The 57,671-nt window shown below is 66.4% G+C and carries 41 protein-coding genes and 1 pseudogene (1 of these 42 running past the window's edge); 25 read left to right on the top strand and 17 right to left on the bottom strand.

What is annotated here, in order from left to right; genetic code table 11:
• Positions 1 to 82: 82 nt before the first annotated feature.
• The gene (rplA, locus tag B215_RS0102270) at positions 83 to 775 is read right to left on the bottom strand and encodes a 50S ribosomal protein L1 (RefSeq protein WP_019368008.1); all 693 of its coding nucleotides are present in this window, start codon (positions 773 to 775) and stop codon (positions 83 to 85) included.
• Positions 776 to 779: 4 nt separating this feature from the next.
• A complete protein-coding gene (rplK, locus tag B215_RS0102275) occupies positions 780 to 1,211 on the bottom strand; it encodes a 50S ribosomal protein L11 (protein WP_019368009.1) in 432 nt (143 codons plus the stop codon).
• Between the two features lie 268 nt (positions 1,212 to 1,479).
• Here rplK and B215_RS0102280 point away from each other — a divergent pair, with 268 nt between their 5' ends.
• The 4 genes from B215_RS0102280 (at position 1,480) to B215_RS0102300 (ending at position 4,857) form a co-directional block, all read left to right on the top strand.
• Positions 1,480 to 1,785 carry a hypothetical protein gene (locus B215_RS0102280; protein WP_019368010.1) on the top strand — a complete coding sequence of 102 codons (306 nt, stop codon included), beginning with the start codon at positions 1,480 to 1,482 and terminating at the stop codon, positions 1,783 to 1,785.
• Between the two features lie 41 nt (positions 1,786 to 1,826).
• Positions 1,827 to 2,447: a general stress protein gene (locus B215_RS0102285; protein WP_019368011.1), complete on the top strand. Its 621-nt coding sequence runs from the start codon at positions 1,827 to 1,829 to the stop codon at positions 2,445 to 2,447.
• Between the two features lie 406 nt (positions 2,448 to 2,853).
• Positions 2,854 to 3,744 (top strand): LysR family transcriptional regulator, encoded by an 891-nt coding sequence (locus B215_RS0102295; RefSeq protein WP_019368013.1) that lies wholly within the window; start codon positions 2,854 to 2,856, stop codon positions 3,742 to 3,744.
• 99 nt (positions 3,745 to 3,843) lie between these two features.
• Positions 3,844 to 4,857 carry a zinc-binding alcohol dehydrogenase family protein gene (locus B215_RS0102300; protein ID WP_019368014.1) on the top strand — a complete coding sequence of 338 codons (1,014 nt, stop codon included), beginning with the start codon at positions 3,844 to 3,846 and terminating at the stop codon, positions 4,855 to 4,857.
• A 435-nt stretch (positions 4,858 to 5,292) separates the two neighbouring features.
• Here B215_RS0102300 and nusG read toward each other — a convergent pair whose 3' ends face one another.
• The 3 genes from nusG to B215_RS0102315 all read right to left on the bottom strand — a co-directional run bounded on the left by nusG (position 5,293) and on the right by B215_RS0102315 (position 6,832).
• A complete protein-coding gene (gene nusG, locus B215_RS0102305) occupies positions 5,293 to 5,832 on the bottom strand; it encodes a transcription termination/antitermination protein NusG (RefSeq protein WP_019368015.1) in 540 nt (179 codons plus the stop codon).
• Positions 5,833 to 5,849: 17 nt separating this feature from the next.
• Positions 5,850 to 6,047, bottom strand: coding sequence for a preprotein translocase subunit SecE (gene secE / locus B215_RS0102310; RefSeq protein WP_026008856.1), 198 nt, complete (start codon positions 6,045 to 6,047; stop codon positions 5,850 to 5,852).
• Between the two features lie 155 nt (positions 6,048 to 6,202).
• Positions 6,203 to 6,832 (bottom strand): DedA family protein, encoded by a 630-nt coding sequence (locus B215_RS0102315; RefSeq protein WP_026008857.1) that lies wholly within the window; start codon positions 6,830 to 6,832, stop codon positions 6,203 to 6,205.
• Between the two features lie 351 nt (positions 6,833 to 7,183).
• Here B215_RS0102315 and B215_RS19450 point away from each other — a divergent pair, with 351 nt between their 5' ends.
• The 4 genes from B215_RS19450 (at position 7,184) to B215_RS0102335 (ending at position 10,236) form a co-directional block, all read left to right on the top strand.
• Positions 7,184 to 8,011 carry a tyrosine-type recombinase/integrase gene (locus tag B215_RS19450; protein WP_019368018.1) on the top strand — a complete coding sequence of 276 codons (828 nt, stop codon included), beginning with the start codon at positions 7,184 to 7,186 and terminating at the stop codon, positions 8,009 to 8,011.
• 200 nt (positions 8,012 to 8,211) lie between these two features.
• Complete coding sequence (locus tag B215_RS0102325) at positions 8,212 to 9,363, top strand: EAL domain-containing protein (protein WP_019368019.1); 1,152 nt, start codon at positions 8,212 to 8,214, stop codon at positions 9,361 to 9,363.
• A 33-nt stretch (positions 9,364 to 9,396) separates the two neighbouring features.
• Positions 9,397 to 9,597, top strand: a complete 201-nt coding sequence (locus B215_RS0102330) for a hypothetical protein (RefSeq protein ID WP_019368020.1) — start codon at positions 9,397 to 9,399, stop codon at positions 9,595 to 9,597.
• A gap of 123 nt (positions 9,598 to 9,720) precedes the next feature.
• Positions 9,721 to 10,236 (top strand): hypothetical protein, encoded by a 516-nt coding sequence (locus B215_RS0102335; RefSeq protein WP_019368021.1) that lies wholly within the window; start codon positions 9,721 to 9,723, stop codon positions 10,234 to 10,236.
• 78 nt (positions 10,237 to 10,314) lie between these two features.
• Here the strand turns inward: B215_RS0102335 and B215_RS0102340 are convergent, their stop codons facing one another.
• The 3 genes from B215_RS0102340 to B215_RS0102350 form a co-directional block, all read right to left on the bottom strand.
• On the bottom strand, positions 10,315 to 10,836 hold the full coding sequence (locus B215_RS0102340; RefSeq protein ID WP_019368022.1) for a MucR family transcriptional regulator: 522 nt from the start codon (positions 10,834 to 10,836) through the stop codon (positions 10,315 to 10,317).
• An 807-nt stretch (positions 10,837 to 11,643) separates the two neighbouring features.
• The gene (locus B215_RS0102345; protein ID WP_019368023.1) at positions 11,644 to 13,806 is read right to left on the bottom strand and encodes a TonB-dependent receptor; all 2,163 of its coding nucleotides are present in this window, start codon (positions 13,804 to 13,806) and stop codon (positions 11,644 to 11,646) included.
• Positions 13,807 to 13,922: 116 nt separating this feature from the next.
• Positions 13,923 to 14,933 (bottom strand): alpha/beta hydrolase, encoded by a 1,011-nt coding sequence (locus tag B215_RS0102350; RefSeq protein ID WP_019368024.1) that lies wholly within the window; start codon positions 14,931 to 14,933, stop codon positions 13,923 to 13,925.
• A 122-nt stretch (positions 14,934 to 15,055) separates the two neighbouring features.
• Between B215_RS0102350 and B215_RS0102355 the strand changes: the two genes are divergently transcribed.
• Positions 15,056 to 16,147: an alpha/beta hydrolase fold domain-containing protein gene (locus tag B215_RS0102355; protein WP_026008858.1), complete on the top strand. Its 1,092-nt coding sequence runs from the start codon at positions 15,056 to 15,058 to the stop codon at positions 16,145 to 16,147.
• On the opposite strand, the gene B215_RS0102360 is transcribed toward B215_RS0102355, so the two are convergent.
• Both B215_RS0102360 and B215_RS0102365 read right to left on the bottom strand, forming a co-directional pair.
• A complete protein-coding gene (locus B215_RS0102360) occupies positions 16,148 to 17,092 on the bottom strand; it encodes an alpha/beta hydrolase (RefSeq protein ID WP_019368026.1) in 945 nt (314 codons plus the stop codon).
• 2 nt (positions 17,093 to 17,094) lie between these two features.
• Complete coding sequence (locus tag B215_RS0102365; RefSeq protein WP_236704408.1) at positions 17,095 to 18,162, bottom strand: alpha/beta hydrolase; 1,068 nt, start codon at positions 18,160 to 18,162, stop codon at positions 17,095 to 17,097.
• A 187-nt stretch (positions 18,163 to 18,349) separates the two neighbouring features.
• Between B215_RS0102365 and B215_RS0102370 the strand changes: the two genes are divergently transcribed.
• Positions 18,350 to 19,354: a LacI family DNA-binding transcriptional regulator gene (locus tag B215_RS0102370; RefSeq protein WP_019368028.1), complete on the top strand. Its 1,005-nt coding sequence runs from the start codon at positions 18,350 to 18,352 to the stop codon at positions 19,352 to 19,354.
• 6 nt (positions 19,355 to 19,360) lie between these two features.
• On the opposite strand, the gene B215_RS0102375 is transcribed toward B215_RS0102370, so the two are convergent.
• A complete protein-coding gene (locus tag B215_RS0102375) occupies positions 19,361 to 20,524 on the bottom strand; it encodes a glycoside hydrolase family 68 protein (protein WP_019368029.1) in 1,164 nt (387 codons plus the stop codon).
• A gap of 113 nt (positions 20,525 to 20,637) precedes the next feature.
• On the opposite strand from B215_RS0102375, the gene B215_RS0102380 reads away from it, so the two are divergent.
• The 7 genes and pseudogenes from B215_RS0102380 to B215_RS0102410 form a co-directional block, all read left to right on the top strand.
• Positions 20,638 to 21,555 carry an alpha/beta hydrolase gene (locus B215_RS0102380; RefSeq protein ID WP_019368030.1) on the top strand — a complete coding sequence of 306 codons (918 nt, stop codon included), beginning with the start codon at positions 20,638 to 20,640 and terminating at the stop codon, positions 21,553 to 21,555.
• 93 nt (positions 21,556 to 21,648) lie between these two features.
• Positions 21,649 to 22,797, top strand: a complete 1,149-nt coding sequence (locus tag B215_RS0102385; protein ID WP_019368031.1) for a helix-turn-helix transcriptional regulator — start codon at positions 21,649 to 21,651, stop codon at positions 22,795 to 22,797.
• Between the two features lie 114 nt (positions 22,798 to 22,911).
• Positions 22,912 to 24,180 carry a serine hydrolase domain-containing protein gene (locus B215_RS19455; protein WP_037512862.1) on the top strand — a complete coding sequence of 423 codons (1,269 nt, stop codon included), beginning with the start codon at positions 22,912 to 22,914 and terminating at the stop codon, positions 24,178 to 24,180.
• A gap of 22 nt (positions 24,181 to 24,202) precedes the next feature.
• Positions 24,203 to 26,410, top strand: coding sequence for a TonB-dependent receptor (locus B215_RS0102395; RefSeq protein WP_019368033.1), 2,208 nt, complete (start codon positions 24,203 to 24,205; stop codon positions 26,408 to 26,410).
• A gap of 139 nt (positions 26,411 to 26,549) precedes the next feature.
• Positions 26,550 to 28,928 carry a TonB-dependent receptor plug domain-containing protein gene (locus B215_RS0102400; protein ID WP_019368034.1) on the top strand — a complete coding sequence of 793 codons (2,379 nt, stop codon included), beginning with the start codon at positions 26,550 to 26,552 and terminating at the stop codon, positions 28,926 to 28,928.
• Positions 28,928 to 30,202, top strand: coding sequence for an aminotransferase class V-fold PLP-dependent enzyme (locus B215_RS19460; RefSeq protein WP_019368035.1), 1,275 nt, complete (start codon positions 28,928 to 28,930; stop codon positions 30,200 to 30,202). Before B215_RS0102400 ends, B215_RS19460 begins: the two co-directional genes overlap by 1 nt.
• A 55-nt stretch (positions 30,203 to 30,257) precedes the next feature.
• Positions 30,258 to 31,535 (top strand): annotated as a pseudogene (locus B215_RS0102410) (MFS transporter); the annotation flags it as partial.
• A 53-nt stretch (positions 31,536 to 31,588) separates the two neighbouring features.
• Here B215_RS0102410 and B215_RS21720 read toward each other — a convergent pair.
• The 3 genes from B215_RS21720 to B215_RS0102425 are packed head-to-tail and all read right to left on the bottom strand — an operon-like array spanning position 31,589 to position 36,262.
• Positions 31,589 to 32,566, bottom strand: a complete 978-nt coding sequence (locus B215_RS21720; RefSeq protein ID WP_236704407.1) for a nuclease — start codon at positions 32,564 to 32,566, stop codon at positions 31,589 to 31,591.
• Between the two features lie 19 nt (positions 32,567 to 32,585).
• Positions 32,586 to 33,761, bottom strand: coding sequence for a YdcF family protein (locus B215_RS0102420; RefSeq protein ID WP_019368038.1), 1,176 nt, complete (start codon positions 33,759 to 33,761; stop codon positions 32,586 to 32,588).
• On the bottom strand, positions 33,761 to 36,262 hold the full coding sequence (locus B215_RS0102425; protein ID WP_019368039.1) for a TonB-dependent receptor: 2,502 nt from the start codon (positions 36,260 to 36,262) through the stop codon (positions 33,761 to 33,763). The genes B215_RS0102420 and B215_RS0102425 overlap by 1 nt, the downstream gene beginning before the upstream one ends.
• A 119-nt stretch (positions 36,263 to 36,381) precedes the next feature.
• Between B215_RS0102425 and B215_RS0102430 the strand changes: the two genes are divergently transcribed.
• Positions 36,382 to 37,515 (top strand): ROK family transcriptional regulator, encoded by a 1,134-nt coding sequence (locus B215_RS0102430; protein ID WP_019368040.1) that lies wholly within the window; start codon positions 36,382 to 36,384, stop codon positions 37,513 to 37,515.
• 72 nt (positions 37,516 to 37,587) lie between these two features.
• Here B215_RS0102430 and B215_RS0102435 read toward each other — a convergent pair whose 3' ends face one another.
• Positions 37,588 to 38,256: a PEP-CTERM domain protein gene (locus tag B215_RS0102435; RefSeq protein ID WP_019368041.1), complete on the bottom strand. Its 669-nt coding sequence runs from the start codon at positions 38,254 to 38,256 to the stop codon at positions 37,588 to 37,590.
• Between the two features lie 264 nt (positions 38,257 to 38,520).
• Here B215_RS0102435 and B215_RS0102440 point away from each other — a divergent pair, with 264 nt between their 5' ends.
• The 5 genes from B215_RS0102440 to B215_RS0102460 all read left to right on the top strand — a co-directional run bounded on the left by B215_RS0102440 (position 38,521) and on the right by B215_RS0102460 (position 50,434).
• On the top strand, positions 38,521 to 41,313 hold the full coding sequence (locus tag B215_RS0102440; protein ID WP_019368042.1) for a Calx-beta domain-containing protein: 2,793 nt from the start codon (positions 38,521 to 38,523) through the stop codon (positions 41,311 to 41,313).
• Between the two features lie 61 nt (positions 41,314 to 41,374).
• The gene (locus B215_RS0102445; protein ID WP_019368043.1) at positions 41,375 to 43,129 is read left to right on the top strand and encodes a type I secretion system permease/ATPase; all 1,755 of its coding nucleotides are present in this window, start codon (positions 41,375 to 41,377) and stop codon (positions 43,127 to 43,129) included.
• Positions 43,126 to 44,484, top strand: a complete 1,359-nt coding sequence (locus B215_RS0102450) for an HlyD family type I secretion periplasmic adaptor subunit (RefSeq protein ID WP_019368044.1) — start codon at positions 43,126 to 43,128, stop codon at positions 44,482 to 44,484. The genes B215_RS0102445 and B215_RS0102450 overlap by 4 nt, the downstream gene beginning before the upstream one ends.
• A gap of 100 nt (positions 44,485 to 44,584) precedes the next feature.
• On the top strand, positions 44,585 to 46,918 hold the full coding sequence (locus B215_RS0102455) for a GH92 family glycosyl hydrolase (RefSeq protein ID WP_019368045.1): 2,334 nt from the start codon (positions 44,585 to 44,587) through the stop codon (positions 46,916 to 46,918).
• 534 nt (positions 46,919 to 47,452) lie between these two features.
• A complete protein-coding gene (locus B215_RS0102460; protein ID WP_019368046.1) occupies positions 47,453 to 50,434 on the top strand; it encodes a TonB-dependent receptor domain-containing protein in 2,982 nt (993 codons plus the stop codon).
• A gap of 116 nt (positions 50,435 to 50,550) precedes the next feature.
• Here the strand turns inward: B215_RS0102460 and B215_RS0102465 are convergent, their stop codons facing one another.
• On the bottom strand, positions 50,551 to 52,224 hold the full coding sequence (locus B215_RS0102465) for a carboxylesterase/lipase family protein (RefSeq protein ID WP_019368047.1): 1,674 nt from the start codon (positions 52,222 to 52,224) through the stop codon (positions 50,551 to 50,553).
• 194 nt (positions 52,225 to 52,418) lie between these two features.
• Between B215_RS0102465 and B215_RS0102470 the strand changes: the two genes are divergently transcribed.
• Positions 52,419 to 54,335: a CocE/NonD family hydrolase gene (locus B215_RS0102470; protein ID WP_019368048.1), complete on the top strand. Its 1,917-nt coding sequence runs from the start codon at positions 52,419 to 52,421 to the stop codon at positions 54,333 to 54,335.
• Positions 54,336 to 54,342: 7 nt separating this feature from the next.
• On the opposite strand, the gene B215_RS20530 is transcribed toward B215_RS0102470, so the two are convergent.
• The gene (locus B215_RS20530; protein WP_019368049.1) at positions 54,343 to 56,796 is read right to left on the bottom strand and encodes a glycosyltransferase family 4 protein; all 2,454 of its coding nucleotides are present in this window, start codon (positions 56,794 to 56,796) and stop codon (positions 54,343 to 54,345) included.
• Positions 56,797 to 57,143: 347 nt separating this feature from the next.
• Here B215_RS20530 and B215_RS0102485 point away from each other — a divergent pair, with 347 nt between their 5' ends.
• Positions 57,144 to 57,671, top strand: partial view of a glycosyltransferase family 2 protein gene (locus B215_RS0102485; protein ID WP_019368051.1) — the 5' portion only. 345 nt of this gene lie beyond the right edge of the window; 528 of the gene's 873 nt are visible here — the first part of the coding sequence; it begins with the start codon at positions 57,144 to 57,146; the stop codon falls past the right edge of the window.

Below are 57,671 nucleotides of genomic sequence, written 5' to 3' on the forward strand. Positions count from 1 at the left end.
GGGGGGAGCCGCAGCATGGGGGTAAACAAAAAGGGCCGGGGATCGCTCCCCGGCCCTTTTCGTGTTCGTGGTCCCGAAAGGATCAGACGGTGGCGACTTCGGCCACGTCCACCTTCACGCCCGGGCCCATCGACGAGGACAGCGCGACCTTGCGGAGGTACTTGCCCTTCGCACCGGCCGGCTTCGCCTTGACGACGGCATCGACCAGCGCATCGAAGTTGCGGCGCAGGTCTTCGTTCGAGAAGCTCACCTTGCCGATGCCCGAGTGGATGATGCCGGCCTTTTCGACGCGGTACTCCACCTGACCGCCCTTGGCGGCCTTCACGGCCTCGCCGACGTTCATGGTCACGGTGCCGAGCTTCGGGTTCGGCATCAGGCCCTTGGGGCCCAGCACCTTACCGAGACGGCCGACCAGGCCCATCATGTCCGGGGTGGCGATGCAGCGATCGAAATCGATCTTGCCGCCCTGGATGGCTTCCATCAGGTCTTCGGCGCCGACGACGTCCGCGCCAGCGGCCAGGGCTTCCTCTGCCTTGGCGCCGCGGGCGAACACGCCCACGCGCACCGTCTTGCCGGTGCCGGCGGGCAGGGTGACGACGCCGCGGACCATCTGGTCGGCGTGGCGCGGATCGACGCCGAGGTTCAGCGCGACTTCGATCGTCTCGTCGAACTTGGCGGTCGCATGCTGCTTCACGAGGGCGATCGCCTCGTCAACGGCGTGCAGCTTCTCGGCCGGAACGGTCCATGCCTTCTGCTTCTTGGTCAGCTTTGCCATGGAATCAGCCCTCCACCACTTCGAGGCCCATCGCGCGGGCCGAACCTTCGATGATCTTGGTCGCCGCTTCGATGTCGTTGGCGTTCAGATCCTTCATCTTCACCTGGGCGATTTCGGCCAGCTGCGAGCGCTTGATCTTGCCTGCGACCGTCTTGCCCGGCTCCTTCGAACCCGACTTCAGGTTGACGGCCTTCTTCAGCAGATAGGTCGCCGGCGGCGTCTTCGTGACGAACGAGAACGAACGATCGGCGTAGACGGTGATGACGGTCGGCAGGGGGGTGCCCTTTTCAACGTCGCCGGTCTGCGCGTTGAAGGTCTTGCAGAATTCCATGATGTTCACGCCGCGCTGACCCAGGGCAGGGCCGATCGGCGGCGAGGGATTTGCGGCGCCGGCGGGCACCTGCAGCTTGATATAGCCGGTAATCTTCTTTGCCATGTCACTCTCTTTCAAGTCGAGCGGTACAAGCGACGGCCACCGGCCGCCTCCCGCATGGTTCCACCACGGTTGCGTTGGAAGCGGCGGCCCTTAGCCGAAAGCGGGGCGGGAGGCAAGGGGATGGGCGACGACGCCAGCGATCGGGCCGATCGGGGAAATCCGAACGCCTGCGATATGAACTAACAAGTCTTTCAACGGTTTAGAAGATCTGCGTCTGGCCAGCAAGCATGCTGGGGCAGGCGTGCACAAGAGCATGAGAGGAACACCCATGAAACGCATCCTTCTGGTGGCCGCCGCCGCGTTCGCGATGTCTGGCGCCGCCGTCGCGCAGGATCACGCCGGTTCGCACAACCCGGCGGTGAAGGACAGCAGCGTCCAAACCGTGAAGGCGCCGGCCGAGGGCCGCAGCTCGTTCACGCAAGATCAGGCCAAGGGCCGGATCATGAAGGCCGGCTACACCAATGTCAGCGACCTGACCGGCACCGAGCAGGGCGCGTGGCGCGGCACCGCGATGAAGAACGGCAAGCGCGTTACCGTGACGCTGGACTATAAAGGCAACGTCACCGCGCGCTGATCGCCCAGCACCTCGACCAACCCCGTAGCAGGAGCAAGAGCATGAGCCGGACCATCACGCGACTTTTCGACGACTATTCGGATGCCAAGACGGCGGTGAACGCGCTGGAGCAGCGCGGCGTGCCGCACGACGACCTGAGCATCGTCGCCAACAACGCGCACGGCGAGCATGGCGACCATGACGTGACCGACGTGAACGAGCATGGCGATGTGACCCGCGGTGCCTCCACCGGCGCGGCGCTGGGCGGCGTTGGCGGCCTGCTGGCCGGGCTGGGCCTGCTGGCGATCCCGGGCCTAGGCCCGATCGTGGCGGCCGGCTGGCTGGCATCGACGGCGGCAGGCGCCGCGATCGGCGGCATCGGCGGCGCGGCCACCGGCAGCCTTGTCGGCGCGCTGAAGAATGCCGGGCATAGCGAGGACGAGGCCAACGTCTATTCCGAAGGCGTGCGCCGCGGCGGCACGCTGGTGAGCGCGCGCGTGCCCGACGACATGGTCGGCGAGGCCGAGGCGATCCTGGACGGCAATCGCGGCGTCGACGCTGCAACGCGCGGCGCGGCTTATCGCCAATCGGGCTGGAGCCGCTTCGACAGCGACGCGCCGGCCTATACCCGCGAGGACATCGAGCGGGAGCGCAGCGCCTATCGCGAGCCGACGGTAATTTGATCGACGGCGCAAAAGGCGCGCAAAACAAGAAAGCCGGGGTCGAGGCCCCGGCTTTTTTGTTGGTTTCGTGGGCTGCATGGGTGGCGGTGGCGTGGAGGGCCGGTTTGGCCAGACCGAGTGGTTCGCCGGCCGTGCGCCGGGCGGCAGCTTCTCGCAGAACGTACCGCTGGCTCAGCGCAAAACCGGTTGATAGCCCCTTGCCCCTGAGGCGATCAGTGGCCGCGATGCGTCTCACTCAGGCGGCCACGCTCCCCCGGTTCGGAGCGGCTGATGGTTCCCGCCCGCCGTCTACGGCTGCTCCGCGACAGAGCATCTTCCAACGCGCGCGTACGGACGCCGTCGCCGCCTGATCGCCCGCGCTGGATCTGTGCCTTGTGAAGATACGCGTGCGCGGCGATGAAGCTGCATGGCTGCCGAACCGACGCTCCGTCTCGACTGGGATGATCTCAAGCTGTTCGTCGAGATCGCCCATACCGGTACGCTGACCGCGGCCGCCGAGCGTCTGCGGCTCAGCCAGCCCACGGCAGGCCGTCGGCTGCGCAGCCTGGAGGAGTCGGTCGGCGCGGCGTTGTTCCAGCGCACGCCTGGCGGCTTCCGCCTGACCGACGAGGGCGAGGCGATACTTGTCCATGCCGAGCAGATGGCGGAGGAGGCGGCCGCCCTGCAGCGCAAGCTCATCGGCGGCGCACGCGGGCTGGAAGGGGTGCTGCGGCTCTCTGCCTCGGATTGGGTCTCGTCACGCGTGCTGGCGGCGCCGCTGGCCGGCTTCGCGATCGAGCATCCCGGACTGGTGGTGGAAGTACTGGCCGACTCCCGGCTCTATGATCTCCAGCGGCGCGAGGCGGATTTGGTGCTCCGCTTCGTGCCGTTCTCCGGCAGCGACATCGTCCAGCGCCGGTTCTTGCGCATTCGCTATGCGCTGTACGCCGCGCCCGCCTATCTGGAGCGCTGCGGCGACCCTCGCGCGAGCGGAGACGGCAACGGCCACCGGCTCGTGACGATGAACAGCGCGCTCGATCAACTTCCCGACGTTGCCTGGCTGCGTGGCCGCTGGCCCGCCGCCATGCCTGCCTTCCGCAGCAACAATCGCGAGGCACAGGGGGCCGCCTGCGTCGTCGGCGCCGGGCTGGCAGTGCTGCCCCGCGTGATCGGCGACCAGTTGCCGCTCGCACGGCTGGAGGGTGAGGAGCCGCCGCCGCGCGACCTGTGGCTCGGCTACCACCAGGATCTGCGGCGGTTGCGTCGGCTTCGTATGCTCATCGACGCACTGGCTGCCATATTGCCGGCCGAACTCTGAACGGCATGCGTCACCGCATGGACGCCGTGCGGAACTGGCCGTGGCAAACCGCATTCGCATGGGTGATCTGAACCGCGAACGATCATCAGGAGGTTCGACATGAAAGCCATCGGTTACCACCAGCCCGGCAGCATCGACCGCGAAGACGCATTGCTCGACCTGGATGTCCCCGCACCCACGCCGGGGCCGCACGACCTGCTCGTCCGGGTGAAAGCAGTTTCCGTTAATCCGGTGGACGTGAAGATCCGCAGCGGCAGCCCGGCGCCCGAAGGCGGGCCCAAGATCCTCGGCTGGGATGCGTCCGGCATCGTCGAAGCGGTAGGGGACGCCGTCACGCTGTTCCGCCCAGGCGACGAGGTCTTCTACGCTGGCGATATTACCCGCCCTGGCACCAATGCCGAGCTACACACGGTCGACGAGCGCATCGTCGGCCCCAAGCCGACCAGCCTCGACTGGGCCGAGGCCGCCGCGCTGCCGCTCACGGCGATCACCGCTTGGGAACTGCTCTTTGACCGGCTGAACCTGCCGCACGGCCGCAAGCGGGCACAGGGCAGCCTTCTCGTGATCAATGGGGCGGGGGGCGTCGGCTCGATCCTGATTCAGATGGCGCGCCGCCTGACCGGCCTCACGGTCATCGCCACCGCCTCGCGCCCGGAGACGATCGCCTGGGTGGAGCAGATGGGCGCGCATCATGTTATCGATCACCACAAGCCGCTGGACGAGGAGCTTGCCCGGATCGGCCATCCGGAAGTCAACTATGTCGCCGGCCTCACCGCCTCGGACCGCTACCTGCCGCTGTTTCCCAAGATCGTCGCAGCGCAGGGTCATATCGCGCTCATCGATGATCCCGCGCACTTCGACATCGTGCCGCTGAAGCGCAAGTCGATCACCGTCGCTTGGGAGCTGATGTTCACCCGTGCGATGTTGCACACGCCCGACATGATCGAGCAGCATCGGTTGCTGGAGGAAGTGTCGCACCTCGTCGACGCCGGTGTGCTGCGGACGACGTTACGGGCGCGAGTGGCCGGCATCGACGCAGCCAATCTGAAGCAGGTGCATGCGTTGCTGGAAAGCGGCCGCGCGATCGGCAAGACGGTATTGGAAGCGCTGTAATCGACCTGACCGCCGGCCTGGCAGCAGGACGAATGCAGGTCGTGCGGGCCGATGGTAACTGAGATGACCCCGCTGCATTTCGGCGAATCAGGTTCGTATCGAGCGTGACCGTTCGATAGAATCGCGCGACGGAATAGTAGGTGCCTTTTCCTGCACAGGCGGTTTTCCGGTGGGTGAGGCGAGCCTGTCGAGATCCCATGGTGCTTATGACGAAACCCGCCCTTTCGGGGGCAGGCGAACAACGACCGCTTCGTCTCACGCCCTGCTGTAAACCTCATTGGCGGGAATGAGGCCAGTGTTGTACCGGCCCTCCACGGCGGCATGCGGTTAGGTCGCCGGAGGCAGTCCGGTGGAGCGCAGCCAACAAAAAAGGCCAGGGCGTCCGCCCCGGCCTTTTCGTGTTTCGATGTCCCGGCGTCAGCGGCCGGCGCGGGATCACTTGACCCGTTCGACGTCCTCGAAGCCCAGCTCCAGCGGAGTCGCGCGGCCGAAGATCGAGATCGAGACCTTCACGCGATTCTTGTCGTAATCCAGCTCTTCCACCACGCCCGAGAAAGTGGCGAAGTTGCCGCTGATCACCTTGACCGTGTCGCCAATGTCGTAATCGACCTTGAGCTTGGCCTTGGGCGCCGCGGTGGCCGCTTCTTCCTTGGTGTTGAGGATTCGGGCGGCTTCCGCCTCGCTGATCGGTTGGGGCTTGCCCGAGCTGCCGAGGAAGCCCGTTACCTTCGGCGTGTTCTTCACCAGATGGTAGACGTCGTCGTTCATTTCGAGCTTGGCGAGGACATAGCCGGGGAAGAACTTGCGCTCCGATTGGATCTTCTTGCCGCGGCGAACCTCGGTGACGGTTTCGGTGGGCACTTCCACCGCTTCGACGAGGCGATCCAGGCCCAGGCGGGTGGCGTCCGACAGGATCTGATCGCGGACCTTGCCCTCGAAACCGGAATAGGCGTGGATGATGTACCAGCGCGACATGATTGTTGCTGTGTCCCTTACTGCGCGAGGCGGAGGAGGCTGTTGACGAGCAGGTCAAACGCCGAGTCGATGCCGAGGAAGAACAGCCCGAGCAACGACGTCATGATCATCACCATCACGCCGGTCATGATCGTTTCCCGGCGCGTGGGCCAGCTGATCTTGCGGGTCTCGGTCTGGACCTGCTTCACGAATTCGACGGGACTGGTCTTCGCCACGGGCGGCATCCTCGCTTGAAACTGTCAATCGCCGCCAGACATGGGTCCGCTGCCCGATCCATCGAGGAACCGGTGCAGACCCACCCACGCTGTTGGCTAGGGGATCGTATCTAGAGGATCGCGGCCGCTTGTGCAAGCCGCGCCCGGATGTGCGCTCAGCCGCGCTTCAGCCCGCGCGTGCGATGCCAGATATAGAAGGCGATCAGCGCCACCAGCACCACGCCGATCAGCGCATCGGCGCTGTGGAAGGCGGCCTTTACGCGCGGATCGCTGTTCCACTTGTCACCCAGTACCATGCCCACCCAGGCAAGGCCGAAGCACCACGGCCAGCTGCCGATAAAGGTGTAGAGGTGGAACGGCACCAGCTTCATCCGCGCGACGCCTGCAGGGAAGGCGATGAACGAGCGGATCACGGGAAGGAGACGGCCGATCAGCACCGCGATGCTGCCATAGCGGGCGAAGAAGCGATCCGCCGCGTCGATCTCGCCCGGGCCGATCAGCACATATTTGCCCCAGCGCAGCGCCAGCGGACGGCCGCCGCGCTTGCCGACCTCATAGGCGACGATCGAGCCGAGATTGCAGCCGATCGCGCCAGCAGTGGCGGCGAGGTAAAGATCGAACCGGCCGGTAGAGACCAAATAGCCGGCGAACGGCATGATGATTTCCGACGGCAGCGGAATGCAGGCGGATTCGATCGCCATCAGCAGCGCAATGCCGAGATAGCCGCCGCTCGAAATGACGCCGATGGTGAAGGTGGCAAGGATGCCCAGGATGCGTTCGACCATGCGCGTTCGTTGCGCGAGGATCGCCGCGTTGGGAAGAGGCTTTTTTGCGGGGCCGCGGCGCGGGCGGCGGGTCATGCCGTCTCCGAACAAAACGCCCCACAGCACGACGAACCTTGTGTGCGGTGCGGCAAACGGTAAGCAACCGTGGAACCAACCGGGTGCGATGGCCTTTTGAACGCGTATCCAGCCGGCTGGGGAGCACCTAAGTAGAAAAACTAAGTGTAAGAATTATCGGTATTTTTACTGTTACGGTTTAGCCAAAAGTGTATCACGCACACCGGCTTTAGCGGTTTCAGTAATGCCTTCAGCCGCCTCGGTTAGCTGGGAAGCGTTTTTCGTAGGATGTGCGTAATGGATTTGATGGTTTTCACTACAGGCGGTCACCGCAAGTATCTCACTAGCAAAGAGCTTAGCTGCTTTGCTGAAACGGCGCGTTGCGCCCCGCTGGATGTACAAACATTCTGCCTGACCATCGCCCATACCGGGTGCCGCATCTCCGAAGCGCTTGCTCTAACGGCCGATAATATCGACTTCGAAGCGCAGACGCTGATTATCAAGTGCCTGAAGAAGCGGGGAAAGATCGTCTATCGCGCCATCCCGCTGCCTCGGGGCCTGCTCGATCAGCTACGCAGCCTGATCGAACAGATCGGCGACAGCTCGGCGCGGCTGTGGCCCTGGTCGCGGATGACTGGGTATCGCCGCATCTGCGAAGTGATGGAGGAGGCCGGCATCGCCGGCGAACATGCCAGCCCGAAGGGCCTTCGCCACGGCTTCGCCGTGCAGGCAATACAGGCAAACGTGCCGCTCACCCTGGTCCAGCGGTGGCTGGGCCACGCCAACTTGAAGACGACGGCGATCTATACTGCGGCCATGGGAGCGGAGGAGCGCAAGCTGGCCGAGCGCATGTGGGGTGAAGAAGAGGCCGCCGATTCAAACACTTCGCGCGCGCCTGCCACCGCGCGGCCGATACCGGCAGTGACAGTGCGGTGCGGATCGGTGGCGCAGGACGTTACCCTGCACGTTCGCCCGAACTATCGTTCTCAGTATTCCCGGCTCTATTGTGACGGGGGACCAGCGCGGCGGCATCGCCAAGCCGATGGAAACTGGCGCGTTGCCCAAAAAATCGCTGTTAAGCCATTTGCTCGATTGCGCGCTGTTACGCTTTTGGCTAAAGGGTAACAGGGCGGCGAGTCAAGTTCGTCCGGCGTTGGATAGGGACGATGTGCGTCGTGCAGACAGCGGGATATACATCAAATACGGACGGAGGTGGCGCCTTTCTGGCCGATCATCTGTTCCGCTATCCTGACGCCATTAACGGAAAATTTACCCTGAGCCTGGGAAATAGTGACGCAATATCATGCGCCTTCGGCCCTTCCAGCATGCAGCAGGTGGTCGCGGCGATGTGCGCGATCCTGCAGCGGCTGGGGGAAGGGCGGGCGAACGTCCTCGCAGAGGAGGGCGGTCGCCGCATTTCGGTGACCTTCCTGGAAGCGCCGGGCGAGGCGCGCGCGCAGCCGGCAGGCGCCGGGGAGGACTGGATCCGGCTGGTCTGCCGGTCGATTCCGCTGATTCCGATCTGGACCGACCAGGGCGTAGTGCATGTGCGCCTCTCCTGTCGGACCGGACGCGATGACGGTGCGGGTCCTGCCGGGGGCATGGACTTCGCCCCGGGCATCGGCGCGGTGCCGCTGCCGAACGCCGCGCGCTATCGCCGGGACATGGCGCTGGCATCGCCGCTGCTGTGCCAGCTCGCCGGCGCGGACGGGGCGGCAAGCTCGGGCGGTTCGCTGCGGACGCTGTGGCGCCCGGTGGTGTCGCGCGGTTCGGGCGAGATCCTCTATTACCAGTCGCTGTCTGAGGGGGATGCCGACGGGCCGGATCCGCACCGGGCCCGCGAGGGGCTGGCGGCGATCGAGCGGATCGGGTTCGGCGACCTGCTCGACGAAATCGCCGTGAACGCCGCGATCGCCGAACTCGATGCCGAGCCGCAGTTGGTGCTTTCCGCCGCGATCTCCTCGGTAGGCGTCGTGCGCAGCTGGTGGTGGCAGCAACTGGCTGCGCGGCTGGAACGGCGCCCCGATCTCGCCGTGCGACTGATTCTGGAAGTGAGCGAGGGCGCGGCGATGGTGAAGCAGGCCGAACTGGTCGGCTTCTGCAACGAAGTGCGGCGGCTGGGCTGCACGATCGCGATCGCCGCGTTCGGCGCCGGCTTCGCTTCGGTCCGGCAACTCGTCACCATCGCGCCGGACATCGTCAAAATCGACAGCGGCTTCATCCGCCGCTCCACCACCTCGCCGCGCGACGCCGCGATCCTGGCCCGGCTGGCGCAACTCGCCGCGGCCGTGGGCGCCACCGTGGTGGCGGACGGCATCGACACCGGCGCGCAGGCGGACCTGGCCGCGGAACTCGGCTTGGACTGGCAGCAAGGGCATTTCTGGGGCGCCGCATCGGCGTGCCGGCCGTGGCGCGGTCGCAGCGACCCGCGTGCGGGCGGTGCGACCGCGATGCGGCTGGCGCCGCTGCCCGGCTGAGATTTTCGTGGACCATGCAGGAAGGGGTACATCGTGGATTATGCAGCCGAAAAAATCGATCGCCGCCACGTGCGGATGGCCGATGCGAACGCGATGATCGAGGCAGTGGGCACCGGGGCCCAGCCGGCCGCGCAGCAACAGGCTTCGGAGCCGCTGAAGGGCGTGCTGGTCGGCCTGGTGCTGAGCGTGCCGATCTGGGCGGCGGCCGCGTTCCTGGCGGTCAAGCTGTTCTGAACTGCCGCCCGGTTGGGGGGGGGGCGATCGGCGGGGTAGGGCCGGCGTGGATGCACGCGGGACATGCCTGGGCGCTGCGGCAGCGGTTTGCCGATTGCGGACATGGAATGAGGTTATGGATTCATGATGTATTCGTCGCTGGCGGATGTCGTTCAGCAAAGCGCGGTCGCCACGATGGCGCTGCCACGGGACACTCTCCCGTCGCTGGCCCCGGCCTTTCGCGAAACGCGCGAGATCGCGCGCCGCTTGCTGGAGGAGGCCGGGCAGGAAGCCGGGAGCGCGGCGCTGCTGCGCGAGGCGGCCCATGAGCTGCTGAAGCTGGACATGCTGCTGGGGCCTGTGCCGGAATCACAGCTCTGCGCCGATTATGTGCGCACCAAGCTGGGGCTCCGCCACCGGGGCAGTGCGCTGCTGCTGCTCGAGCTGCTCGCCCGCCCCGGCGTGCCGCGCCGCGCCCGCGACCTGGCGCCGCTGGTGTGCACCAAATCGGTCAATACATCGAGCGTGAAGGTGTTCGTGCACGAGCTGCGCGGCGTGGTTGCGCGCTTCGGCATCGAAGACGCCATCGGGCTGAAGGTGCGGGAAGGCTATTACCTCGCCGAAGAGGCCGCGCCGAAGATCATGGCGCTGCTGCACTGAACCTAGTGTCGCCGCTGCTCCGCGGCCGGGGGAGAGGCGAAGCGGCCCCCGCCCCCGGATCCGGAAGGCAGCCGAAGGTCAATCCCGCTGGCGCCGCCGACCGTTGCGTGCTCCCGTACCGCTGCTATTACCGGTACCGCTACCATTTCCGCGAGCACGTGCGGCGCGGCCCCGCTGGCCAAGACCGATTTCCTGCGCCAGCACGCGGCGGCGTTCCGAATAGCTTTCGGCGACCATCGGATAATCGGCGCGCAAATTGTAGCGCTCGCGATAACTTTCCGGCGTGAGGCCATGCGCCGCCAGGTGGCGCCGCAGCGTGCGATAGGGCTTGCCGTCGATCATCGAGATGATGTGATCGCGCGAGGCGAGCGACTTGCGTACCGAAACAGCCGGCTGATGGCCGGTATGGACAACGTCCGCATCTTCTTCCGGATCTGCGAGCGCACCACCTTCATCCGACAGATCGTTCAGCGTTGCGTGCATGCTGCGCAAAAAGGCGGGAACCTCATCGGCTGCCACGCGATTATTCTCGTTGCCCAGCCACGCGATGGTGAGCTGCGCCGCCAACTCTACCGAACCCGTCTTGATTTCATTATTCATCCAACGACTCCAACCGCGCCAATATAGATTGACCGTAAAACCAGTATCACCGATGGTTGATCCGTATAGGCTCCCTTATCATAGAGCGAATTTTCAGAGAAGGGGGGTATTTTTGCCTAAACTATAGATTTGTTAGGGTGTCCGTAGCGACATCTTCGGAATGTACGGAGTTGACCACGCAGCACGGCGGCGGGGTGGCTGCAATCATGACTTTGCGGTTCCGGTTTATTTCATTTAATGCGCCAGTAGTTCTGCTGAACATCCGCGCTATTCTATGAAATAGTGCAGAGGCGTCATGTTTGTGCCCATCGCGCGAGCAGCAAGCGCAAGAAACCAGGGCATCGCACATCTATCATTTTGCCGTTGCACGCTGCTGAACGGCGATGCTGCACATGCGTTTTCCGTATTCTAGACTGGCATAGGGCCCGAAAACAGGCGACGTATCCAAGTCGAAGCAAACGTATCCAGCGCGACGATACTAGACCCGGTTTGCTGCTCAAAACGGGAGAAATCGATATGATAATCGTATAGTTACGGAGACAGCGAAGGGCGCGACGGGTGCGCGCCGCGGTGTCACAGCGGGCGAGTTTGTCCGATTTTGGGACGGTGCGAGCGTGCTACGAGACGCACGTGGTCGGAGCGCCGCACACCTTACCGGCAGACATTGGAAGGCGGCTGGGATCGTCGGTCGCTCGCCCGATCCTTGATACGGGCGCACAAGCAGCACCCCCCTTCCTGCAGGCAGAAAGGGGGGGCGACCGTGCGTTCGAGCCCTCCCCCAGCGGGACAGGGCCGATCTTCGCAGCGTTACTGGGCGTTCATGCGGAAGGTGAGGCCGATCGTGCGCGGACGCGGGCCGGCCAGCAAGGTAGGACCATTGGCTGCGGTGGGCCCGCGCTCGTCGGACAGATTGTCGCCGAACAGTCGTACTTCGTAGCGATCGAAGCGCACGCCGATGCTTGCCTGATAGAGCTGATAGGGGTTGAGCGTGTTGACCGTCGCATCGCCGTTGCGCGCGCGGCCGACCGCGGTGGCCGAAGCGGTGGCGAACAAATCAACATTGCCGACCTTGCGATCATAGTTCGCATCAAGCCGGAAATTGTGGGGCGGCGTGTTGAGCAGACGCGTGCCGTTCGCAATGCGCCGATCGCTGGCCGTGTAGGCCGGGATCACATCGGTATAGGTAGAATCGTTGATGTTCCCCACCAGCGACAGCGCCAAGCCCTTGAGCGGCGTGCGCCACGTCGTCTCGATATCGATACCCTGGCTCTTGCCGTCGCCCAGATTCGCGAAGGCGGACAGCCCTATCGAGGTGTTGAAGGCACTTTGGATGTTCGTGTATTTGATGTCGTAAAGGCTGACCGCGACGCGCAGTGCGCCGTCGAACATCGAACCCTTCATGCCGAGCTCAAGGTTGCGCAGCTTGTCTGGCGAGAGAGAGAGCGCGCTGGGCACGCCATCGGCGATCACCGCATCCGCCTGCGCCTTCGACTGGAGAATGCCGCTGCGGAAGCCGGTGCCGCTGTTGAAGAAGACCATCCAGTCCTGCGCCGGATAATAAGCGACGTTTGCGCGCCAGGTGAGCGCATCCGGCGTCGCCCGGCTGAACACCCGATCGCCGTTCGACAGCGAGTCAGACGAGCGCGTATCTTTGAAATAGCGCAGGCCGATTAGCGGCACGAGCTTGCCGCCGAACAATTCGTAGCTGGCTTCGGAGAAGAGTGCGGCGTTTTCGGTGCGGGTGATCGTATTGCCGTTGAGCGACAGGCTCGGGAAATCGAGGCTGAAGGTATAGAGGCCCTTCGCCTTCTGGTAGAAGACGCCGGCAACGCCGTGGAAGGGGCCGGTCTTGGATGTGGCAATGCGCAGTTCGTTGACGAAGTTGTTCGCGTCGCCCCCGTTGATCAGCGTGCCGATACCGAGCGGTGCTCCCAGGTTCAGGCCGACCGCAAAGCCGCCGGGCAGCGAGCGCTGGAACGAGGTGGCATTAGTGATAGTGAACTGGCCGACATCACGGGTGATGGTGTTCGAGATATAATAGGCGCGGCGCTTGTCGTAGCCGACCACATCGCCCTGATAGGAAGCGAAAGGCGGGTTCACCGAGTTGAGCACGTTCAGATAATCCTGATCAGTGCTGAAGTACCAACCGCGCAGGCGAACGGTGGTGAGCGCATCAGGCTGCCACAGCAACACGGCCTGGATATCCTTGGCGCGGACTTCGTTCGCGTTGCGCTCGCGCGGGGTGCCGGTGGGGGCGCCGCTGTAGATATCGGCGGTGCCAGCGCGGCGATCATAGCCGCCGCTCACCCGTAGGCCGAGGCTGCCCGGCACCAGCGGCACCGAAACGGCGCCGGCCGCGCGATAGTTGAGTTCGCTGGTATCGCGGGTGGTGGAGATTTCGGTCTCCGCCGCTGTGGTGACGCGTTCCAGATCGGGATTCTTGGTGTGATAGATGATCGTGCCGCCCGACGAGCCGAGACCGTAAAGCGTCCCCTGCGGCCCACGCAGCACCTCTACCCGATCAATGTCGAAATACTGCACCGGCGGTGCGGCCTGGTTGTTCGGTACGCCGAAGGGTGTCTCGTCGAGATAATAGCCGATCAAGCCGTCGCCGATCGGTCCGCCGGCGCCCGAGCCGCGAAACGAGAAGATCCTGTAGCCGGCGCCGATTTCCTGCGCCTGCGACGCGCCGGGGATGAGCTGGATCAGATCGGCACCGTCGCGGACGTTGCGGCGCTTGAGCGTGTCGCCGGTGAAGGCCTGGATCGCGAGCGGCACGCGATCGAGCCGGGCGGCGCCGGATTTGAGCGCGGTGACGACGATCTCGCCATCGTCCTGGACCGCAGGATCGGCGGCGGGGGTCGACGTGGGCGTGGGCGATTCGGCCTGCTGCGCGAGCGCGGGCATCGTCATCAGCATCGCCACGGATGCCGAGAGCACGGCCTTCCAGCTGCTGTTCGAACGGGTCATGTCCAATCCTCCCCTCATAGTGCGACCTTGTTGGTCGTGTAATCGATTGCGCATTGCGTATCATTCCATCCCCGTGCCCGCAACCGCTTTCGCAAGCGGGCGGGTGACGGCGGCGGTCAAACGGCGAAGGCGGTGCGGAGCATGTGCTGCCAGGCGGCGGTAAAGGCGATCGACGCCTGGGAGCGGGGCGCGATGAAATCGAAGCCGTGATAGGCACCGGGCACCACGCGCAGATTGGTGGGCACGCCGGCGGCGATCAGGCGCTGTGCATAGGCGATGTCTTCGTCAACGAAGAGGTCAATCGCACCAACTCCGATAAAGGTGGGCGGCAGGCCTGCTAGCGACGTCGTACGGGCGGGAACGGCACCGGCTGGCACCTGGGCGCTGCCAGCCGGCACGCCAAGAAAGGCCGACCAACCATCGGCGTTTGACGGCGCGTTCCAGCCAATCGTGCCGATGAACGGCGGCACGGCGCGGGTGCTGCCGGTGCGATCATCGAGCATCGGATAGATCAGGATCTGGCAGCAGAGCGGCACGCTGCGCCGATCGCGCGCGGCGATAGCCAGCATCGCGGCGAGGCCGCCGCCGGCGCTTTCACCCATCACCGCGATCCGTCGCGGATCGACCCCTAGCCGAAGGGCATTGGCATGGAGCCAGACCAGGGCCGCGTGACAATCCTCGAGCGGGCCAGGGAAGGATGTTTCCGGCGCGAGGCGATATTCGGCCTCGACCACGACGCAATCGAGCGCGTCAGCCATGCGTTGTGAGGCGGCGTAGGTATCCTGCGCGCGCCCGACGACGAAGCCGCCGCCATGAATATGCAGCACCGCCGGGCGCAGCGCAGTGCCGGGACGCGCCCCGATCACCGCGATGCTGGACGCCGGACGTCCGCCAGCGCCGGGCAGGGGGTGGTGGACGATTTCGGGCGCCGGCAGCGGCGCGGCCGGCGGCGGCGCGGCGGCACGCATGGCCTGCACGGCGGCAGAGGTAAGCGGCGCGGGCAAGGGGTGGGCCAGGATCTGTCGGGCACCCTCGCGCAGTTCGGGATCGACGCGAGCGAGGATCAGGTCGCTATCGACCGGGGCTGCCGCAGGGGCGACCCCCATCTCAAGAAGGATCCGCTGCATCGCACTCTCCCTGATCGCCGCGCGGGCGCTGTTGTAACGCGGATTGCGTAATCGGTTGCCACATAGTTGTCGACAGAAGAGTAATCGATTACGCTTAACAGGAGTGCGTTGGGAGAGGAACGATGCGGACGAGCAGGGCAACCATCGGAGCGGCGATGCTGCTCGCCTGGGCAGCGGGCGGCGCGGCTGTCAACGCGCAGACTGCGGCGCCAGCGGTGAAGGTCGAAGCCGACGGGACGGTGCAGGTGCCTGCCATGGCCGTACCGGTGTCGCCGATGCTGAGCCTCGAGGCGCAACGCTATGTCGCCGAGCATTTGAAGGCGATGCAGACGCCCGCACTGCTGGAACAGAAGAACGGCGTGCCAGTGTTCCTGGCACCCTATATCGCGCGGCAGAAGCAGATCTATACGACGGTGCGGACAGAGCGGAAGATCGGCGGCGTGCAGGTATACGACTATGCGCCGAGCCAGGGGATCGCGCTGGCCAATCGCAACCGGGTGCTGATCAACCTGCATGGCGGCGGGTTCATGGGCTGCTTCCCCGGCTGCGCGGAGCTGGAGTCGATGCCGATTGCGGCGCTGGGCAGGATCCGAGTCGTCTCGATCGACTATCGCCAGGGACCTGCGCACCGCTTTCCGGCGGCGAGCGAGGATGTGGCGAGCGTGTACCGCGCGCTGCTCAAACGCTACCCGGCGGCGAATATCGGCATCTATGGCTGTTCGGCCGGCGGCATGCTGACCGGGATGGCGACGGCCTGGTTTCAGCGCCACGCGTTGCCGCGTCCGGGCGCAATCGGCGTGTTCTGCGCCGGGCTGACCAGTTCAACGAACGGCTTTGGCGGCGATGCCGATTATCTGACGGCGGCGGTGGGCGAAGCGCGCGCCGCACCGGAATGGCCTCGCGGGGCGTCAAAGCCAGGATCGGCGCTACCGTATCTCGCTGGCACCGATCCTGAAGACCCGCTGGTTGCTCCGGCCGTGTCGGAGGCGGTGCTCAAGGCCTTTCCGCCGACGCTGATCCTGACCGCGACGCGCGGCTTCGAACTTAGTTCGGCGGTGAAGACCCATGCGGAACTGACCCGACTGGGCGTGCCGGCCGAGCTGCACGTGTGGGAAGGGCTGTTCCACGGCTTCTTCTACAACCCCGACGTGCCGGAATCGCGCGACGCCTATGCGGTGATCCTGCGCTTCTTCGATCGCCAGCTTAAACGCTGATCAGAGCGCGCGCAGCCAGCGATCGAACAGTTCCGGCCAGTCGGCACTTGGCTGGCCGGGCGAGCCCAGGCCAAAGCCATGGCCGCCCCGCTGGAATAGGTGCGCTTCGGCCGGCACTTTTGCGGCACGCAGGGCGGCGAGCATCCCTAAGCTGTTTTCCACGGGCACGGCGGCATCATCGAGCGCGTGCACCAGGAAGCAGGGTGGCGTTTTCGCATCCACTTGCCGATCGGGCGAGCGCCGCGCCAGCGAGGCGGCATCGGGCGCGGGCCCCAATAGTTGCGCGACCGAGCCGGCATGGGTGAAGGCCGGATCGCTGGTAATGACCGGATAGATCAGCCCGGCGGCATCGGGCCGTGCCGACAGACGATCGGCGGCGTCGCGCGGCGCATAGAGGCTTTCGGCATAGCCGGTGGTGAGACTGGCTGCGAGATGCCCGCCCGCCGAATAGCCGAGCGCGACGACCCGCTGGGACGTTTCGCGCGCCCGGATCAACCTGATGGCGCGCTGCGCATCCTGAAGCGGCACATCCTGCCGGTGCGTCCAGCCTTCGCCCGGCAGGCGATAGATCAGCACGTAACAGGTATAGCCACGCGCCGCGAGCGCTTCGGCGGTGTCAGTGCCTTCATGCGTGCCGACGATGATGCTGTAGCCGCCGCCGGGCGTGAGCAGCACGCTCGTGCCGTTGGGCTTTGCCGCCGGGAAACGGTGCAGCGTCGGCCGGGCGACATTGCGGAAAAAGCCTGGCGGCGAATCCGCCGGGACCGGCTTGGGCGCGAAGCCCTTCTCGGGGAGCAACGTGCCCCAGAGATCGATCACCTCTGCCTGATGCCAACTCGGGGGTAGCGGACCGAGCGGATCGCGGGCGGTCTGCGCCATGGCCAGCACGGGCGTGACCGCAGCGGCGCCAAGCAGGGTACGGCGCGTGAATTCGAGTGCGGCCATGATCAGGCTACCTTAGCGAAGGCGGTGCGGAGTGCGGCTTTCCACGCCTGGGTGAATGCCTTGGATACCGCAGCGTCGGGCACGACGAAATCGAAGGCATGGAAGGCACCGGGAGAGACATGCAAGGCGGTTGGCACGCCGGCCTCGATCAGGCGACGGCCGAAATCCAGGTCCTCGTCGACGAACAGATCGAGCGCGCCGACGCCAATGAAGCTGGGTGGCAGGCCGGAAAGGTTAGGGGCGCGCGCCGGCACCGCTCCGGCGGGGACCTTGGCCGAACCCGCCGGCACGCCGAGAAACGCACTCCAGCCGAACGCATTCGCCTCCGCCGACCAGCCCACCGGCGCCAGATGCGGCGCAGGCTTGCGCGTGCTGCCAGTGCGATCGTCGAGCATCGGGTAGAGCAGGATCTGCTGGCACGGCTGCACGCCGCCGCGATCGCGCGCCAGCATCGTCACCATCGCGGCGAGCCCGCCCCCGGCGCTGCCGCCGAGCACGGCAATGCGGCTGGGATCGACGCCTAGTTCGGCGGCATTTTCCACCAGCCACGCAAAGACGGCGTAATTATCCTCCACCGGACCGGGGAAACGTGTTTCCGGTGAGAGGCGATAATCGACATTGACGACGACGCAGTCGAATTCGGCGGCGATCGTCTGGCAGAAGGCTGTCATGTTGCGGGCACGACCCGAGATCATGCCGCCGCCATGGATATGGAGGATCGCCGGGCAACGCGCGGGACGCGCGCGGACGCCGATCAGTTCGACGGAAACGTCGGGCGCACCCTTGGGACCGCGAACCGAGCGGATCTCGGCCGGTGGCGCGGGCGCGGGCAGGGGCGGCGGGGCCACCCACGCCGCCCGCAGGGCCGGCAGGCCTGCGCGGGTGAGTGGCGGGAAGCTCTGTCCCAGCATCGCCTGGGCGGCGGCGCGCAGTTCCGGATCGACCAAGTGCAACGGATCGCCTTTGCCCGCAGCCCGGGCGAGCAGCCCGCTGGGGGCACCGAGGGCCGTGGCGGCGCCAAGGCCGAGCAACCACCGATGAAGATCCCGCCGATCCAACTGCATCCTCATCCTCTTCCCTCGTGTGCCGCATCGTGCAACGTTTGTTTGCTGGGCGACTTGTGGAATCGATTGTGCATTGCTGCAATCGCTTTTTTCACCGATAGACTATCCGGCATGCGCCTGCTCTGGGCGGCGGGTTCCGGTGGTTGCATCGGCACGGTATCATGCCGAAATCACGAGTGCGAGCGGCGGGGGCATGTCGAACATCAAGAATTTGAAGGAATTCGCTCAACTGGCCGGGGTATCGACGGCGACGATCTCGCGCGCGCTGTCCGGCACGGGCCGGGTGAGCGAGGAGACGCGGCAACGGATCGCCACGTTGGCCGATCGGCTCGGCTATCAGCCGAACGTCACCGCCCGCAATTTGCGGACCCAGCGCACGATGACGATCGGCGTGCTGGTGCCGCTGGGCCATGAGGCGGCGCAGCATCTTTCCGACCCATTCTTCAATACGATGACTGGCTTCCTCGCCGATGCGCTGAGCGACCACGGCTATGACTTGCTGCTATCCCGCGTGCTGCCCAAAAGCGACCGGTGGCTGGACCGCTATATCGGGTCGGGCAAGGTGGACGGGATCATCGTGATCGGCCAGTCGACCGAGTTCGCGGTGATCGAGACGGTGTCGCGGCGGTATTTGCCGATGGTCGTGTGGGGTGGGCAAGTTTATGGGCAACATCATTGTTCCGTGGGATCGGACAATCGCGCGGGCGGTGCGCTGGCGGTACGCCATCTGATCGAGCGCGGTTGCCGCCGAATCGCCTTCGCCGGGCCGACGCGCGGACCGGAATTCGGCGAGCGCCTGCAGGGCGTGAAGCAGGTGCTGAACGAAGGCGGGCTGAGCGAGACGCTGATCGAGCTGCCGTCGCATTTCGAGCCCGAGGCGGCCTATGAAGACATTCTGCAGCAGCTGCGCGGCATCGCCGAGCTGCCGGACGGCATCGTCGCCGGATCGGACGTGACCGCGATCGGCGTGCTCCGCGCGCTGCACGAGCTGGACATCGACGTGCCGGGACGGGTGAAAGTGATCGGCTATGACGGGCTGCCGGTGGGCGCGCAGGTCTCGCCGCCGCTCACCACGGTGGACCAGCAGCTGCGACGCGGCGCCGGGATGATGGTGGAGCTGCTGCTGCGGCGGCTGGCCGGCGAGGCAACCGAAAGCCGGATGATCGAGCCCCAGCTGATCCTGCGCAGCTCCACCTGAGCGCCCTCACACGATCCGCGTGCGAGATCCCTCGAGGTTGAGACGGAAGAAGGGGGCGGGATAGCCCCCGAAGCGGGCGCGGCGCGCTGCCGTTTCGGCCACCGCGTCCATCCGTTGGACCTGTGGCAGATCGACGAAGCTGGTGACCCGCAGATCGCCCAGCACCCACCAGCTATAGGCCTGGAACGGCGCTTCCACAGGATTGGCGGCGACCAGGCCGGTGCCGTTCAGCGGCACGAACGGCCCGAGCGGCCCAGCGCCGACCATGCCGTACAGGCCCGTGGGGCCGACCGGTCCATCGGGCGCGAATACCTTCGCCTGGGTGGACCAGAACAGATAATAGCGCCCGCCGATGAAGCGCATATGCGGGCGTTCGAGTTCGTTGTTATAGCCATCGGCCGAGACGACGGGCGGCAGCAGGCGCCAGGAGTCGAGCGTCTCGTCGACCGCTTCGGCGACGCCGATCACGCCGTTCCAGGGAGAGGCGGACGCGGCGAGCGAGCCGGTGAAGAACAGGAACGATCGGCCGCTGGCGGGATCGCGGAACAGCGCGGGATCGCGCAGCGCCTTGATCGTGCCGGCCGCGCCTTCGCGCTGATCGACCCGCAGATACCAGCTGCCATCGGCGACGATGCTTTCGCAATGATCGCGATGCTCGCTGGCGACAAGCGTGTCACCGGCAAGCGACAGGCGGAAGCGCAGCTGGAACAGCCGCTGTTCGAAGCTGGTGCCGGTTTCGCCGCGACGGCCGGCGGCGGTGTAGAAGAGCGTGACGACCGACGTCGCCGGATCGAACAGCGCGCAGCCGGACCATTCGCGGCTGCCGGCGGACAGGCCGTCGGGCATAGCGGGGCCGTCGACATGCCACTGGTTTCCCTGTTCGCGCACCAGCCGAATGCGAGCGACGGCGTGGCGCGCTTCCGGATCGGGGTGCCACGGCGCGGTGAGCGCGAGCCATAGCCGGGCGCCGCCGAGCACGACCTGGCTACCGTCTTCGTGCTCGATCGGCCACATGTCCCACAGATCGAGTCCGTCGATCCGCCGCGTGGGCGCCAGCGCGAAGCGCGGGATGGCCAGCCCGGCGGGAATGGAATCCCTGTCCAGGCCCTGGCCCGTCCAGCGGGTGGGAACGACGGCCGTGGCATCCGGGCCCGGCGGCGATCGAAGCATGCGGCCTCCGCTGACGACTTGAACAAACGATTACGCAGACTATGCGCAGCTAAAGCGTTTGACGTCGCCCGGCAAGCGCCCTTTGCCGGGGGCGAGCAATACAAGGAACTGCGATGGCCCTGCAGCCGGTACCCGAGCCCCTGGATATCCCCGCCTCGCGCGTGCCGATCCCGGCGGGGTGGCATGAAGGCGAAGCGATCGGACTGTGGCCGGGCGTGCCGCCGGGCGGCAGCTTCGCCCAGGCACCACGCGCGCCCGAACTGCCGGAAAGCTTCCGCACCGGCATCGCCCGGCCGGAACTGCGGCTGTTTCGCCCGGCATCGCCCAATGGTGCGGCGCTGCTGGTGCTGCCCGGCGGCGGCTATGGCTTCGTGTCGATCCGCAACGAGGGGCTGGACATCGCCGAGGCGTTCTGCGCGCGCGGCTATGCCGTGTTCGTGCTCACCTATCGCCTCCCGGGCGAGGGCTGGTCGGCGCGTGCAGACGTGCCGCTACAGGATGCGCAGCGAGCGATGCGGCTGATCCGCGCGCGGGCCACAGCCGAGCGATTCGACCCGCAGACGGTGGCGGTGCTGGGCTTTTCGGCCGGCGGGCACCTGGCCGCCTCGTTGCTGACCGGCGCGGAGGAGGCGCTGTATGCGCCGGTGGATGCGGCGGACGCACTGTCGCCGCTGCCGATGGCCGGCGGGCTGCTGTATCCCGTGGTGGCCATGGCAGGCCCGGCCGCGCATCCCGGTTCGCGCGCGGCGCTGCTGGGCCCCATGCCCGAAGCGGCGCTGATCGCCCGCCGATCGCCGGCCGACCGAATCAGCGCGGCGACCCCGCCGATGTTCGTGGCGCACGCGATGGACGACGCGCTGGTGCCCTATGGCAACGCCCTGCTGCTGGCCGAGGCGATGCAACGTGCCGGGCGGCCGGTGGAACTGCACCTGTTCCAGGAAGGCGGGCACGGCTTCGGCACGGGGCCGCGCAACGCCGGCGCTGGGCAATGGACCGCGCTGTTCGATGCATGGCTGCGGCGGATGCGCTGATACCGCACCGCACGGTTGGCGGCGCGTTTGTTATCGAATATAACTTTCTTGCCACGATGCCGCCACCAAGGCGGCCGGGACGGAGAGGGTGCCATGGAACGCGATTTCGCGACGCGAATTCTGCCTGCGCTGTACGGTTGTTGCGAGCATCCCGAGGGCTGGCGATCGGTGCTCGACGAGATTTGCAAGGGGGCGGGCGCGCGCAGCGCCGCGGTGCAAATCTATTCCCGTCGCGGCAATTGCTTGATCCATGGCTGGCAGGAGCGCGATTCCTATTCGCACGAGCATGCCGCCCTGCATGCCCGCTGGATCAACAACCCGGACAATCCCCGGCTGACCATCGACCCGAGCCGCCTGCCGAGCACCGCCATGAGCGTCCTGACAGATCGGCAGCGGTTCGCGCAGGGTTCGCCGCAACTGGCCGAAACGCGGCGGCGGCTGGCGCAGATCGGGCTGCGCGGCGGAGCGGGCCTGCTGCTGGAGTTCGCGCCGCACCGCTATCTGAGCCTGATCCTGCACCGGCGGATCGAGGACGCCGACGCGCTGGAAACCTGCGACGTGCAACTGCTGGAAGCGCTGGGACCGCATCTGCACATGATGGCGCGGCTTTCGATGACGGTGCAGGCGGCGCAGGCGGCGGAAGCGGCGCTGGCCTGCGTGCTGGATCGGCTGCGCGCCGCGATCCTGCTGTGCACCGCCGATGGCGATGTGCGCTGGCACAACCGCGCCGCAGTGCGGATGACCGGCCAAGGCGCGCCGCTGCGGATCGTCGAAGGGCGGCTGCGCGCCCTCAGCCCCGAAGGCCGGGCGGGCCTGCGGCGGCTGCTCGCGACGGCGCAGGGCGCGGAGATCGCCTCCGCGACGATCGGCTGCGACGCGGGCGGGCAGGTGCAGGCGGTGGCGCTGCCGATCGACGCACTCGCCGCGAGCACCCCCTCTGGCATGTCGGGCAGCGGCAGCGAGGTTGCGCTGCTGCTGGTCGATCCAGCGCGGCCGCCGATCTTCTCCACGACGGCGGTAATGTCGCTGTTCGGGCTGACACCGGCCGAGGCGCAGCTGGCGATCGCGCTGTCGCACGGCCTGTCGCTGACCGAATATGCGGCGCGGCGCGGCGTTTCGGTGGGCACGGTACGCATCCAGAGCAAACGCATTCTCGACAAGACGGGCAGCCGTCGCCAGTCCGATCTGGTGGGCAAGCTCTATGCCTCTGCGCTGGGCCCGTTGCAGGGGCAGATCCACTAACGATCCGACGCCCGCATATCCCATTTGGGAGCCGCGGGCGGCGGGCCGCGCCGCCATCTTCACGCCTCTGACGAGTCGGCGACCGGCCGACCACAGCGAGGGGAGAGGTTGCGCGTGCGCAAGCCAGCAGGAGTTTTCACGTCGTTCGTTCTAGGTGCGCTGTGCCTGGCAGCACCGGTCATGGCCCAGCAGCGCCTGCCACCGGAATTGCAGGGCGAACCCGCTTCCGCCGTGCCGGTGGCGGTGCAGATCGCGCGCTGGCATATGCTGGACGGCGACATCAATGCGCTGACCTTCCGCAGCCTCGATCGGCTGTTCACGACGCGCACCGTCGCCCATGCCGGCATGCCCTGGCGGCTGCCGCGCGCCGATTCGCCGCTGGATTTCACCTACAGCTTCGGCGGGAAGACCTATCGCGCCGACGATTTCCTCGAGCGGACCTACACCAACGCCCTGCTGGTGATGAAGGACGGCAAGATCGTCAGCGAGATCTATCGCAACAACAGCGACGAAAGCTCCCGCTTCATCGCCTGGTCGATGACCAAGTCGATCACCTCGCTGCTGATCGGCTGCGCACTGGGTGAGGGGCGGATCAAGTCAATCGACGATCCCGTCACCGCCTATCTGCCCGAGCTGAAGGGCGGCGGCTATGACGGGGTGACGATCCGCCAGATCCTGGAGATGCGATCGGGCGTCGACTATGAAGAGCGCTATGATTTTGCGCATCCGGGCGCCGCGGCGCGCAATCATATCGATGCGCTCGTCAAGAATGTCGTCCGCTTTGCCGATGCCGCGCGTACGATCAAGCGGGCCCACGCGCCGGGCAGCACCTTCCAGTACAAGACGCTGGATACCGCGGTGCTCGGCTGGCTGATCGAGCGGGTGAGCGGCACCACCGTCGCCGGCTATACCAGCCAGAAGCTGTGGGAGCCGATCGGCGCAGAGCACGATGCCTTCTACATCATGGACGGTCAGCCGGGCGCCGGCCGCGAGTTCAGCGGTGCCGGCTTCAACGCCACGCTGCGCGATTTCGCCAGGATCGGCCAGATGATGCTCGACGGCGGCAAGGCCGATGGCCGGCAGGTGATCCCGGCGGAATGGGTGCGGACCTCGACCGCGGCTTCCACCCCGGCCGACCCGAAGGCGCCGGGCCTTCCAACCGGCTATGCCATGCAGTGGTGGCTGCTCGACAATAGCGGTGCCTACGCCGCGCTGGGGCTGCAGGGCCAGTATATCTATGTCGACCCGCGCTCACGCACGGTGGTCGTCAAGATCAGCTATTTCCCGCCCGGACAGGAGATGGATGCGACGGCCGAGACCGGCGCCTTCCTGCAGGCGGCGGCCGCATGGAAGCCGCAACAAGCAGCAGAAATTACGAAATAACCATAATCGTGGGAGAGGGAAAATGAAGCACGTGTTGCTTGTCGGCGCGGCCGTGATCGGCTGCGCCGCGGGGATGCCTGCCGCTGCGCAGGAATCCGCCGCTCCGGCCGAGCCGGTGCTGCAGGCGGAGTCCGCGGGGCAGCTGGGCGAGATCGTCGTCACAGCCCAACGCCGCACCGAGAACCTTCAGAAGGTGCCGATTGCGGCGACGGCGCTCGATTCGGGCGAACTCAAAGCCAATGCGGTGGTCCGGCTAAACGATCTGCAGAACGCAACCCCCGCGCTGTCGATCACCGATGCCGGCATCACGTCTGCGATCAACATCCGCGGCATCGGCCTGGCCAGCAACTCGCCGAACGTGACGGCGGGCGTCGCCACCTATGTCGACGGGCTGTTCCAGCCGCCGATCGTGCAGGCCAACAGCTTTTACGATCTGGCGAGCGTGGAGGTGCTGCGCGGGCCGCAGGGCACGCTGGTGGGTAGCAACTCCACCGGTGGCGCGATCTTCATCAATTCGCGCAATCCCGACCTGAAGGACGTCAACGGCTATGTCGAGGGAAGCGGCGGCAACTGGGGCAATTACGGTGTGGAGGGCGCGCTCAACCTGCCGCTGGCGAGCAACCTGGCGGTGCGCGGCGCCGGTTTCTATCGCGGCCATGACAGCTATTTCACCGATGTCGGTCCGTTCGCCAACCAGGCCGGCAAGCTGGACGAGAAGGGCGGCCGCATCGGTGTGTTGTGGGAGCCCGGCAGCTTCCGCGCGCTGCTCAAGACGCAGATCAACGATCGCGATATCGGCGGCTATGCCTATCGCCCGATCGCCGGCACCGAATTCGGCGCCTTCCGGGAGGGGGACATCTATACGCTGAGCTTCGACACGCCGGTGGCGATCCGCGAAAAGGCGTTCATCGCCAGCCTGGAACTGCGCAAGGAATTTGCCGGCGGCGTGGTTCTGCGATCGATCAGCGGCTATCAGAACAAGAAGATCGAAGGCGTCAACGACATCGATGCCTCCCAGGCTCCGGTGAGCGCCGGCGGGGGCATTCGCGAGGATTATTATGCGCGGGAACGCCAGTACAGCCAGGAATTGAACCTGATCTCGCCAGGCGGCGGGCAGTTCGAATGGATCCTGGGCGGCTATTTCCAGCGCAACAAGATCGATGTGCGCATCCGCCAGACCCAGGCCGGCTTCCCCACAGACATCGACCCGGAGAACCGCCGCACCACGCTGGGCGTGTTCGCGCAGGCGAGCTATCGGATCGTGCCGGACGTGCAGGTCCAACTGGGCGGACGCTATTCGCACTACAGGGCAAGCGGCGAGGGCGCGGTGCGGATCGGCGCGGGCATTCCCGGATTTCCGGCGGGCGGCCTGGCCGTGGCGGACCTGGCTGGATCCCATGAGGACGGGCGCGTGACCGGCAAGGCGGCGATCAACTGGACGGTCAATCCCGACCATCTGCTCTATGCTTTTGTCGCGCGAGGCTACAAGCCGGGCGGGTTCAACACCGTGAATTCGAGGTTCCGGCCCGAAATGGTGTGGAACTACGAGGTCGGCTGGAAGGCGAGCCTGCTCGACCGGCATGTGCGTACCCAGCTATCGGCCTTCTACAACCGCTATGCGGACTTCCAGTTCGAGATCGTCGAGCCGAGCACCGGCTTCAACGGGGTGCAGAACCTGTCCAAGGGCACGATCAAGGGCGTCGAGGCGCAGCTGCAGAGCAAGTTCGGCGGGCTCAGTCTGGACGGCAACGTCGCCTATGTGCACTCGAACCTCGCGGGCTTGTCCTTCGTCAACACGCGGCGGATCCCATCGGGCACGTTGGGGCCGCAATGCCCGGCCGGCACGCCTTCCAGTCCGCCGCTGTGTTTCGACTATCGGCCGGCGATCATCACCACCGCGGGGGGCCCGAACCTCTATTCGCCCGAATGGACCTTTGGCGGCAGCATCGCCTATGCCTTCGCGCTGCCGGGCGAGCGGACGCTGACCCCGCGGATCAACTACAGCTATGTCGGGCCGCGCTTCACCTATCTGGCCTATTCGCCGGTTTCCGATCGCATCGCAGGCTATGGCCTGATGTCGGCGCTCGTCACGCTGCGCAGCGGCCGGTTTCACCTCGAAGCCTATGGCACCAATCTGACCGGAGAGCGCTATGTCAGCGGCCAGTTCGGCCTGCGCGAATTTTACGGCGCACCCCGCGAATATGGCCTCCGCGCGGGGTTCACCTTCTAGCAGTCGCGCGTACTTGGTATTGTATTGGTATTTTCATCGATCCGTCTTGGTCGTGTAGCCGGGGCGTCATGGCGGGCGCCTAGCGACCCGGCTTGAGAAGCGTCCCCACAGGACGCCCCGCCATCCAAGGGGACCATCGATGCATTTCCGCACCGGCAGCGCGCTCGTCGCGCTCCAGCTTTTCGCCATGCCTGCGGCGTTCGCACAGGCGCAGACCGACACTGCCGAGGCGGCCGCCGGCACGAGCGAGCAGATCGTGGTGACCGGCACACGCGATCGCGGGCGCACCCAGTTCGATACGCTGGCGCCCGTGGACGTGCTGTCAAACGCGATGCTGGAATCGAGCGTGTCGGGCGACCTGAACGATACGCTGGCGCAGCTGCTGCCCTCGTTCAACGTCCAGCGCCTGCCGGCCGCAGACGGGCAGGCCTTCGTCCGCCCCGCCAGCCTGCGCGGGCTTTCGGCCGACCAGACGCTCGTGCTCGTCAACGGCAAGCGATACCATCGCTCGGCGCTGCTCGGCACGCGCGGCGCACAGGCGCCCGATCTCGCCGGCATTCCAGGCCACGCGATCGGCCGCGTCGAAGTGCTGCGCGACGGCGCTTCGGCGCAATATGGATCGGATGCAATCGCCGGCGTGATCAACCTGCTGCTCGACGACAAGCCGGGCATGTCCGCTTTCGGCCAGGCATCGCGCTACTATGCCGGCGATGGCAACGAATATCAGTGGGGGTTGCGCGGCGGCCTGGCGCTGGGCGCGCGCGGCAGCATCGTCGTCACCGGGCAATATGATCATGCGGAGGCGACCTCGCGCACCCGCCAGCGCCCCGACGCGATCGCCTTCCAGGCGGCAAACCCGCAGCTGTCGGTGCCCAATCCGGTGCAGCGCTGGGGCCAACCCGACCAGGAGCGTGTCGGCGGATCGGTGAACGCGCATTATGACCTGGTGGACGACGCGACGCTCTATGCGTTCGGGACGCTGCAGAGCGGCGAGGGCGTGACCGACTTCAACTGGCGCAACCCGTCGAACACTGGTTCGGTGTACAATGCCAGCACCGCCTTTCCCGGCTTTTCGTTCGCCAAGCTGTATCCGGTGGGCTTTACCCCGCGATTCGGCACCCGTTTCGCTGATTATCAGGGCGTAACCGGGGTGCGCGGCGATGCCAGCGACCGTTTCCACTACGACCTGAGCGCATCGCAGGGGCAGAGCCGGATCGACTATACGCTGAACGAGAGTCTCAACGCGTCGCTTGGGCCGAACAGCCCGACCAGCTTCTATCTCGGCCGGCTCACGCAGCGCGAGTTCAACCTCAACGCCGACTTTGTCTATCGCCTGCCGGTGGGCATGGGCGCGCCGGTGAACGTCGCATTCGGCGGCGAGCGGCGCGTGGAAATCTATCGCGTCGGCGCCGGCGATCCGGCGTCTTATGCGGTCGGGCCCGGCGCAGCGACGGGCCTGGCGCCCAATGCCAACGGCTTTCCCGGATTCAGCCCCGCTCAGGCGGGCGAATGGAGCCAGCGCAGCTATGCCGGCTATGTCGATCTGGAATGGGCGCCGGTGCAGGCGCTGACGCTGGGCGCGGCCGGCCGCTACGAGGATTTCTCGGCATTCGGCGACACCTTTACCTACAAGCTGGCCGGCCGGTTCGAGCCAGTGCACGGGCTGGCGGCGCGGCTGACCTATTCCACCGGCTTCCGCGCGCCCACCCCGGCGCAGCTCAACACGCGGCAGGTGACGCAGGGGCTGGATACCCGCACGTTGCAGGTGTTCAACCAAGGCCGGCTTTCCCCCAGCGATCCGATCGCGGTGGCGCTGGGCGCCAAGCCGCTGACCCCGGAAAAGTCGCGCACCCTGACGGCAGGGCTGGTGGGCCAGACCGATTTCGGCCTGGGCGCGACGATCGACCTCTATCAGATCGACCTGGACGATCGGTTCGGCCAATCGGCCACCTTCGCGGTACCGGCGAGCTTCGCCAATCCCGATCGATTCACCTCGGTGAGCTATTTCACCAACGACTTCGATACGCGCACGCGCGGCATCGATGCGGTGCTGAGCTATGCCCGCCCGGTGGGGCCGGGCCGGGCGAATGTGAGCCTGGCCTATAACTACAACCAGACGCGGGTGCGCAGCGGCACGACCGCGGCGATCGCCAATGCCACCCAGCGCCGCATCTTCCAGGAGCGGCTGCCCCAGCACAATGCGACGGGCACGCTATCCTATGATGTCGGGCCCGTCGGCGTGATGCTGCGCGGCCGCTATTATGGCGCCTGGACCGACGTGACCGGCAACGCCACCGGCGAGCTGTTCCAGCGCTTCGGCAGCATCGCGCTGTTCGACGCATCGGTGAGCGTGCGCGTCGCCAAGGCGCTGACGCTGCGGGCGGGCGCGGAGAATCTGTTCGATACCTATCCGGCGGAGGCGACGAACCAGGCCAATCGCGGCCTGATCTACTCGCGCAACGCTCCCTATGATACCGATGGCGGCCAATATTATGGCCGGTTGGAGCTGCGCTTCTGATGACGGAACTGGATCGTCGTTCGCTGCTGGCGGGCGGGCTGGCGCTGCCGGCGCTTGGGCTTGGCACCGCGGCTGAGGCGGCGGACGACGATCGCTACTGGCGCGAGATCGCCGGCCAGTTCACGCCGCCCGCTGATGTGGTGCAGCTGGAGAACGGCAATTGGGGCATGATGCCGCGCCCGGTGTTCGAAGCCTATCAGGCGCAGCTGGCGCGCGTGAACCGCGACACCAGCTTCTATGCCCGGCGCGGCATGAACCGCGACCTGATCGCGGCGCGCGACGCGGCGGCGGCGGCGATGGGCGTCGGCGCGGACGAACTGGTGCTCACCCGCAACGCCACCGAGGCGCTGGAGACGCTGATTCTGGGTTATAACCGGCTGCAGCCCGGCGATGCGGTGCTCTATGCCGACCTGGATTACGACAGCGCGCAGGCGTGCATGGCGAGCCTCGCCCACCGACGGGGCGTGCAGGTGGTGAAGATCGACCTGCCCGAGCCTGCCACGCGCGCGGCGGTGATCGACGCCTATGCGGCGGCGCTGGCCGCCAACCCGCGGCTCAAGCTGATCCTGCTCACCCATCTCACCCATCGCACCGGACTGGTGCTGCCCGTGCGGGAGATCGCCGCGCTGGCGCGGGCACGTGGAGCCGACGTGATCGTCGATGCGGCGCACAGCTGGTGCCAGATCGATGTCGCCATCCCCGATCTCGACTGCGACTTCGTGGCGATCAACGGGCATAAATGGCTGGGTGCCCCGCTGGGCGTCGGCTTTCTGCACGTCCGCCGGGCCGCGCTGGGCAGAATCGACCGCCATCCCGCCAACGCGGCGGGCGGGCCGGATACGCTGTTCGCGCGGGTGCATCTCGGCACCTATGACTTCGCTGCGAGCCTGACCGTGCCGGCGGCGCTCGCCTTTCAGCAGGCGATCGGCAGCGCCCGGCGTGCCGCACGGCTGCGCGCGCTGCGTGACCGCTGGGTGGCGCGGGCGCGGCAGGTGCAGGGAATCGAGGTGCTGACGCCCGACGATCCGGCGGCACATGGCGCGATCACCGCGTTTCGGGTGCAGGGCGTTACCGCCAGTGGCGCCAATGCGGCGCTCGCCGGCCGGCTGCTCGAGCGGCATCGCATCTTCACTGTGCACCGCGACGGCATCGCGCGTGGTGCCTGTGTGCGGGTGACGCCTGCGCTGTTCAACACGCCCGCGGACATGGACCGGCTGGCCGCGGCGCTGCCCGATCTGGTGCAGTTCGCCCGCGACCGGGCGTCGCCAAACTGACATGTCGACGGCATAGGAGCGGCCATCCCGCCCCGCTCCCCAAACGCCGAGAAAGATGCCGCAAATCGCGACGCCCGCAACAGAAGGCCGATTGCTGGCCTATGCTACCGGCAATTTCGGCAAGGCGCTGGTGTTCGGCGGCGCGGATCTGACGATCCTGTTCCTGTTGACCGATGTGCTCGGCCTGGGTGGCGGCGAAGCGGCGGCGCTGATGCTGTTCGCCATCGCCGGCGACCTGATCTTCGACCTGCTCGCGGCGCGGCTGGTGATCCGCTGGCGGGCGGCCGGCAGAGGTTATTCCTGGGTCGTCGGCATCGCCGCGATGCCGTGCGGCGGCGCCTTCGCGCTGATCTATGCGATGCCGGCGCTGGGCATGCACCGCGCGGCGATGCTGGCGGTTGCGATCCTGGTGTTTCGCGGCGCCTATGCGCTGGTCGACGTGCCGCACAACGCGCTGATGGCGCAGGTGACCAGCGACAGCCGGGCGCGTGGGCGCGTATCGGGGTATCGGCTGTTGTTCAGCACCGCGGCCGCGCTTGCCATCGCGACGCTGCTGACGCCGCTGGTGCAGCAGGCGGGCCATAGCCGGCATTTTGGCGGGCTGGCGCTGACCGGACTAGCCGCCGGCCTGGCCTTTGCCCTGACCATGCTGCTGTGCGCCTGGGCATCGGGCGGGCAGGGACGTGGCGATCGCGGCCCGGCCGCGCTGCGCGGAGACGGCATCGCCGTGCCGCTGCGCGACCCGATGGTGCTCGCGATGGGCGCGCTGGCGCTGCTGACCGGCTTTGCCGCGCCGGCATTCGGGCGGATGCTGCTGTATCTGGGCACCTATGTCGTCGATCGTCCCGGCGCGGTGACGCTGCTGCTGGGGGCGCTGACGATCGGGCAGTTCGGCGGGGTGCTCGGCTGGACGGCGCTGACTCATCGGTTCAGCAAGAGCGGCCTGCTCGGCGCCGGCCATGCGGTGAGCGTGGTCGGCCTGGCGGGCTTCGGGCTGTGCCTGGGCTGGCCCGCCGGGCAGATGGCCGCCGCGGCCGTGATCGGCTTCGGCTTTGCCAGCGTGTTCATGCTGCCCTGGGGACTGCTGGCCGACGCGGTGGACGTGGTCGAATGGCGGCACGGGCGGCGGTTCGAGACCGGGCTGTTCGCCTTCTACCTGGTGCTGGTGAAGGCGAGCGGGGCGGCATCGACGGCGGCGATCGGCGGGGTGCTGAACGCCATAGGCTACACGCCCGGCGCGGCGCAGCCGATCGCGGTGCAGATCGGGATGCTGGGCCTGGGCCTGGGCCTGCCGCTGGTAGGCGGCGTGCTTGCGGTGCTGCTGCTCCGCCGGTTCACGCTCGATCACGGACGGCACGCGCGGCTGGTGCGGGCGTTGCGCCGGCGTCAGGCGGGTGCGGACCCGGTTTCCGGATTGAAGCGGGGATTGGAGAAATCGAGCGGGGAGGGCGTGACCTTGGCGGGCGCTACCGCGCTTTCCGCCCAGGCGCGGCAGAGCATGTCGCGCAGCATCGCAGCGCCTGCCGCCGTGCGTTCGTAGATCAGGCCGCGCACGTCGCGATCGGCGGGGTTGCCGAAGCCGTCGCGCTTTTCGAGTTGATAGACGGTCTCCAGCTTGTCGCCGGCGCGATCGAGAAAGGCGAGCACGGCATCGAACATGTCCCCCTCCCGGTGCGCCAGAGCGCCGATACGCGGCGCGACATCGGCGACGCTGAGGCCGATGGCATCGACAAAGCGGCTTTCGAACCGGCCATGGATGCTGCGGTCGCGGGTATAGCCATGGGGATTGGGCCCGATCCAGCCATCCGAATGGATCGAATCGTGCAGCGGTTGCGAACCGTCGCCGATATAATGGCCCAGCCGGATCACCTGGAAGGCGCAATGCTGTTCGGGCACCGCGGCATCCTCGCCCTTGGCCTGCGCGGCGCGCACCGCCCGCATGCAGACGATCAGCCGATCATAAGCTTCCATCGCCGCGTAGGGCAGCGTGCCGGTCCAGCGGACGTTGGTGCGCGCGGCGGCGGCCGGATCGCTGGCCTTGATCGTTTCGCGATGCTTGTAGAGCGCCAGGATGAACTCGAAGCGCGAGCGGGGGATCGGCTTCAGGAAGGCGAATTGCTCGCGGAACCAGCCATGGTTCGGATCCTCATCGATCTTCGAGAAGGATTCCGCATCGCCGCGCCAGGTATCCGGCAGCGAGGCCGAGGCGGCGATATAGTCGGCATAACGCTGCAGAAAGACCGGGCCGTCCTCGGGGATCGCCTGGAGCGCCGCGCGATCGATCACTGCATGGGCGGTGTTGCCCCAGGCATGGGCGATTGCGGGGCACAGCAGCAGGGCGGCGGCCAAAGCGAAGCGGCGCACGGCGGTTCCTTTCCGGCGATCAGGGATCGAGGGGATCGCGCGGATCGACGCGCTCCGAGGTGCGCGAGGGCACAAACACGAGTTCGGTGGGCGAGACCCGGCGGACGACGCGGCCGGGCTGGTAGCCGAGTTCGTCGGCGTTGCGATCGGTGAAGCGCTTGCTTTCGATATAGGCGCTTTGCAGCGGGTTGCAGACGATCACCGTCTCCATCGCCATCGGCGCGCCCATCCGCGCGAGCAGGCGGCTGGCGTTGCGCAGGTTGGTGGTGGTGTGGCGCGCATAGGGTTCGCTGACGATCGCCTCGGCCGGCACACCATAGCGTTCGATCAGCGCCTTGCGCATCTCGTCCGCCTCGGTGAACGGCGTCGCGCGCGGATGCGCGCGGCCGCCGGTGACGAGGATGAAGGCGATGTCGCCCTGGGCGAAGCGCTGCGCGGCGAGGCGCAGATGGTAGCGGCCGAACGGGCTGAGCGGTTCGCCTTCGATCTCCGGGCCGACGCCGGTGACGATCATTGCGCTGTAGCGATAGCGTCGCCAGTCGATCTTCTTCGCCCGCGCCAGCGCCGCGGTATTGGCGCCGGCCGCCAGCGGCTCATGGCCGATGGCATCGGTGCGCCCGCTGATGTCGAGCAGGGCGAGCGCATAGTCGATGCTGGGGTCGAGGCGCTGGGCCGAGCCGGTGCGCGGCGTATCGGTCAGCCAGTCGGCCGCCTGCAGCCGGGCGTTCTGATCCTGGGGACCGATCGGACCCGGCCCGTCGATCGCCGTGGTCGGGCGCCCGCCCAGCGCATAGGTGCGCACGATTTCGTTGATGCCGGCGATCTCGCGATTCGCCTGGCCGCCGATTCCGTCATCGGCCGCGGGGAGCGTGGCCACCGACGCAGCAGCCAGCCGCAGCGCCTGTGCCTCCTGCTCGTTCCACAGCAGTGCCTGGGCGCGGCAGGCCAGATCCCTGCCGCAGGCGGCGCGGCGTTCGCGCCGGGCGCGCAGCACCGCCTCTATGCCCGGGCCGCGCGCGATCCGCTCCAGCACCGCCGGGTCGTGCCCGGCGGCGTGGAACAGCGGAAAGAGCCGGGCGGACAGTGCCGCCAGCACCCGATCCCCCACCGGGGCGGCCGCAGCCGGGCCGGTGGCGAACAGGGCGACGGCAACCGCCACGACGGAAAGCAGCGCGCGCGCCGAGCGGGGTACCATCACCAGCTCCGGCTGACGATCAGGCGGAAGTTGCGGCCGAACAGCGGGCGGCCGTAGATCGCCTCGCGCGATCCCTGGCCGTCGAACTGATCGGTGCGCGTATTGCCTTCGGTGAGGCCATGGGCGTTGAACAGATTGTCGCCCACCACCTGGACGCGCCACGCGCCCCAATCGAGCGACGCGCCCGCGCCGGTCGTTTGATAGCCCGGCATGGCGGTGCGGTTGAACAGATCGACATAGCGGCGGCCGACCCATTCGAAGCGGCCGAACAGCGACACGCGCTTGTCGCCCAGATCGAAGTCGAAGCTCGGCCGCAGATTGCCGAAGAACTTGGCCTCGCGGATGATCTGGTTGCCGTTCACCGCGCTGGGATCTGCCCCGGAGGTGTTCTGCAGATTGGCATATTCCGGGTTCTGCCAGGTGACCGAGCCGTTCAGCGAGAACCAGCGAACCGGCACGACGCGGCCATCGACCTCGACGCCCTTGACCGAGGCTTCGCCGATGAACGGCAGCACCTGATCGTTCCGGCCAGTGACCGGGTTGAACGCCGCGAACGAGGCGTTGAACGGGTTGAACTTGGTGTAGAAGCCGGTCGCGTAGAGATAGTGCGGGCCGAAGCTGGCCTTCACCCCCGCTTCGAACTGGCGTGCCTTGGTCTTGACGATCGTGGGGTTGATGCCGCTGACCACGCCCATCTGCGGCGGCACTTCCAGCGTGGAGATGCGGCCATAGGCGCCGAGATTGCCGTTGAAATCGTAGTTCGCGCCGACGGTCCAGTTCGTCGCCTTGGGGCTGAGGCGCTGATCGAGCACCGCGCCGGTGAAGGCGCGCGTGGTATCGTCGGCGAGCGTGGTCGTGTCGCCCAGATTGACCTGGGTGGTCGGCATGGCGATGCCGCGATAGCGATAGCGCTCGGTGCGGATGCCGGCGTCGATCCGCAGGCCGGGTGCGACGTCCCAGGTGTCGTTGGCGTAGAAGGCGATCATCCGCGCATCGGCTTTGCCCTGGTTGAGCGTGGTGGTGTAGCGCAGGACGCCGTTCTGCGTGACCGAGCCGAGCACCGCACCGCTGGCCGAATAGGCGACCAGATCGAGCGTGCGTGGCTGGCCGCGGACTTCGATCAGCATGTCCTGATAGGCCTGTAGCAGCGTGTTGCCGTAGAAGGAGCCGTAGACGCCCACCCGCACGTCGTGCGTGCCGATACCGGTTTCGAACTTGCGGGTGACGCTGAGATCGCCCTGCACCGAATAGAAATCGGATTCGGACGCGCGATACTGACCCGACATGATAAGGCCGGACGCGCTGGACGGATCATATGGCGTCGCGCCGTTGGTGCCGGCAAAGGCATAGCCGAGCCGGGCGACGTTCGGGCCGAAGGCGGTGCGCGCCGCGGTGAGATAGCCGGCGGCGAAGCTGGTCGCATCGGCAGGGTTGGTGGTGGAGTAGAAGGCGTCGAAGCTCGACTTGCCCTTGGTGCCGCCCGCCTTGGCGGAGACCTGCCAGCCGTTGAAATCGGCCTCGTAATCGATCGCGGCGTTGAAGAAGCGCATGTGGCGACCGTCGGAAAGGTCGCGGTTCATGCCCTGCAGTACGCCGGCACCGTCGCGATACTTGATGTTGACGTTGCGCAGCGACGGCGAGTTCATCGTGCCGGTGAAGTAATCGATATAGCGATCGAGCGACACGGCGGGGTTGCGCGGATCGGCGATCGGAATCGGCAGATAGAAGACGTTGTGGTCGTTGACATATTCGGCCGAGACTTTGACGAAACCATTGTCCAGATCACGCTTCAGATTGGCGCGGATCTGGCCGCCCTTGTCGCTGGGGAAACCATTGTCGCGATAGCCGTCGTGCTGACGGACGAAGCCGCCGATCGCGAAATAGGTGCGATCGCCGAGCGGACCGGATTGCATCGCATCGAGCCGGAACAGGCCCGTGTCACCAAGCGTGACCTGCGCCTTGCCGCGCGCCTGCGGGCCACCGGACACGGTGATGTTGTTGGCGATCGCCGCGGCGCTGCTGGCGTAGATCGGCGCCGGGCCGCCGCGCACGATTTCGACTCGCTCCGTCATCAGATCGTAGCGATTCATGCCTTCGCCGGAATTGAAGAAGACGCCGTCGATCTCGTGATAGAGCGGCAGGCCATCCTGCTGGAAGATGAGATAGCCGCGATCGGTTGGGATGCCGCGAACGCGGGTGATGTTCTGCACCTCGCCGCCCGTCGCTTCGACCTGGATGCCGGGCACCGTGCCGAGCAGATCGGCGAAGCTCTTCGGCGCGATCTTCTGCACGTCTTCCTGGCTGAGCGAATTGATCGCGTAGGAAACGTCGAAGCGGCGCTGCGCACGGGCGGAGCCGGTGACGATAATGTCCGCGCCAGCTTCTTCCGCCGCCGGGGCGGGATCGCTGGCCGCGCTGCCACCGTCTTGGGCGAAGGAAGGTGCCGCAAGGATGCTGAGCGCGACGACCGCGCAGCCGAACGCGAGATGCTGCTTGTTCATGGAATTGCTCCCCCTGATTCTGTGAACCTGCGCCGCCGATGCGAGCCATGAATGACAGATTTATTTATTCCTGAGAAAATAAATCGCTGCGTTCGAGCCGCGCTGGTATAGGGCCACCGATGCGAACCCCCCCCTTCGTGCTGCTCGACGAGGAAAAGCGGCTGCTGTGGCAGTTGCGCACCGCCGGCCCGGAATCCCGCTCGGCGCTGGCGGACACGCTGCAGATCAGCAACAGTGCCATTTCGAAGCTGACCAAGACATTGGTGGGGCAGGGGCTGATCGAGGAACTACCGGCCGAGGCGGCGCCCGGGCGCGGGCGACCGACCGTGCCGCTGCGGATCTCGCCGGCGGGCGGCTATGCCGTCGGCCTGGCGATCCATGCCGGCATCCTGGAGATCGCGCTGGTCGATTATGCCGGCGGCGTGGTTTCACTGACCACCGAGAAGATCGAGCCGATCGACCCCGAACGCTTTGCCGGGCATGTCGATCGCCGGATCCACGAATTGGCAATCGAGCACCGGCTGCTCGGCAGCCGCATCTACGGCGTGGGCTTCAGCGTCCCCGGGCCAGCGCTTTCGCGTGACGGCAATCGCTGGCACATCGTGCGCAATCTGCCGGGCTGGAAGAACGCGCCGCTGCGCGACATCCTGGAAGACACGCTGCGGCTACCGGTGTGGATCGAAAATGACGCGACGGCGGCAGCGCTCGCCGAATATTATCTCGGTGGCCTGATCCGGCGCTGCACCACGGCGGTGGTGATCCTGCTGGGCCATGGCGTCGGGGCGGGGATCGTGCATGAGGGGCGGCTGATGCGCGGCGAATCGGGATGCGCCGGCGAGATCGGCATGTTCTATCCCGCGGCGGCCCCGCGGCCGACGACCCTGGACCTGATCGCCACGCTGCAGGCCGACGGATGCGACGTGCACTCGCTCGCCGATTTCGCCGAGGCGGCCGCCGGATATGAAGCGACGATCGCGCATTGGCAGGATCGGGCCGCCGATCAGCTGCTCCACACCATCAATTCGGCATTGGCGTGGCTTGATCCGGGGGCGATCCGCCTGATGAGCCCGCTGCCCGGGCCTATCCTGGACGGGCTGGCGGATCGGCTGAACTGCCGCGCGATCACCTGGGGCGACCATATCGCAGAGAGCGAGAAGGGGCGTTTCCGAATCGAGATATCGGCGCTGGGTGGAGCGGGATCGGCGCTGGGCGCGGCGCTGCTGCCCATCCATGCGTCGATCGCGCGGTGGTGAGGCGCTCGGTCCCGCCAGGCGGCGGCGCCGGTCACGGGGATCCGGCGCCGCATCGCGGGCTTGGAAGAGCGCTTAGCCGAACGTCAGCTGCGTGTTCCGGCGCCGATAGCGCATCGTGCCCCCGGCGAGCAGCACGCCGCCGATCAGCAGCGCCCAGCTTTCCGGCTCCGGCGCCGGGCTGGCGGTGGTGAAGCGGAAGCTGGCATCGCACCGGGCGGGCGTCGCGCGGCAGGTCGCGTCATTGACGTTGCGCTGGAGCAGATAGCCCGAGGCGTAGCCTTCGCCATTGCCGAAGGCGAGCGTGACATTGCTGCTGCCGCTGAGCACTACCGTGTAGGGATTGTTGGCGCTGACCGCGAGCGCGCCGGTGAACAGATCGGTGAAGCTGCCGACGCCGCGAAACACCAGGCCGGACAGCGCATATTGCTGGGTGAACAGCGCCGTCGCCGGCAGCGTCGCGCCCGCCGTCAGGACGCCCGCGTAGAGCGAAAGCGTTACGTTGCCGGTCGTGGCGCGAGTCGAGGAGCCGAAGCGGAAGCCGAGGCTGGTGAGATAGGATTGGGTGGGGGTGAAGACCTGGCCGATCGTGTCCGGCTGAAGGACCGAGGACAACGTGACCGTGCTGCTCGCCGTCGGGTTTACGGTGGTGGTGACCGGGTTGATGGTGACGACCGTAGCCGCCTGCGCGCCCGAGGCGCAGAGCGAGGCAAACAGAAGCGGCAGAGCCAGGTAACGATTCATCGGCAGTTTCCCCTTGTTCGAATGTCGCGTTCGAGTGACACGCCTATGTTGCACTACTGCGACGATTGGCGTGCAATTCTCGTTGCTTGCGCCGGCCGCGTGCGCGTGCGCCGAAGCCCCGAGCCTGCCACCGCATCGTTTTCATCGCGGTTTCATCCACTTGTCACAACGGCGTGGTTAGCCGAATGTTAACGATAGTCGAGGGGGAGGCCGTTCGCCATCTCCGCTCGCAACATCGGAATTGCAGGCACAGGGGGAAATTCGGTGAGCGCGACATATTGGAATCTGGCAGGCGGCGACCTGGTGCAGGATTGGTCGAGCACCAATCTGCTGAACACCAATGATAGCTGGGACAATGTGCCGAGCATCGTCGGCTTCCGCGGCGATGGGCTGACCAGCCGGACCGGTACCGATCCCCGCACGATCACCGCAAGCAGCGGCGTCGTCGACGTGAACACCAACCAGACCAATCCGCTAACCTTCAATACCGGCGGTGTGACCGAATTCCAGATTTCCAACCCGGTGGTTGCGCTGACCGGATCAGGCACCGCGACGGCACCCTATCTGGCGTTCTACCTCGACGCGACCGGACGCAGCGACGTTACGCTCTCGTTCCTGCTGCGCGACCTGGAAAGCGGGCCTGACAATTCGGTGCAGCAGGTTGCCGTGCAGTATCGCCTGGACGACAGTAGCCCCTGGCAGAATGTTCCCGGCGGCTATGTCGCCGACGCGACCGGCGGACCGAGCAGCGCCAACCCGCTGCTGGAGACGCCGGTGAGCGTGACGCTTCCGTCGGATGCGAACAACGCCGCGACGCTGCAGGTGCGGATCATCACCACCAATGCGGCCGGCAATGACGAATGGGTGGGTATCGACGACATCCGCGTGAGCAGCGCCGGATCGGTGGCTGCACCGGGAACGCTGAGCATCGCCGACGCCGCCGTCACCGAAGGCGATGGCGGGTCGCAGAGCATCGACTTCACGGTGTCGCGAATCGGCGGCGCCGCCGGTGCGGTGGAGGCGACCTATACCATCACGCTGCCCGGCGGCTCCGGCGGTGCAAGCGGAAGCGATTTCGGCCCGATCACTCTGACCGGAACCGTGCAGTTCGCCAGCGGCCAGACGACCGCCACGATCTCGCTGCCCGTGCTCGGCGACCTCGCACCCGAGCCCAACGAAACGTTCAGCATCACGCTGTCCAACCCCACCGGCGGCGCGGCGATCGACCGCGCCACGGCGATCGGCACGATCCTGAACGACGATGTGCTGCCGCTGCTGATCGGCGAAATCCAGGGCGAGGGGCACCGTTCGGCCTATGAGGGCCAGAAGATCATCACCAGCGGGATCGTGACCGCGGTGGACAGCAATGGCTTCTACCTGCAGGACCTGGGTGACGACAATGCGCGTACCAGCGACGCCGTATTCGTGTTCACCAGCACCGCACCCGACGTGTTCGTCGGCGATTCGGTGGCCGTGCAGGCAACGGTAAGCGAGTATCGCGCCGGCACCGGCGGCCTGACCATCACCGAACTGACCGCGCCCACCATCGAACTGCTCGGCTATGGCTATGACCTGCCCGAAGCGGTGCTGATCGGCCAGGGCGGCCTGACCCCGCCCAGCCAAGTGATCGATAACGATGGGCTGACAACCTACGATCCCACCACCGACGGAATCGATTTCTGGGAATCGGTGGAAGGGATGCGGGTTACGATCGACAATCCGCTGGTCGTTTCCAACACCACCACCGACAGCTTTGCCGAGACGGACGTGGTCGCCTCGCTCGGCCAGGGTGCTACCGGCGTGAACGATCGCGGCAGCATCACCATTTCCAAGGGCGACTTCAACCCCGAGAAGATCCAGCTGCAGGGCGACAGCACGATCTTCGACGGCTTCACGGCTGGCTATTCGATCGGCGACCAACTGAGCAGCGTGACCGGCGTCGTGAACTATGCCGCCGCGCGCTACGAAGTAATCGTCACCGAAGCGGTGACGGTGACCAAGGACGTGACGCTCGCCAAGGAAGTGTCGGCGCTAGCCGGCGGCGCGAACCAGCTGACGCTGGCGACGTACAATGTCGAGAATCTCGATCCTTCGGATACCAAGTTCGACGTGCTGGCGAGCAACATCGTGTACAATCTGCGCGCGCCGGACATTCTGGCGCTGCAGGAGATTCAGGACGCCGACGGCGCAGGCCGGGGATCCAACCTGTCGGGCGTCGCCACGGCGCAAGAGCTGATCGACGCGATCTACGCGATCAGCGGCGCGCGCTACGGCTATGTGGAGGTCGCACCGGATACCGCGAATTCGACGGGCGGCGAGCCCAACGGCAATATCCGCAACGGCTATCTCTACAATCTCGATCGCGTCTCCTATGTCGAGGGCAGCGCCGAGCTGATCACCGGTTCGGCCTATGCCAACAGCCGCAAGCCGCTGGTCGCGCAATTCGAATTCAACGGCGAAACGATCACGACGATCAACGTCCACTTCACCTCGCGCGGGGGCAGCGATCCGCTGTGGGGCGCAACCCAGCCGCCGGCCGATGCGGGCGATGCCTCGCGCACAGCCCAGGCGGCGGGCGTGAAAGCCTATATCAACGAGCATCTCGCCGACAATCCGGACCTGAACATCGCGGTGCTGGGCGACTGGAACGGCTTTGCCTGGGAGGACGCGCAGACCCAGCTGACCGATCCCGCCAAGGGCGGCGTGCTGACCGACCTGGCTACCGCGCTGCTGCCCAGCGAGGAGCGCTACAGCTATATGTTCGAAGGCAACGCCCAGCAGCTCGACCATATCCTGGTCACGGGCGGGCTGGCGAGCAAGGCAAGCTACGACGCGGTGCACATCAACGCGCAGTTTGACGGTGATCGCCCGACCGATCACGATCCGCAACTGGCACTGTTCGACTTCGGCGTCGCGACGCCGCAGGTGACGCAGACGATGCTGGCCGACAGCGACGGTTCGGTTGCGGCGTGGAGCGCATCGCAGCCGGGCATCGATGCCGATGGCGGGCAGTGGATGCACGCGATGATGTTGGCTGATCACGCGGTGTTCGCCTAAATCCCCGTCGCCGTCCGGAACCGTTCCGGGCGGCGGCCCGGGCAGAAGGGAAGTGGCGGCGATGGCGAAGCAGCTGGCGGAGGAGCCGCAACGGGCAGTGGCGCCGATGCGCGCGGCGCTGGCCGCGTGCCGCCGGCACTGGATCGCCGCGGCCGGCTTCAGCGCTCTCGTCAATCTGCTCTACATCGCGCCTACCTTGTACATGCTCCAGGTTTATGACCGGGTGGTGCCGACCCAGGGCGTGCAGACGCTGGCGTTTCTGACGCTGGTGCTGCTGTTCGCGCTGGCCTGCCTGTCGCTGCTCGATCGCGTCCGCAGCCGGTTGCTGACCCGTGCCGGGGTGGTGCTGAACGCCGCGCTGGCCCCGATGGTGCTTGATGCGACGATCGGCCGACCGGAGCTGCCGGCCGCGCGTTCCGCGGTGCGCGATCTGGATACGATGCGCGCGACGCTCACCGGCCCCGCCATGCTGGCGCTGTTCGATGCCCCGTGGACGCCGATCTATGTCGGCGTGTGCTTCCTCGTCCACCCGCTGATCGGTGCGCTGGCGCTGGCCGGCGGGCTCATCCTGACGCTGATCGCGTGGCGCAACGAAAAGGCAACCCGCGCCGGGCTCGATCGGGCGCAGGACGTCGCCAGCCAGACCTATGCCGCGCAGGACGTGATGCTAAGCGCGGCCGACAGCGTGCGGGCGCTGGGGATGCGGCGTGCCATGGTGGCGCGGCAGCAGCGCAAGCGCGAGGCGATGCTGGCGCTGCAGACCGAGAGCGGCCTGCACGCGGGGGGCTATTTCACCGCCACCAAGTTCGTGCGGCTGGCGCTGCAATCGCTTGCGCTGGGGCTGGGCGCGTGGCTTGCCGTGGACAATCTGATCTCGGGCGGCGCGATCTTTGCCGCTTCCTTCCTGATCGCCCGCGCGCTGGCGCCGATCGAATTGGTGATCGGCAGCTGGAAGACGCTGGCCCAAGCCCGCACCGGCTATCAGGAGCTAGACCGGCTGCTCGCCTCCGCCGTGGCACGGCCCGAACCTACGCGGCTGCCGGCGCCGCAGGGTGCGTTGACGCTGGAGGGGCTGACCATCTTCAACGCGGCGCGCGATGCGGCGGTGCTGAACGGCATTTCCTTCGCCGTGGCGCCTGGCGAGGTGGTGGCGATTGTCGGCCCCTCCGGCGCGGGCAAGTCCACGCTGCTGCGCGCGATCGTCGGCGCGTTGCCGGTCGATCGCGGTGCGGTGCGGATCGACGCGGCCGAGATCGGCGACTGGGATCCCGAGCGCCTGGCCCGCCATATCGGCTATCTGCCACAGGACTCGGTGCTGTTCGAAGGAACGGTGAAGGAAAATATCGCCCGGTTCGAGGGCGAGCTGGGGGCCGCGCCGGAGGCGGTGGACGCGGCGGTGGTTGCGGCGGCCGACCTGGTGGCCGCACGCGCGCTGATCCTGCGGCTGCCCGGCGGCTTCGATCATCGGCTGGGGCTGAACGGGCGCGGCGTATCGGCGGGCCAGGCACAGCGGATCGCGCTGGCGCGAGCGGTGTATGGCGACCCGGCGCTCTATGTGCTCGACGAGCCGAACGCGCATCTCGATTCGGAAGGCGATGTCGCGCTGAACGCTGCGATTACGCAGCTGAAGGCGGCAGGGAAGACGATCCTGGTCGTATCGCACAAACTGGGCGTGCTGCCCGTGGTGGACAAGATGCTGGTGCTGCGCGACGGGCGGGTGGAGTTGTTCGGCCCGCGGGACGAGGTGCTGGCGAAGATCGCGCCGCCCAATGTCCGCCGGATGGTGCCGGCGGCACAGGGGGGATCGGCAGCATGAACGGCGCCGTCATCCTGCCCGCCGAGCCTCATCCACCGCTGGCGCAGCGCATGGGCGATCCCCGGCGGGACATTCGCCTGGGGCTGATCGTCGCAGGCCTGTTCTTCGGGCTGTTCCTGGGCTGGGCGGCGTTCGTGCGGCTCGATGCGGCAGCCTATGCGCCCGGCGTGCTCGCCGTTTCCGGCCAGCGCCAGAGTGTGCAGCATCGCGACGGCGGGGTGGTGGGCGAGATCCGGGTTCGCGAAGGCGACCGCGTGGTGCGCGGCCAGCTGCTGATGCGCCTGGCCGCGGCCGAGGTGCTGGCGCAGGAGCGCGCGCTGTCGGGCCAGGCGATCCGCCTGCTTGCGCAGCGTGCGAGGCTGGAGGCCGAGCAGCTGGGGCAGGTGCGGGTGGAAGCGCCGCCCGAATTCGCCACGCTGCGCGCCGAGGATCGCGATGCGGCTGCGCTGGCGCTGCGCTTGCAGCAGCAGGAACTCGAAGCGCGTCGGGGGACGTTGTTGGCGCAGCGCGGTGCTTTGGGGCAGCGCGCGGTGCAGTCCCAGGCTCAGGGGCAGGGCTATGATACGCAGGTCGTCTCCACCCAGGAACAACTGAAACTCGTCGACGAGCAGCTGTCGGCGCTTCGTCCGCTGGCCGAGCGAGGCTTCGTCTCGCGGACGCGGGTGCGCGAACTGGAACGGGTGCGGGCGGAACTGGTCGGTCGGCGCGGCCAATATGCTGCCAGCGTTGCCCAGACGCGCGGCGCAACGCGAGAGAGCGAACTGACCGCGCTGGAAGCCGAACGCACCTTTCGCGAGCGCATCGCCGCCGACCTGCGCGACGTGGACAGCCGGCTTGGCGATGTGCTGCCCAAATGGGCGGCGGCGCGCGACCAGCTGTCGCGCACCGAGATCCGCGCACCCGCGACCGGCGCGGTGATCGGCCTGAGCGTGTTCACCCCCGGGGGGGTGATCGCACCCGGCCAGAAGCTGATGGACATCGTGCCGGAGCGCGCGCCGCTGCGCATCGAGGCGCAGATAGCGGTGGATGACGCCGATGATCTGCGGGTCGGGCAGCAGACGCTGGTGCGTTTCCCCGGCCTGCACGAGCGCGACCTGCCCAATCTGAAGGGGCGGCTGACTCGCCTTTCCGCCGATGCGCTGGCGGACGAGAAGACCGGCGCGCGCTATTTCACCGGTGAAGTCGTGGTCGGACCGGATCAGATCGACCTGCTGCGCAAGGTGCGCGGCCAAGGGTTCGAACTTCGGGCAGGCATGCCGGCGCAGGTGCTGGTGCCGCTGCGCAAACGGACCGCGCTGGAATATGCGCTGGAGCCACTGGTCGGCAGCTTCTGGACGGCGCTGCACGAGCATTGAGGCGCGGCCCTAGCTGCGAAAGCGCCATTGCCGCGATGCCGATCCCGCTGCAAGGAGGCGCCTGCACCGACCCCATCCCCCATCAGCAGAAGGATCTTTCGTGCGCCGTTTCTTCGCCAAGCCGCTCCGTGCCGCCGCCCTGCTGCTTGCCGGCACCGCCACCCTGCCGGCGACGGCGCAGCAATCGGCACGAAGCGAGGCGCTGGTCGATCTGGTGAATCCGCTGATGGGCACCGATTCCACCTATGCGCTGTCCTATGGTAACACCTATCCCGCGGTGGCCGTGCCCTGGGGCATGAACTCCTGGACGCCGGTCACCGGCAAGCCCGGCAGCGGCTGGGGCTATATGTACCACGACAACAAGATCAACGGCATCAAGCAGACCCACCAGCCCAGCCCGTGGATGAACGATTATGCCGCCTTTGCGCTGATGGCGGAGACCGGCCCGGTACGGATCCGCGAGGCCGAGCGCGCCTCCTGGTACAGCCACAAGGCCGAGGAGAGCCACCCGTACAGCTACCGAGTCTACCTCGCCGATTATGACGTGACCGCCGAGGTGGCGCCCACCGCGCGCGCCGCGCAGTTCCGCTTCACCTTCCCCAAGGCCGATGACGCGCACATCGTGCTCGATGCCTTCGCCGGTGGATCGAGCGTCAAGATCGATCGCGCGCGCCGCCGGATCAGCGGCTGGGTGCGCAACAACCATGGCGGCGTGCCGGGCAATTTCCGCAACTATTTCGTCGCCGAGTTCGACCACGACTTCACCGTCACCCGCAGCTGGGACGACAATTGGCAGCTGACCGCCGATGCGCAGCGCGAAGGCAACCATGTCGGCGCGGTGGTGAGCTTCGCCACCCGCGCGGGCGAACAGGTGCACGTCAAGGTCGCCTCGTCCTTCATCAGCCCCGAACAGGCCGAGCGGAACCTCGCCAGCGAGATCGGGGGCGACGGCTTCGAGCAGACCAAGGCCAAGGCCAAGGCGGCGTGGGAAAAGGAGCTCGGTCGCGTCCGCGTGACCGACCCCAATCTCGACAACCGCCGCACCTTTTATTCGGCGCTGTACCGCATGCTGCAGTTCCCGCGCATGTTCTACGAGATCGATGCCCAGGGCCGCCAGGTGCACTACAGCCCCTATGACGGGCAGGTGCATCCCGGCCCGATGTACACCGACAACGGCTTCTGGGACACGTGGCGCGCGGTCTTCCCCTGGTTCGCGCTGATGGTCCCGGAGCGCGATGCCGAGATTCTGCAAGGGCTGGTCAACACGTACAAGGAAGGCGGCTGGCTGCCCGAATGGGCGAGCCCGGGCTATCGCGACGTGATGATCGGCTCCAACTCGGCGAACCTGATTGCCGATGCGTACCTCAACGGCGTGCGCGGCTTCGATATCGAACCGCTCTACGAGGCGATGGTCAAGAACGCGACGACCAGCCAGGGGCGCCCCAAGGACAAGAACGGCAATGTCGTCGGCGCGGTCGGGCGCGAGGGCGTCGAATATTATAACCAGCTCGGCTATGTGCCCTATGACGTCGGCATCAACGAGAATGCCGCGCGCACGCTCGAATATGCCACCGCCGACTTCTCGCTGTCGCGCCTCGCCGCGGCGCTGGGCAAGAAGGACGATGCCCGCCTCTATGCCGAGCGTGCGCAGAACTTCCGCAAGCTCTACGATCCCGGGAGCGGCTGGATGCGAGGGCGCAACAAGGACGGGTCGTGGGCGACGCCGTTCAATCCGTACAAATGGGGCGACGCCTTCACCGAGGGCAATGCGCTCCACTATAGCTGGTCGGTGATGCAGGACGTGCAGGGCCTGATCGATCTGATGGGCGGCGACGCCAAGTTCGTCGACCGGCTGGACTCGGTGTTCGCCACGGCGCCGATCTTCGACGACAGCTATTACGGCCAGGTGATCCACGAGATCCGCGAGATGCAGATCGTCGACATGGGGCAGTACGCCCATGGCAACCAGCCGATCCAGCACATGATCTATCTCTACGACTGGGCCGGCGCGCCGTGGAAGACGCAGTTTCATGCGCGTGACGTGATGCGCAAGCTCTATGCCGCGACGCCGGATGGCTATCCGGGCGACGAGGATAACGGCCAGACCTCGGCCTGGTACGTATTCTCCGCGCTCGGCTTCTATCCGGTGACGCCGACGGTGGGGCAATATGCGATCGGCAGCCCGCTGTTCCGAAACGTCCGGCTCACCATGCCGGGCGGCAAGGTGCTGACGATCGAGGCGACCAACAACAGCGCCGAGAATGTCTACATCCAGTCCGCCACGCTGAACGGCCGCGCCTACACCAAGCCCTGGCTGTCGCGCGAGTCGCTGCAGGCGGGCGGCACGCTCCGCTTCGTGATGGGGCCGACGCCGAACAAGGCCTGGGGTGCGCGCAAGGCCGATGCGCCCTTCTCGATGAGCGCGGCGCAATAGCAGCGCGCCAGGGACGCGCGGTTCCCCCGGGGCAGAAGAGATCCACATGTTCCGCGGACGCCATGTGCAGCGCGGGGCGCCGCGCAACGCTGCTGCGTGAACCGGATTGGTTATACGATATGCCGAACACTGGTCTTTGTGTGGGCTCTGGACCGTTGTGCCGAAGCGCAGGAGGAGCCGGCAGTTCGGCACCTCCCGCTATGTACCCGAGATGAAAACGTTTCTTCCGCGCGTCCCAGCAGCGGGATTCGTGGAGCATTGTGACCTATCGGTTACGCTTTGAGAAATATCGCAATCAAATTGCGAAAAAGGGCGGTGCAGTGTTGCCGACATGAAACCAGTATGACACCTTCTGGTAACCAACCCTGGAAAGGTTTGGCGGGTGCCTGAAATGGCCGTTCGAGCCAGCCGCGCGTCCCTATGCGGGCGCGGCAGTCCCCCGACGAACCGGATTGGCCAGGTTTAGGGTTATCAAAGGGGACTGATATGTTGTTGAGGGGAGTTTGGGTCACCAGCTGTTGCGTGGCCGCGTTGATGGCAGCGCCCGCCGCTGCGCAGGATAGCGGGCAGTCTACGTCCGCTTCTGCGGCAACGACGGTGCCGGAGGAAGCGAATCAGGATAGCTCGGGCGGCAATATCGTCGTCACCGGCACGCGAATCGTTCGCCCGAACAACCGTTCGGCCGCGCCGATCCTGACGACCACGTCCGCCGAGATCGCCGCGCAGGGCGCGACCACGATCGAGGAAGTGCTGAACCGCCTGCCGCAGGTGCAGGTGAATTCCGAACAGAATTTCAGCGACTCCGAAGGCCGCCAGCGCATCAAGTTGCGCAGCCTGGGCTATGAGCGCACGCTGATGTTGATCGACGGCCTGCGCATCGGCCTGCCGAACACCGTCGACGTCGGCATCATCCCGAATGCGCTGGTCGAGCGGATCGACGTGCTGACCGGCGGTGCTTCGTCGGTCTATGGTTCGGACGCGGTTTCGGGCGTCGTCAACTTCATCCTGAAGAAGAACTTCACCGGCATCCGCATCGACGGCAACTACAGCTTCTTCAATCACAACAACCGCCGCAGCGCGGTTACCGATGCGGCGGCGCGGGCTGGTTTCAATTCCCCGCTGGGCTTGAAGAACGATGGCGGCCGTGCCGACATCAGCGTTGCGGCCGGCGTCGATCTGTTCGGTGGCCGCGTCAACATCTCGGGCTTCGCCGATTACCGTCAGTCCAGCCTGGTTCGCATGCGCGACCGTGCGAACTCGGTCTGCGAAGTGGTGACGACGAGCAACACCTCGCCGCTCGCCTGCTCCCGTGCCACCTTCACGCCGGCCGGCACCATCATCCCGCAGTCGGGCGCGTTCGCCGGCCAGGTGCTGGTCAACAACCCGAACGGCAACGGCACCTTCATCCCGATCAACAGCGGTCCGGCCGGTACTTCGGCAAACCCGTATGACGATCATGCCTGGCAGCGTCCGTTCGAGCGTTGGAACGCCGGCGGCTTCCTGACCGCGCAGCTGGACGATCATGTCGAACTGTACAGCAACGTGCTGTGGTACCAGGACAAGTCGTACAACACGCTGCTGAACCGTACCTATAACTTCGGCGCCTATGGCACCACGCCGTATCGCACCAACTGCGACAACCCGTTCCTTTCGGCCTCGCAGGCGCAGACGCTGTGCGGCACCAACGCAGGCGTGGCAGGCCAGTACGGCACGCTCGATCTGCGCTACCGCTTCGACGGCATGCCGCTGGTGCAACAGAAGTTCACCAATGCGGGCTATCGCATCGTCGCCGGCCTGCGTGGCCGCGTGTTCGACGACGTCTGGTCCTATGACGTCGCCGGCATGATTTCGCGTGCACAGCTCGACACGATCGACGTGCCCCGCGCCGATTTCGCACGAGTCAATCGCGCTCTCGACGTGGTGAACGTCAATGGTCGCCCGACCTGCCGTTCGGTGACCAACGGCACCGACCCGAACTGCGTGCCGTTCAATGCCTTCCGGCCGTTCAACACCGATGCGGCGCTCAACAACTACATCTATGGTGATGCGTCCGGCGGCGTCAGCACCCGCATTCCTCGCCTGCTGCAGTTCCTGGGCACCGTCAGCGGCGACCTGGGCAAGTACGGCGTCACCTCGCCGTTCGCCGAGCAGGGTGTCGCGATCGCCTTGGGCGGCGAATATCGCGAGGAAATGGAACGCACCGTCGTCAACGCGATCTATCAGCAGCTCAACGGCGGCACCAACCAGCGCGTTACCCAGGCCATTCTGGAAGCAAACGCCGAAATCCAGGCGCCGCTGGTCGAGAATCAGTCCTGGACCAATCTGCTCCAGCTCAACGCCGGCTATCGCCTGTCGAAGTACAACCGTCTGGACAACAACTTCGGCACCTGGAAGGTCGAGGGCATCTGGTCGCCGGTCGAGGACATCACCTTCCGCGCCTCGTACAACAAGGCGCAAGCAGCACCGGGCGTAGGCGCGGCTGCAAACGCGGCCAACATCTTCTGGAACCAGGGCTTCTATGCCGACCCCTGCGCGCCGCAGCCGAGTTCGTCCGGCGGCCCGCGCACCGCGCCGTCCTGGACCCCCCAGCAGTGCGCGAACACCGGCCTGCCGACAAACCTGTGGAACAGCCCGACGCTGATCTGCCCGGACGATCGCTGCACCGTGCGCGAAGGCGGCTTCAACCTGGCGCCGGAAACGGCCTACACCAAGACGTTCGGTGTGGTGTTGCGTCCGCGGTTCGTGCCGGGTCTGACGGTTTCGGTCGATCGCTGGCTGATCGACCTCGAAGATCAGCTCTCGTTCTTCAACCCGCTCGACTGGATCAACGGCTGCCTTACCACCGGCAATGAATTCTATTGCCGCGGTATCGTACGCGCGCCGAACGGCACGCTTTCGAGCTCGCCGACGACCAGCCCGTCCAGCGGCTGGGTCTCGCGCGGTTCGGTCAACGGCTATAAGTCGCAGTCGCATGGCTGGGACTTCCAGGGGCAGTATAATCTGGGCCTGGGAAGCGTCGGGGCGCTTGACCTGAACTTCAACGGCACGTTGATGACCCGTGTCGGCAGCCAGGATGCTCCCACCCTCGATCCGCGTAACTGCGTCGGCTACTTCGGCAGCGGCTGCGGTGAGAGCATGCCCAAGTGGGCGCACCAGTTCCGGACCACCTGGACCGCACCGGGGCAGGTGGCCAGCGTGTCGCTCAACTGGCGTCACCGTGGTGCGATGCCGATGACCGTCTATGCGCCGGCCAGCACCGGCATCCCGGCGCTGCCGGTTGCGGACCGTCGCGACCAGTGGCCGGGCATCAAGGCCTATAACTGGTTCGATCTGGCAGTGACGTTCGACATCAACAAGCAGATGACGTTCCGGCTTGCCGCGAACAACATCTTCGATCGCGACCCGCCGATCGTGCCGGACAGCCGCAGCCGCATCGGCCTGCTGCGCGGCAACACGATCATGGGCTATGATGCCCTGGGTCGTCAGCTCGTCGCAGGTATTTCGCTGCGCATCTGACGGGAGCAACGCCTTCCTCCGGGATTGGTCCTGGGGAAGGCGTTTCCTCTGCATTGGCCGGTCACATCCGGCACGGCGAAGCCGGGCGGCGCAGGGGCGTCGCCCGGCTTCGTTCGTTATGGCTTCTTCACCGGCACCTGCGCCAGATCGGCATCGATCGCCTGCAGCTTGTCGTCGCTCAACTGGCCGGGGAAATAAGCCTGGATGCCGGCGAGCGTCTGCCCGCGCGCCATGTCGATCCGGGCGTTGCCGGCAACGTCCGGCACATGGCGCATCAGCACCGCGCGGGCCGCGGGATCGTCCAGCATCGTGCCGATCGGCGTGGTGAGGCTGTTGTAATGGCCCGAAGCAAGCGCCGCGCGGGTGCGGGCCTGGATCGCGTCGATCTCGGCGCCCCATGGATCCCGGCCGGCAACCGCCGTGCCATCTGCCGCGAAGTCGAGCAGTTCATCGCCCTTGGCCGTGTAGCGGGGCCATGTCGTGAGGCCGGCACCGTTAGGATCGCCGGTCTTCGCGAAGCGGACGAGATAGGCGCTGATCGTCTTGCCGACGCGTTCGTCCCGCGCGGTAGTCGCAGCACCATATTTGATGCGGGCATTGTCGAAGAAATACGGGATGTCCGTCGCGTGCCCGGCGCCCGGCCGGCCCAGCGAGTCGGCGACGTACGAGAACCGATATTCCCACACCGGCACCTGCTGCGCTGCGAGCATCGCGCTGGCTTCGCGTGCGCCGGCGATCATGTACCCGGTCTTGCCGCCAATGTCGGCGCTGGTGGCGCCGATCAGCATCGGCACGTGCGCGAAGTCGCCGCTGGCATAGGCCTTTTCCTGATCGACCAGCAGCGTGCCATCGACCATGGGACCGCCATAGGTGCGCGGCCCCGGTTTGGGTGCGGAGAGCTCGGTGAGGTTAAGGCCGTCGGTCACCTGTTCGGGGCCGAGCGCGCGCAGTTTCGTGAGCACATCGGGCGCGGCGGGATCGATGCCATGGGCACGGGCGAAGTTCTCGCCGATCGCTTCGGCATCCTTGAGCGTACCGTTGCGCGCCGTCTGCGCATTGCCGCCAGACATGACGACGGCCTTGTGAAACAGCCCGCGCGAGAGCGGCGAGGTGACCAGCGCATGGACGGACATGCCGCCCGCACTTTCGCCGATGATGGTAACATTGGCCGGATCGCCCCCGAAGGCGGCGATGTTCTTGCGCACCCATTTCAACGCAGCGATCTGGTCCATAAAGCCATAGTTGCCGAGCAGCCCGCCATCGGGGTTCTCGCGGGAAAGCTGGGGCAGGGCGAAGCTGCCGAAGCGGCCGACGCGATAGTTGAAGCTGACGAAGACGATCCCCTGCTTCGCCATGTTGGTGCCGGCATAGGTGGGTGGAGACGCGCCGCCGTTGACAAAGCCGCCACCATAGATCCACACCATCACCGGCAGCTTGCCCCTGGCGCCGGCAGGCTTCCAGACATTGAGGTACAGGCAATCCTCGGCGGGGGTGGTGCCGAGCGGCGCGGCGTCGCTGGGGAAAGGCTTCTGCATGCAGTCGCTGCTGTACCGGGTGGCGGCGCGCACGCCCTGCCACGCGGTCGCAGGTTGCGGCGCGCGCCAGCGCAAGGCGCCGACCGGCGGCGCGGCGAAGGGAATACCCTTCCAGCTTGCGATGCCTTCCTCGACACTGCCGCGCACCTTGCCCGTTGCGACGGCGACCACCGGACCCGCGGCTTGCGCCAGCACGGCGGAAGGAAAGGCGCAGGTCGCCACGCCCCCTGCCAGCATCACCATCCATGCCTTCATGCTTGCTTCTCCCATTCTACCGTTCTGGTTCAGGTGTTCTTGCTAGCCCGGAAATCGGACGGGCGCGTGAAATTTTCGCGTTGTCAGCGCCATGGCGGCGGAAGCTCGCCCTTTTGCGATCGTCCATAGCCGCTTCCCATAGCCGCGAGGTGACATTATCACCCGACACGTCGCAAATTCCGGGGACTCCCTTCATGCAGCTTCGTTCCGTCTTTCTCGCCGCAAGTGCGGCCGCCGCGCTGTTCGCCCTGCCTGCCGCGCAGGCGCAGCAATCGCCGTCCGCGTTCAACGATATCCCTGCCAAGTTCGTGCTGCCGGAGGGCGCGAAGGACTATATTCGCCGCGAAGTGATGGTCCCGATGCGCGACGGAACCAAGCTGTTCACCACGATCGTGATCCCCAAGGGCGCGAAGAATGCCCCGATCCTGCTCACCCGAACGCCGTACGACGCCTATAATCGCGTGCGTCGCACCGACAGCAACAAGATGCTCTCCGTGCTCGCTCAGGGCGACGAGGTGTTCACCCAGGCCGGGTATATCCGCGTGTTCCAGGACATCCGCGGCAAGTACCGCTCGGAGGGCGATTTCGTCGTCACCCGGCCGCCGGTGGGGCCGCTGAACCCGACCAAGATCGACGACACCACCGATGCGTGGGATACTATCGACTGGTTGGTGAAGAACCTGCCGGAGTCGAACGGCAAGGTCGGCATGCTTGGCTCGTCCTATGAAGGCTGGACAGTGGTGATGGCGCTGCTGAACCCGCATCCCGCGCTGAAGGTAGCCGCGCCGGAAAGCCCGATGATCGACGGCTGGATGGGCGACGACTGGTTCCACCACGGCGCGTTCCGCCTGCCGAACATCGGCTGGATCTCCGGCATCACCGGCTACAAGGCCGGCGGGCCAACTCCACCGGGTGGCGGATGGGACGATTACGACACGTTCCGCAAGGTCGGCTCGGCCGGCGACTGGGCGAAGCAATATGGCTATGACCAGCTGCCCTTCTGGCAGAAGCTGACCCAGCATGTTGCCTATGACGCGTTCTGGCAGGGCCAGGCGCTCGACAAGATCCTGGCCGCCAATCCGTCCAACGTGCCGACGCTCTGGGAACAGGGTCTGTGGGATCACGAGGACATGTATGGCGCCATCCACGCCTGGGAGGAGCTGCAGAAGACCCCACAGGCGACCAACAACTTCCTGCTGATGGGTCCGTGGCGGCACTCCGGCTTCAACTATAACGGTTCCAAGCTGGGCGAGCTGAACTTCGAGGGCGACACCGCGCTGCAGGCCCGCCGCGACATCTTGCTGCCCTTCTTCAACGCGCATCTGAAGGACGGAGCGCCAGCCTACACGCCGCCGCTGGCCAGCATCTACAATACCGGCGAGAACCGCTGGGATTTCCTGAACAAATGGCCGCTCTCCGGGGCGCTGACGCCGCTTTATCTCGCGTCCGGGGAAGCCGCGGGCTTCGCGAAGCCTGGGGCGGGGGAGGACAGCTATGTCTCCGATCCGGCCAAGCCGGTGCCGTACCTGCCACGCCCAATCAATTTCAGCGACGGCCGCTGGAGCACCTACCTCGTCACCGACCAGCGCTTCGTCGATGGCCGTCAGGACGTGCTGACCTATGCTACCCCGGTGCTGAACGAGCCGGTGCGCCTGTCGGGCGCGCCGCTGGCGAACATCTTCGCGAAGACCACCGGCACCGACGGCGACTTCGTGGTTAAGGTGATCGACGTCTATCCGGAGGAAATCGCCTCCGCCAAGGAAATGGGCGGTTTCCAGCTGCCGATCGCGATGGACATCTTCCGCGGCCGCTATCGCCATTCGTTCGAGCGGCCGACGCCGATCCCCGCCGGCAAGGTGCAGGAATACAAGTTCCGGCTGCCGACGGTGAACCATACCTTCCTGCCCGGGCACCGCATCATGGTGCAGATCCAGTCCACGCTGTTCCCGGTGTATGACCGCAATCCGCAGACCTATGTGGACAACATCTTCTTCGCCAAGCCGAACGATTATCGCAAGGCAACGGTGACGATCCTGTACGGCGGGGCGCAATCGAGCGCCGTGCTGCTCCCCGTCGTACCGGTAGACCAGAGCGCCGCCAAGGCGCGCTGAAGGCGGTTCAGCGCGTGCTAGCCGGGGCCACGGCGCCGTGTAGCACGCGCACCAGCTGCTCGACCCCGGCACGGGCGCGCAACACCGTTGCTGCCCGGGCTTCCTCCGGCACCGGCGCGGCGCGGGCAGCATCCGCCAGCGCCGCCAGCGCCATGGAAGGCGTGGTCGCAAGGTCGGCGATCTGGTGCTCCAGCGACACCGCTGCGAGGAAGGAATCAAGCTTCGGGTCCCAGCGCAGCCCCACCACCGGCACGCCATAGGCATAGCCGGCGATGATCGCGTGCAAGCGATGCGCGATCAGAAGATCGAAACCGGCGATGGTAGCGCACAGGCCCGCCGGATCGACAGGCTGTTCGAAGGCGATGTCGGCAGCATTGTGCAAATCCGCCAGCGGGCGCTTCAGAGTTTCGAGGTAGCGGCGATCTTCCGGCGCACCGTTGGTGAACAGGGTCACGCGATAGCCACGATCGAGCATCGCTTCGACCAGCGCAACATAGCGTTCGTCAAACCCCGCGGCGATTTCGGCGGTGGCGTGATAGCGTACCGAAAGCGGGCTGGTGATGCCGATGCCCACGAGCGGTGCTCCCGTGCGGGGCAGTAGAGATTGCGGCAGCGCCACGCTGGCGAGCAGGCCGGGATCGGCGGCAAGGCTGGCATCGAGCCCCACAGCGTTCCGGAACAGCGCCCGCCATAATTGCTGCGAGCGCAGGTCGCGCACCGAAACCGATCGCAACGCCGGGCGCGCCAACGCGCGTGTCATCCGTGCCAGACCGGCGCGGGTCCAATCACCCGACACGCCGACGGCGTGAAGCGCCACCGGCAGGCCAAGCCACTCGGCTTCCCGCATCACCAAGCCGATCTTGGTGGGAAAATTCAGATCGATATCGGCGAGCAGATTGCCGCCGCCGATCACGACGCAATTCGCGCCTTCCATCTCGCGCGTATAGTGGGGTCGCCACTTGAGGGCGCTGGCAAGTGCGAGCGGCGCGCGGATCACCAATTGGCGCGCGGAGGCGGGGAGGGCATCCAGCGTGTTGAGCAGTGCCCCGCGCGCGGGAATATCGTCACCCAGCGCCTTGCGCGCGGCAAGATCGACCGAGCGCACCTCCGACGACGGTGACGCTTGCTCGATCGCGGATTCCAGACAGGCGGCGATCAGCCCATCGCCCAGATTGGGGCTGTACTTCACGTTGAACAGACGCGCGCGGAGCGCCGGCTCGCCTGGATCGGTCGGACCCTGGGCGGGGAGCCGTTCCTCGTACAGGCGAAGATGCGCATCGAGCCAGGACTCGGTCGTGTTGCCGATCGACTGGGTATCATGGAACGCCGCGTGGCTCATCTGCGCAGCCAACGCATCATCCTGGGCGATCCTGCGCATCGCCTCTGCAAAGGCTTCCACCGAATTGGGCACGGCAAGCCCGGCGCCGGCGGCGGCGATCGCGGGCGCCAGAAAGGCATTGTCAGAGAGCACGACAGGGATCCCGCTCCACAAGGCTTCCCCCGCAACCAGCCCGTAGGGCTCCGCCCACCGGCTCGGCATTACCAGCATGCGCGCGTTACGGGCGATCGCGGCGATGTCCCCCGGTGCCTTCCAGCCGTGGAAGACGGCTTCCGGATAGGCCGCGTCCAGCGCGGGAAGCATCGGCCCTTCACCGACGAAGACGATCTTGAGCCCGGCGCGCCGCGCCGCTTCGGCAACGATGTCCGGCCCCTTTTCATGCGCGAGACGGCCGACGAACAGCACCTCTTGGTTCTTCTCTGCCGTCACCCGCTCGCGCAGAAAGGGGCGGATCGGGTTGGGGATCGGTACCATTTTCTCGATCGGCATTCCGCCCTGGGCGAGCAGCGGCATCATGCTGCGATGAATCACCGAAAAGCGAACCGGCGCGTCGTGCAGGCTGAACAGCGTCTGACGCAAGGCGTGGCGGCTGACCCGCCACAGCTTGTCCGCATAGCTTCGCCGATCGCAGTTATGCGCGACGCAGGCGGGGCTGTTGGCCCGGCGCGGGCAGGTCCGCGACTCCCGGAAGGAATATTGCGCGCCGTTCGGGCAGGTCAGGAAAAAATCATGGGTGGTGATAACCAGCCGCTCTTGCACCGGCCGCAGCGCCGAGAAGATCGCAGGCGACAGAAAATGCGCCCAATTGTGCAGATGATAGACGGTGCGAGGTGTATCGTGCCGCGCGATCCAGTTGGAGACGACCTCTGCCGCCTTGCTGCGATACAGGCCCTTGGCCACCCCGGACAGCCGATGCTCGGCAGCGATCGCATGCCCGCCAATCTGGAGAAGATCGGCACCGCTTTGCGCCAGTTCACTGGCGACCGGCCCCTCACCGGCGACATAAGTGACCGGCATACCACGCGATCGAAGGCCGATGGCGCAGGCAAGCGCGAGCGCCGTCGCGCCGCCACGTGCCATGGCGCTGTCGTTGAGCAGCACGACGCGATCGATCGTGCTCATGCCGCGAACTCGCCTGCTGCAACAGTAGCTTGACCACGAAATACGGAAATGGCGGCAGCGCGCACGGAGTAGAATTCACCGTCGAGTGTCAGTGTACGTCGCATTGTCCCCCCGGATCCAGAACAGGTTAGCGGTTGCTAACCTATATTCCACGAATTCAAAGCGCATGACTAGGGATCGCTCCGAGTTCGGAACGTTCCTTTCACATAGCGCCTCTCCCCGGTGCCGCGTATAGCGAAGCTGTACTTCGTTGTCTTCATCATTATGCTTGCTAAGGGGCAGATACGAATTGAACGCGATTCGTTCTACGGCGCAGCCATGTGCGCCATACTGAGGGGTTGGGAAGCATGAACATCGCGGTTGTCATCGCAAGTACGCGGCGGCCCACGGAACTGGCGCGCTGGGCCGATCATATCCGCAACCAGACGCTGGCACCGAGCCGGGTGATCTTCGCCATCGCCCGGCCGGAAGACCTGCCGCCGGGATTCGAAGCGTCGGGGATCGACGTGGTGCAGGCGCCGCTGGGGCTGCCCGCGCAACGCAATGTCGGACTGGACATGCTGGATGAGACGACCACCGACCTGGTGGTGTTCTACGACGACGACTTCGTCCCGGCTTCGTTCAGCCTGGAGGCGATGGCGCGGTTCTTCGCGGAGCATAGCGACGTCGTGGCTGCCAGCGGCAGCGTGGTGCTGGACGGCATAGGATCGGCCGGCATCTCGTACGAAGTCGCTTCCGCCATCGTTTCTTCACTCAAGCCGGTGGCCCCGGAGGCCGTGGAACTGGCGCCGATCGACGGCACCTATGGGTGCAACATGGCGTTTCGGTTCAGCGCGATCGGCAAGGAGCGGTTTGACGAGCGGCTGCCGCTTTAT

Origin of the sequence: Sphingomonas sp. ATCC 31555 (assembly GCF_000282895.1) — a bacterium.
Classification (GTDB): domain Bacteria; phylum Pseudomonadota; class Alphaproteobacteria; order Sphingomonadales; family Sphingomonadaceae; genus Sphingomonas.

Coding starts and splice junctions, on each gene's coding strand:
- rplA (WP_019368008.1), bottom strand. CDS start 775: ATGGCAAAGCTGACCAAGAAGCAGAAGGCATGGACCGTTCCGGCCGAG.
- rplK (WP_019368009.1), bottom strand. CDS start 1,211: ATGGCAAAGAAGATTACCGGCTATATCAAGCTGCAGGTGCCCGCCGGC.
- B215_RS0102280 (WP_019368010.1), top strand. CDS start 1,480: ATGAAACGCATCCTTCTGGTGGCCGCCGCCGCGTTCGCGATGTCTGGC.
- B215_RS0102285 (WP_019368011.1), top strand. CDS start 1,827: ATGAGCCGGACCATCACGCGACTTTTCGACGACTATTCGGATGCCAAG.
- B215_RS0102295 (WP_019368013.1), top strand. CDS start 2,854: ATGGCTGCCGAACCGACGCTCCGTCTCGACTGGGATGATCTCAAGCTG.
- B215_RS0102300 (WP_019368014.1), top strand. CDS start 3,844: ATGAAAGCCATCGGTTACCACCAGCCCGGCAGCATCGACCGCGAAGAC.
- nusG (WP_019368015.1), bottom strand. CDS start 5,832: ATGTCGCGCTGGTACATCATCCACGCCTATTCCGGTTTCGAGGGCAAG.
- B215_RS0102315 (WP_026008857.1), bottom strand. CDS start 6,832: ATGGTCGAACGCATCCTGGGCATCCTTGCCACCTTCACCATCGGCGTC.
- B215_RS19450 (WP_019368018.1), top strand. CDS start 7,184: ATGGATTTGATGGTTTTCACTACAGGCGGTCACCGCAAGTATCTCACT.
- B215_RS0102325 (WP_019368019.1), top strand. CDS start 8,212: ATGCAGCAGGTGGTCGCGGCGATGTGCGCGATCCTGCAGCGGCTGGGG.
- B215_RS0102335 (WP_019368021.1), top strand. CDS start 9,721: ATGATGTATTCGTCGCTGGCGGATGTCGTTCAGCAAAGCGCGGTCGCC.
- B215_RS0102340 (WP_019368022.1), bottom strand. CDS start 10,836: ATGAATAATGAAATCAAGACGGGTTCGGTAGAGTTGGCGGCGCAGCTC.
- B215_RS0102345 (WP_019368023.1), bottom strand. CDS start 13,806: ATGACCCGTTCGAACAGCAGCTGGAAGGCCGTGCTCTCGGCATCCGTG.
- B215_RS0102350 (WP_019368024.1), bottom strand. CDS start 14,933: ATGCAGCGGATCCTTCTTGAGATGGGGGTCGCCCCTGCGGCAGCCCCG.
- B215_RS0102355 (WP_026008858.1), top strand. CDS start 15,056: ATGCGGACGAGCAGGGCAACCATCGGAGCGGCGATGCTGCTCGCCTGG.
- B215_RS0102360 (WP_019368026.1), bottom strand. CDS start 17,092: ATGGCCGCACTCGAATTCACGCGCCGTACCCTGCTTGGCGCCGCTGCG.
- B215_RS0102365 (WP_236704408.1), bottom strand. CDS start 18,162: ATGAGGATGCAGTTGGATCGGCGGGATCTTCATCGGTGGTTGCTCGGC.
- B215_RS0102370 (WP_019368028.1), top strand. CDS start 18,350: ATGTCGAACATCAAGAATTTGAAGGAATTCGCTCAACTGGCCGGGGTA.
- B215_RS0102375 (WP_019368029.1), bottom strand. CDS start 20,524: ATGCTTCGATCGCCGCCGGGCCCGGATGCCACGGCCGTCGTTCCCACC.
- B215_RS0102380 (WP_019368030.1), top strand. CDS start 20,638: ATGGCCCTGCAGCCGGTACCCGAGCCCCTGGATATCCCCGCCTCGCGC.
- B215_RS0102385 (WP_019368031.1), top strand. CDS start 21,649: ATGGAACGCGATTTCGCGACGCGAATTCTGCCTGCGCTGTACGGTTGT.
- B215_RS0102395 (WP_019368033.1), top strand. CDS start 24,203: ATGAAGCACGTGTTGCTTGTCGGCGCGGCCGTGATCGGCTGCGCCGCG.
- B215_RS0102400 (WP_019368034.1), top strand. CDS start 26,550: ATGCATTTCCGCACCGGCAGCGCGCTCGTCGCGCTCCAGCTTTTCGCC.
- B215_RS19460 (WP_019368035.1), top strand. CDS start 28,928: ATGACGGAACTGGATCGTCGTTCGCTGCTGGCGGGCGGGCTGGCGCTG.
- B215_RS0102420 (WP_019368038.1), bottom strand. CDS start 33,761: ATGGTACCCCGCTCGGCGCGCGCGCTGCTTTCCGTCGTGGCGGTTGCC.
- B215_RS0102425 (WP_019368039.1), bottom strand. CDS start 36,262: ATGAACAAGCAGCATCTCGCGTTCGGCTGCGCGGTCGTCGCGCTCAGC.
- B215_RS0102430 (WP_019368040.1), top strand. CDS start 36,382: ATGCGAACCCCCCCCTTCGTGCTGCTCGACGAGGAAAAGCGGCTGCTG.
- B215_RS0102435 (WP_019368041.1), bottom strand. CDS start 38,256: ATGAATCGTTACCTGGCTCTGCCGCTTCTGTTTGCCTCGCTCTGCGCC.
- B215_RS0102445 (WP_019368043.1), top strand. CDS start 41,375: ATGGCGAAGCAGCTGGCGGAGGAGCCGCAACGGGCAGTGGCGCCGATG.
- B215_RS0102450 (WP_019368044.1), top strand. CDS start 43,126: ATGAACGGCGCCGTCATCCTGCCCGCCGAGCCTCATCCACCGCTGGCG.
- B215_RS0102460 (WP_019368046.1), top strand. CDS start 47,453: ATGGCAGCGCCCGCCGCTGCGCAGGATAGCGGGCAGTCTACGTCCGCT.
- B215_RS0102465 (WP_019368047.1), bottom strand. CDS start 52,224: ATGAAGGCATGGATGGTGATGCTGGCAGGGGGCGTGGCGACCTGCGCC.
- B215_RS0102470 (WP_019368048.1), top strand. CDS start 52,419: ATGCAGCTTCGTTCCGTCTTTCTCGCCGCAAGTGCGGCCGCCGCGCTG.
- B215_RS20530 (WP_019368049.1), bottom strand. CDS start 56,796: ATGAGCACGATCGATCGCGTCGTGCTGCTCAACGACAGCGCCATGGCA.